General features: G+C 64.6%; 52 protein-coding genes and 1 riboswitch (1 of these 53 only partly in view). Of the genes, 33 read left to right on the top strand and 19 right to left on the bottom strand.

The annotated features are described in order from the left end of the window. From IRZ56_RS23185 to IRZ56_RS18335, 3 genes are all read left to right on the top strand, one after another. Positions 1-181: hypothetical protein (locus tag IRZ56_RS23185; RefSeq protein ID WP_230381379.1), on the top strand; the 181-nt coding region annotated here is incomplete at its 5' end. 136 nt (positions 182-317) lie between these two features. Next, positions 318-1,961 (top strand): acetolactate synthase large subunit, encoded by a 1,644-nt coding sequence (locus tag IRZ56_RS18330; protein WP_196146229.1) that lies wholly within the window; start codon positions 318-320, stop codon positions 1,959-1,961. Positions 1,962-2,101: 140 nt separating this feature from the next. Beyond that, entirely contained in the window at positions 2,102-2,653 is a 552-nt protein-coding gene (locus IRZ56_RS18335) for a UPF0149 family protein (protein WP_196146230.1), read from the top strand. A 172-nt stretch (positions 2,654-2,825) separates the two neighbouring features. Here IRZ56_RS18335 and IRZ56_RS18340 read toward each other — a convergent pair whose 3' ends face one another. The 3 genes from IRZ56_RS18340 to IRZ56_RS18345 all read right to left on the bottom strand — a co-directional run bounded on the left by IRZ56_RS18340 (position 2,826) and on the right by IRZ56_RS18345 (position 7,811). Then, on the bottom strand, positions 2,826-4,079 hold the full coding sequence (locus IRZ56_RS18340; protein ID WP_084858667.1) for a ribonucleotide-diphosphate reductase subunit beta: 1,254 nt from the start codon (positions 4,077-4,079) through the stop codon (positions 2,826-2,828). A gap of 555 nt (positions 4,080-4,634) precedes the next feature. Further along, positions 4,635-4,769 (bottom strand): hypothetical protein, encoded by a 135-nt coding sequence (locus IRZ56_RS23250; RefSeq protein ID WP_268867039.1) that lies wholly within the window; start codon positions 4,767-4,769, stop codon positions 4,635-4,637. Between the two features lie 162 nt (positions 4,770-4,931). After that, positions 4,932-7,811 (bottom strand): ribonucleoside-diphosphate reductase subunit alpha, encoded by a 2,880-nt coding sequence (locus tag IRZ56_RS18345; protein WP_196146231.1) that lies wholly within the window; start codon positions 7,809-7,811, stop codon positions 4,932-4,934. Between the two features lie 683 nt (positions 7,812-8,494). On the opposite strand from IRZ56_RS18345, the gene IRZ56_RS18350 reads away from it, so the two are divergent. Together IRZ56_RS18350 and IRZ56_RS18355 are read left to right on the top strand one after the other, a co-directional pair. Further along, on the top strand, positions 8,495-9,208 hold the full coding sequence (locus IRZ56_RS18350) for a response regulator transcription factor (RefSeq protein ID WP_196146232.1): 714 nt from the start codon (positions 8,495-8,497) through the stop codon (positions 9,206-9,208). Continuing rightward, complete coding sequence (locus IRZ56_RS18355; RefSeq protein WP_196146233.1) at positions 9,205-10,809, top strand: ATP-binding protein; 1,605 nt, start codon at positions 9,205-9,207, stop codon at positions 10,807-10,809. Before IRZ56_RS18350 ends, IRZ56_RS18355 begins: the two co-directional genes overlap by 4 nt. A 3-nt stretch (positions 10,810-10,812) precedes the next feature. Here IRZ56_RS18355 and IRZ56_RS18360 read toward each other — a convergent pair whose 3' ends face one another. Then, complete coding sequence (locus IRZ56_RS18360) at positions 10,813-11,514, bottom strand: 4'-phosphopantetheinyl transferase family protein (RefSeq protein ID WP_196146234.1); 702 nt, start codon at positions 11,512-11,514, stop codon at positions 10,813-10,815. Positions 11,515-11,572: 58 nt separating this feature from the next. Continuing rightward, positions 11,573-12,364, bottom strand: a complete 792-nt coding sequence (locus tag IRZ56_RS18365) for a dienelactone hydrolase family protein (RefSeq protein ID WP_196146235.1) — start codon at positions 12,362-12,364, stop codon at positions 11,573-11,575. A gap of 134 nt (positions 12,365-12,498) precedes the next feature. On the opposite strand from IRZ56_RS18365, the gene IRZ56_RS18370 reads away from it, so the two are divergent. The 4 genes from IRZ56_RS18370 to IRZ56_RS18385 all read left to right on the top strand — a co-directional run bounded on the left by IRZ56_RS18370 (position 12,499) and on the right by IRZ56_RS18385 (position 16,955). Further along, positions 12,499-13,101: an outer membrane beta-barrel protein gene (locus tag IRZ56_RS18370; RefSeq protein WP_196146236.1), complete on the top strand. Its 603-nt coding sequence runs from the start codon at positions 12,499-12,501 to the stop codon at positions 13,099-13,101. 133 nt (positions 13,102-13,234) lie between these two features. Beyond that, on the top strand, positions 13,235-13,912 hold the full coding sequence (locus tag IRZ56_RS18375) for a response regulator (protein WP_196146237.1): 678 nt from the start codon (positions 13,235-13,237) through the stop codon (positions 13,910-13,912). Continuing rightward, the gene (locus IRZ56_RS18380) at positions 13,909-15,255 is read left to right on the top strand and encodes an ATP-binding protein (RefSeq protein WP_196146238.1); all 1,347 of its coding nucleotides are present in this window, start codon (positions 13,909-13,911) and stop codon (positions 15,253-15,255) included. The genes IRZ56_RS18375 and IRZ56_RS18380 overlap by 4 nt, the downstream gene beginning before the upstream one ends. A gap of 377 nt (positions 15,256-15,632) precedes the next feature. Next, a complete protein-coding gene (locus IRZ56_RS18385) occupies positions 15,633-16,955 on the top strand; it encodes a dicarboxylate/amino acid:cation symporter (RefSeq protein ID WP_196146239.1) in 1,323 nt (440 codons plus the stop codon). A gap of 209 nt (positions 16,956-17,164) precedes the next feature. Here the strand turns inward: IRZ56_RS18385 and IRZ56_RS18390 are convergent, their stop codons facing one another. Together IRZ56_RS18390 and IRZ56_RS18395 are read right to left on the bottom strand one after the other, a co-directional pair. Further along, the gene (locus IRZ56_RS18390) at positions 17,165-17,659 is read right to left on the bottom strand and encodes a SprT family zinc-dependent metalloprotease (RefSeq protein ID WP_196146240.1); all 495 of its coding nucleotides are present in this window, start codon (positions 17,657-17,659) and stop codon (positions 17,165-17,167) included. Between the two features lie 128 nt (positions 17,660-17,787). Further along, positions 17,788-18,387 (bottom strand): Yip1 family protein, encoded by a 600-nt coding sequence (locus IRZ56_RS18395; protein ID WP_070091748.1) that lies wholly within the window; start codon positions 18,385-18,387, stop codon positions 17,788-17,790. 254 nt (positions 18,388-18,641) lie between these two features. Here IRZ56_RS18395 and ttcA point away from each other — a divergent pair, with 254 nt between their 5' ends. Further along, positions 18,642-19,466, top strand: coding sequence for a tRNA 2-thiocytidine(32) synthetase TtcA (ttcA, locus tag IRZ56_RS18400; protein ID WP_196146241.1), 825 nt, complete (start codon positions 18,642-18,644; stop codon positions 19,464-19,466). Positions 19,467-19,470: 4 nt separating this feature from the next. Next, positions 19,471-20,142: a DNA-3-methyladenine glycosylase I gene (locus tag IRZ56_RS18405; RefSeq protein WP_196146242.1), complete on the top strand. Its 672-nt coding sequence runs from the start codon at positions 19,471-19,473 to the stop codon at positions 20,140-20,142. Between the two features lie 111 nt (positions 20,143-20,253). Here IRZ56_RS18405 and IRZ56_RS18410 read toward each other — a convergent pair whose 3' ends face one another. From IRZ56_RS18410 to arsC, 3 genes are read right to left on the bottom strand one after another with little or no spacing between them, the layout of a single operon-like run. Further along, on the bottom strand, positions 20,254-20,667 hold the full coding sequence (locus IRZ56_RS18410) for a DUF2069 domain-containing protein (protein ID WP_196146243.1): 414 nt from the start codon (positions 20,665-20,667) through the stop codon (positions 20,254-20,256). After that, entirely contained in the window at positions 20,660-21,265 is a 606-nt protein-coding gene (gene wrbA, locus IRZ56_RS18415; protein ID WP_196146244.1) for an NAD(P)H:quinone oxidoreductase, read from the bottom strand. The genes IRZ56_RS18410 and wrbA overlap by 8 nt, the downstream gene beginning before the upstream one ends. Beyond that, entirely contained in the window at positions 21,262-21,615 is a 354-nt protein-coding gene (gene arsC, locus IRZ56_RS18420; protein ID WP_196146245.1) for an arsenate reductase (glutaredoxin), read from the bottom strand. The genes wrbA and arsC overlap by 4 nt, the downstream gene beginning before the upstream one ends. Positions 21,616-21,700: 85 nt before the next feature. Between arsC and IRZ56_RS18425 the strand changes: the two genes are divergently transcribed. Further along, the gene (locus tag IRZ56_RS18425) at positions 21,701-22,168 is read left to right on the top strand and encodes a TlpA disulfide reductase family protein (protein WP_196146246.1); all 468 of its coding nucleotides are present in this window, start codon (positions 21,701-21,703) and stop codon (positions 22,166-22,168) included. Positions 22,169-22,284: 116 nt separating this feature from the next. Here IRZ56_RS18425 and IRZ56_RS18430 read toward each other — a convergent pair whose 3' ends face one another. From IRZ56_RS18430 to IRZ56_RS18445, 4 genes are all read right to left on the bottom strand, one after another. Beyond that, positions 22,285-22,689: an META domain-containing protein gene (locus tag IRZ56_RS18430; RefSeq protein ID WP_196146247.1), complete on the bottom strand. Its 405-nt coding sequence runs from the start codon at positions 22,687-22,689 to the stop codon at positions 22,285-22,287. Further along, positions 22,686-23,123: a hypothetical protein gene (locus IRZ56_RS18435; RefSeq protein WP_196146248.1), complete on the bottom strand. Its 438-nt coding sequence runs from the start codon at positions 23,121-23,123 to the stop codon at positions 22,686-22,688. Before IRZ56_RS18435 ends, IRZ56_RS18430 begins: the two co-directional genes overlap by 4 nt. A gap of 31 nt (positions 23,124-23,154) precedes the next feature. After that, complete coding sequence (locus tag IRZ56_RS18440; protein ID WP_196146249.1) at positions 23,155-24,144, bottom strand: 2-hydroxyacid dehydrogenase; 990 nt, start codon at positions 24,142-24,144, stop codon at positions 23,155-23,157. A 183-nt stretch (positions 24,145-24,327) separates the two neighbouring features. Then, positions 24,328-27,084, bottom strand: a complete 2,757-nt coding sequence (locus tag IRZ56_RS18445; protein WP_196146250.1) for a response regulator — start codon at positions 27,082-27,084, stop codon at positions 24,328-24,330. Between the two features lie 239 nt (positions 27,085-27,323). Between IRZ56_RS18445 and IRZ56_RS18450 the strand changes: the two genes are divergently transcribed. The 7 genes from IRZ56_RS18450 to IRZ56_RS18480 all read left to right on the top strand — a co-directional run bounded on the left by IRZ56_RS18450 (position 27,324) and on the right by IRZ56_RS18480 (position 35,627). Continuing rightward, on the top strand, positions 27,324-28,040 hold the full coding sequence (locus IRZ56_RS18450; protein WP_196146251.1) for a response regulator transcription factor: 717 nt from the start codon (positions 27,324-27,326) through the stop codon (positions 28,038-28,040). Between the two features lie 2 nt (positions 28,041-28,042). Continuing rightward, on the top strand, positions 28,043-29,419 hold the full coding sequence (locus IRZ56_RS18455) for a histidine kinase sensor domain-containing protein (protein WP_196146252.1): 1,377 nt from the start codon (positions 28,043-28,045) through the stop codon (positions 29,417-29,419). Positions 29,420-29,513: 94 nt separating this feature from the next. After that, positions 29,514-30,413, top strand: coding sequence for a cysteine synthase CysM (gene cysM, locus IRZ56_RS18460; RefSeq protein WP_196146276.1), 900 nt, complete (start codon positions 29,514-29,516; stop codon positions 30,411-30,413). After that, positions 30,413-31,771, top strand: a complete 1,359-nt coding sequence (rlmD, locus tag IRZ56_RS18465; RefSeq protein WP_196146253.1) for a 23S rRNA (uracil(1939)-C(5))-methyltransferase RlmD — start codon at positions 30,413-30,415, stop codon at positions 31,769-31,771. Before cysM ends, rlmD begins: the two co-directional genes overlap by 1 nt. A gap of 97 nt (positions 31,772-31,868) precedes the next feature. After that, a complete protein-coding gene (relA, locus tag IRZ56_RS18470) occupies positions 31,869-34,109 on the top strand; it encodes a GTP diphosphokinase (protein ID WP_084858691.1) in 2,241 nt (746 codons plus the stop codon). Between the two features lie 120 nt (positions 34,110-34,229). Beyond that, the gene (mazG, locus tag IRZ56_RS18475) at positions 34,230-35,063 is read left to right on the top strand and encodes a nucleoside triphosphate pyrophosphohydrolase (RefSeq protein WP_196146254.1); all 834 of its coding nucleotides are present in this window, start codon (positions 34,230-34,232) and stop codon (positions 35,061-35,063) included. Between the two features lie 24 nt (positions 35,064-35,087). Next, positions 35,088-35,627: a DUF2058 domain-containing protein gene (locus tag IRZ56_RS18480; RefSeq protein WP_196146255.1), complete on the top strand. Its 540-nt coding sequence runs from the start codon at positions 35,088-35,090 to the stop codon at positions 35,625-35,627. An 87-nt stretch (positions 35,628-35,714) separates the two neighbouring features. On the opposite strand, the gene IRZ56_RS18485 is transcribed toward IRZ56_RS18480, so the two are convergent. The 4 genes from IRZ56_RS18485 to purM all read right to left on the bottom strand — a co-directional run bounded on the left by IRZ56_RS18485 (position 35,715) and on the right by purM (position 38,615). Then, entirely contained in the window at positions 35,715-35,897 is a 183-nt protein-coding gene (locus tag IRZ56_RS18485) for a hypothetical protein (RefSeq protein WP_196146256.1), read from the bottom strand. 287 nt (positions 35,898-36,184) lie between these two features. Then, complete coding sequence (locus IRZ56_RS18490) at positions 36,185-36,895, bottom strand: DUF3108 domain-containing protein (RefSeq protein WP_196146257.1); 711 nt, start codon at positions 36,893-36,895, stop codon at positions 36,185-36,187. 8 nt (positions 36,896-36,903) lie between these two features. Next, the gene (gene purN / locus IRZ56_RS18495; protein WP_196146258.1) at positions 36,904-37,557 is read right to left on the bottom strand and encodes a phosphoribosylglycinamide formyltransferase; all 654 of its coding nucleotides are present in this window, start codon (positions 37,555-37,557) and stop codon (positions 36,904-36,906) included. After that, on the bottom strand, positions 37,557-38,615 hold the full coding sequence (gene purM / locus IRZ56_RS18500) for a phosphoribosylformylglycinamidine cyclo-ligase (RefSeq protein WP_196146259.1): 1,059 nt from the start codon (positions 38,613-38,615) through the stop codon (positions 37,557-37,559). Before purM ends, purN begins: the two co-directional genes overlap by 1 nt. Positions 38,616-38,956: 341 nt before the next feature. Here purM and IRZ56_RS18505 point away from each other — a divergent pair, with 341 nt between their 5' ends. From IRZ56_RS18505 to IRZ56_RS18525, 5 genes are all read left to right on the top strand, one after another. Then, on the top strand, positions 38,957-40,015 hold the full coding sequence (locus IRZ56_RS18505) for a DUF2066 domain-containing protein (protein ID WP_196146260.1): 1,059 nt from the start codon (positions 38,957-38,959) through the stop codon (positions 40,013-40,015). Between the two features lie 12 nt (positions 40,016-40,027). Beyond that, positions 40,028-41,101 carry an AI-2E family transporter gene (locus tag IRZ56_RS18510; protein WP_196146261.1) on the top strand — a complete coding sequence of 358 codons (1,074 nt, stop codon included), beginning with the start codon at positions 40,028-40,030 and terminating at the stop codon, positions 41,099-41,101. Positions 41,102-41,309: 208 nt separating this feature from the next. Then, positions 41,310-42,014 (top strand): DnaA regulatory inactivator Hda, encoded by a 705-nt coding sequence (gene hda, locus IRZ56_RS18515; protein ID WP_084858700.1) that lies wholly within the window; start codon positions 41,310-41,312, stop codon positions 42,012-42,014. A 127-nt stretch (positions 42,015-42,141) separates the two neighbouring features. Further along, entirely contained in the window at positions 42,142-42,780 is a 639-nt protein-coding gene (locus IRZ56_RS18520) for a C40 family peptidase (protein WP_196146262.1), read from the top strand. 139 nt (positions 42,781-42,919) lie between these two features. After that, positions 42,920-43,456, top strand: coding sequence for a C40 family peptidase (locus tag IRZ56_RS18525; protein WP_196146263.1), 537 nt, complete (start codon positions 42,920-42,922; stop codon positions 43,454-43,456). 408 nt (positions 43,457-43,864) lie between these two features. On the opposite strand, the gene IRZ56_RS18530 is transcribed toward IRZ56_RS18525, so the two are convergent. Next, positions 43,865-45,172, bottom strand: coding sequence for a PQQ-dependent sugar dehydrogenase (locus IRZ56_RS18530; protein WP_419183262.1), 1,308 nt, complete (start codon positions 45,170-45,172; stop codon positions 43,865-43,867). 154 nt (positions 45,173-45,326) lie between these two features. Between IRZ56_RS18530 and IRZ56_RS18535 the strand changes: the two genes are divergently transcribed. The 9 genes from IRZ56_RS18535 to cobT all read left to right on the top strand — a co-directional run. Beyond that, a complete protein-coding gene (locus tag IRZ56_RS18535; protein WP_196146265.1) occupies positions 45,327-47,912 on the top strand; it encodes a dermonecrotic toxin domain-containing protein in 2,586 nt (861 codons plus the stop codon). Further along, positions 47,913-48,138, top strand: a riboswitch (cobalamin riboswitch). A 120-nt stretch (positions 48,139-48,258) separates the two neighbouring features. Next, positions 48,259-48,870: a cob(I)yrinic acid a,c-diamide adenosyltransferase gene (cobO, locus tag IRZ56_RS18540; protein WP_196146266.1), complete on the top strand. Its 612-nt coding sequence runs from the start codon at positions 48,259-48,261 to the stop codon at positions 48,868-48,870. After that, a complete protein-coding gene (locus IRZ56_RS18545; RefSeq protein WP_196146267.1) occupies positions 48,867-50,162 on the top strand; it encodes a cobyrinate a,c-diamide synthase in 1,296 nt (431 codons plus the stop codon). Before cobO ends, IRZ56_RS18545 begins: the two co-directional genes overlap by 4 nt. After that, entirely contained in the window at positions 50,159-50,809 is a 651-nt protein-coding gene (gene bluB, locus IRZ56_RS18550; protein WP_196146268.1) for a 5,6-dimethylbenzimidazole synthase, read from the top strand. The genes IRZ56_RS18545 and bluB overlap by 4 nt, the downstream gene beginning before the upstream one ends. Beyond that, positions 50,806-51,714: an adenosylcobinamide-phosphate synthase CbiB gene (gene cbiB / locus IRZ56_RS18555; protein ID WP_196146269.1), complete on the top strand. Its 909-nt coding sequence runs from the start codon at positions 50,806-50,808 to the stop codon at positions 51,712-51,714. The genes bluB and cbiB overlap by 4 nt, the downstream gene beginning before the upstream one ends. After that, positions 51,707-52,699, top strand: coding sequence for a threonine-phosphate decarboxylase CobD (cobD, locus tag IRZ56_RS18560; protein WP_196146270.1), 993 nt, complete (start codon positions 51,707-51,709; stop codon positions 52,697-52,699). The genes cbiB and cobD overlap by 8 nt, the downstream gene beginning before the upstream one ends. After that, positions 52,696-54,150, top strand: a complete 1,455-nt coding sequence (locus IRZ56_RS18565) for a cobyric acid synthase (protein WP_196146271.1) — start codon at positions 52,696-52,698, stop codon at positions 54,148-54,150. The genes cobD and IRZ56_RS18565 overlap by 4 nt, the downstream gene beginning before the upstream one ends. A gap of 1 nt (position 54,151) precedes the next feature. Next, a complete protein-coding gene (cobU, locus tag IRZ56_RS18570; protein WP_196146272.1) occupies positions 54,152-54,673 on the top strand; it encodes a bifunctional adenosylcobinamide kinase/adenosylcobinamide-phosphate guanylyltransferase in 522 nt (173 codons plus the stop codon). Further along, on the top strand, positions 54,670-55,590 hold the 5' portion of the coding sequence (cobT, locus tag IRZ56_RS18575) for a nicotinate-nucleotide--dimethylbenzimidazole phosphoribosyltransferase (protein WP_196146273.1). 135 nt of this gene lie beyond the right edge of the window; the window shows 921 of its 1,056 coding nt (coding positions 1-921); its start codon is at positions 54,670-54,672; its stop codon lies beyond the right edge, outside the window. The genes cobU and cobT overlap by 4 nt, the downstream gene beginning before the upstream one ends.

Raw genomic sequence — 55,590 nt, forward strand, 5'->3', positions numbered from 1 at the left:
AGGTAGGGGTTTTGTCTTTCCGGGTCTGATAACCGCGCCCGGGGTCTACGGCCGCTGCGCGCCCGATTCGCGGCACAAGGCCGCTCCTACAGGGCCCGTGTTTCTCTTAAGCAAATCTCTTTTGCGCAATCCGCCGCTTATCTTCTCGCCAACAGCTGCGACAATTAATGCCGATAATTGACGTGACTTTCCTGCATACAGCCTACGTCAAGGCTTAGGTTCCGTGGATCCTTACCTGCGGACATAGCGATGCCAGCGTACCGTGCTGCGCATTCCTGGACTTCACCACCGTCCTATCATTTGAGGTAGCAAGCAAGATGGCCAAGGCCGCCGATGTCGTTGTGCAATGCCTGGAAAACGAAGGTGTCGAGTATGTGTTCGGCATTCCCGGCGAGGAGAACCTCGACCTGCTGGAATCCCTGCGCAAGTCGAAGATCAAGCTGGTCCTGACCCGTCACGAGCAATCCGCAGGCTTCATGGCCGCCACCTATGGCCGCCTGACCGGCAAGACCGGTGTCAGCCTGTCGACCCTGGGCCCCGGCGCCACCAACCTGGTGACCGCCAGTGCCTACGCCTACCTGGGCGGCATGCCAATGATGATGATCACCGGCCAGAAACCGATCAAGAAGTCCAAGCAGGGCCGTTTCCAGATCATCGATGTGTGCGGCATGATGGACCCCATCACCAAGTACACCCACCAGTTCGCCTCGGCCGACAACATCCCTGCCCGTATGCGCGAAGCCTTCCGCCTGGCTGAAGAAGAAAAGCCGGGTGCCGTGCACCTTGAGCTGCCGGAAGACATCGCCGCCGAGCAGACCGATGCCATGCCGATCCAGCCGAGCCTGCACCGCCGTCCGCTGGCCGAGCACGTGGCCATCGAAGCCGCCATCGAGAAACTGCGCACTGCCCGCAGCCCCATCCTGGTAATCGGCGCCGGTGCCAACCGCAAGATGACCGCCAAGGTTCTCAAGCAACTGATCGACAAGACCGGCATCCCGTTCGTCACCACCCAGCTGGGTAAAGGTGTGGTGGACGAGCGCCACCCGAGCTTCCTCGGCAACGCTGCACTGTCGTCCGGTGATTTCGTCCACCGTGCCATCGAAGCGGCCGACTTGATCATCAACATCGGCCACGACGTCATCGAGAAGCCGCCATTCTTCATGGTGCGCGGCGGTACCGAAGTCATCCACGTCAACTTCCGCTCCGCCGAAGTCGATGCCGTGTACTTCCCGCAGATCGAAGTGATCGGCGACATCGCCAACGCCGTTTGGCAGATCGCTGAAGGCCTGGGTGACACCTCGCACTGGGACTTCACCCGCCTACTGGCCATCCGCGAAGCCAACGAAGCGCAGATCGCAGAAGGCAAGGACGACGACCGCTTCCCGGTCTACCCGCAGCGCCTGGTTGCCGACATCCGCCGCGTATTGCCGTCCGAAGGCATCGTCGCGCTGGACAACGGCATCTACAAGATCTGGTTCGCCCGTAACTACAAGGCCCACAAGCCTAACACCGTGCTGCTGGACAACGCCTTGGCGACCATGGGCGCAGGTCTGCCGTCGGCGATGGCGGCACACCTGGTCTACCCGGACCGCCCGGTGATCTCGGTGTGCGGCGACGGCGGCTTCATGATGAACAGCCAGGAGTTGGAAACTGCGGTTCGCCTGGGCATGCACATCACCGTGGTGATCCTGCGTGACGACGGTTACGGCATGATCCGCTGGAAGCAGGCCAACATGGGCTTCACCGATTTCGGCCTGGACTACGGCAACCCGGACTTCGTCAAATACGCCGAAGCCTATGGTGCCAATGGTCACCGCGTGGAAAGCGCCGAAGGCCTGCTGCCGCTGCTCGAGCACTGCATCAAGACCCCTGGTGTGCACGTGATCGACTGCCCAGTGGACTACAGCGAAAACGACCGCATCCTCAACCAGGAGCTGCGTGAGCGCGCGCTGGCGGTATAACGCCTGAGCCCAGATCGCGGGCAGGCCTATTCCCACAGGTACATCACAGGCCTGGTGGGGCTTGCCCGCGATTGTCATTATCCAGTCAACCCATCCCCCCATGTGTTAGGGTGCATCCAAATATCCTTTGGACGTAACCCATGTTCCCTGCGCTCAGCGATAAAGAATTCGACCGTCTGGAAGACCTGCTGATCACCTACGGCAATGACTTCTCCGTGCTCAACCTGGCCGAGCTCGATGGCTTCTTCACTGCCCTGGCCAGTTCCCCGATCAGCATCCTTCCCGAACAATGGCTGCCGGCCATTTCTGGCGGCAAGGTACCCAAGTTCAAGAAGCCGGCCGATGAAGAGGCCTACACCGCCTTGATGCTGCGTTATTACCAGCAAAGAGCTGACGAGTTGGCCGAGCATCTCGACCACTTCGAGCCGCTGTTCGAGGAGAGCGAAGGCGAGGAGGGGCCGGCGATCATCCTGGAAGAATGGTGCTTCGGCTACATGCGCGGCACACAAGTCGCGGGCTGGGACGCGTTGCCGCCCGAACAGGACCGGCTGCTCAAGGCCATTTCGCTGCACGGCCTGGAAGACAACTTCGAACTGCTCGACTCCATGAGCTTCGACGAACATCAAGCGTGCGTCCCTCAGGTCGTAGAGGCCGCGCGTAGCCTGTATCGGTATTTCAAGCAGCGAAACTGACGCGATAAGGCCGGTATTTCCATGCTCCCACAGACGTCACCGTTCCCTGTAGGAGCGGCCTTGTGCCGCGATGGGCTGCGTAGCAGCCCCAGCAGTCTCACGATGGATACTTTCCACGAGGAAACAAAAAAGGCTGCCAAATGGCAGCCTTCTTCATGACGGGCTCGGACAATCAGTCCCAGCTCAACGCCCCACCGGTCTGATACTCGATAACCCGAGTCTCGAAGAAGTTCTTCTCCTTCTTCAAGTCCATGATCTCGCTCATCCATGGGAACGGGTTGGTCGTTCCTGGGTACTCTTCCTTCAGGCCGATCTGGGTCAGGCGGCGGTTGGCGATGAACTTGAGGTAGTCCTCCATCATCGCCGCGTTCATGCCCAGTACACCGCGTGGCATGGTGTCGCGGGCGTATTCGATCTCCAGCTGGGTACCCTGCAGGATCATCTGAGTCGCTTCTTCCTTCATCGCGGCGTCCCACAGGTGTGGGTTCTCGATCTTGATCTGGTTGATCACGTCGATGCCGAAGTTCAGGTGCATGGACTCGTCACGCAGGATGTACTGGAACTGCTCGGCGACGCCGGTCATCTTGTTGCGGCGGCCCATGGACAGGATCTGGGTGAAGCCGCAGTAGAAGAAGATGCCTTCCAGGACGCAGTAGTAGGCGATCAGGTTGCGCAGCAGCTCCTTGTCGGTCTCGACGGTACCGGTGTTGAATTCCGGGTCGGAGATGGCGCGGGTGTACTTCAGGCCCCAGGCGGCTTTCTTCGCGACCGATGGGATCTCGTGGTACATGTTGAAGATCTCGCCTTCATCCATGCCCAGCGACTCGATGCAATACTGGTAGGCGTGAGTGTGGATCGCCTCTTCGAACGCCTGGCGCAGGATGTACTGGCGGCATTCGGGGTTGGTGATCAGGCGGTACACGGCCAGGGCCAGGTTGTTGGCCACCAGGGAGTCGGCGGTGGAGAAGAAGCCGAGGTTGCGCATCACGATGCGGCGCTCGTCCTCGGTCAGGCCGTCCATGCTCTTCCACAGGGCGATGTCGGCGGTCATGTTGACCTCTTGCGGCATCCAGTGGTTGGCGCAGCCGTCGAGGTACTTCTGCCAGGCCCAGTCGTACTTGAACGGCACCAGCTGGTTGAGGTCGGCGCGGCAGTTGATCATGCGCTTCTCGTCGACGCGCACGCGAGCGGACGAGCCTTCCAGTTCGGCCAGGCCTTCGGCGATGTCGAGTTCGTTCAGGGCGGCCTTGGCGCGCTTGACGGCGTCGGAGTCGTCGGCGGTGGCTACGCGGGCTTCCTGGGCGGCGGCGTCGCCGGCGCTGTCCAGCTTGTCGAGGGTGGCGGCAGCGGCGTTGCCTTGTGCAGCGGCGTTGCCTTTGGCGGCGACTTCGCCGTCTTCCTTGTCGAATTCGTCCCAGCTCAGCATGGTTCCTGGCTCCTGCTAGAGGGTTGCGCGGGGCAACCGGTTGGATTTTAAGAAAGTGATGCCTGTACGCAAGGCCGTTACGGCGATAGGACAGCTCGAGAGGCTGACTCTCGTTTACATCTGAATATGTTCATGCCTGGCCAACCCCCGGAGGAGGGGCCAGGGCATGCGAATTGTGTAGTGCAACGACATGAAGTGCGGGCCGGCCAAGCGCTTGACGTTGGCTTGTGTCAGGCAGCGGATCATTGTCTGAACCCTTTTTCGAGGGGGGCGAATTATAACGGAATCCGCTAGGGATCGGGACGTGCAGCATGCGGACGATTGTATTTTTTCGACCGGTGAATGCGCGTTTCCGTTCACGAATTTCGTGTCGTTTTCTACGGAGGGAAAGTGTAGCTCTAACCTATATGTTGTGCCAGTTTAATTTTGTTGGCACAGGATATGGTGTTTTGGCAAAAGGCAGGTTGGCGGCCAATCGCCGACGAGCCGGCTTCCACAGGTGCAGCCTTTACACCGTACCTGTGGGAGCCGGCTTGCCGGCGATTGGCCGCTATTTCACTGGCTACACCGTTGACGCAGTGTTTCGACGATGTGCGTCTTTGGATGCTGGCGCGCCTCTTCGACCGTGGTGAAACGGCCGGTTTCGGCGTTGCGGCCTATCTTGCGTACTGCTGTTTTCTTCCGAGCCATCGTTTGCCTTCCTTGTTGGGATAGAGGCCCGGCGCCGGGTAGCACCGGGTCTGGCTGTTTTATCCCTTGGCGAACGAGGTGTGCAGGGGGCACGACCTCTCGATGACGCGGATACAAAAATGCCGCAAAAGGCGCCCGAAGGCGCCCTTGCGGCATGGGGTGTTACTGGCAGGCTTCGCAGTCTGGCTCGTCGATCGCGCAGGCCTTCGGCACTGGGGCTGGGCCCGCTGCCTGGACCGGGGCGCTGTCGCCGCCGCTGGAAACGGCATTGAGCTTGCCGGTGTTGATGGTCGACTTCTCGGTGCTGGTGGCAGCCAGGGCACGGAGGTAGTAGGTGGTTTTCAGACCACGGTACCAGGCCATGCGGTAGGTCACGTCCAGCTTCTTGCCCGAGGCGCCGGCAATGTACAGGTTCAGCGACTGGGCCTGGTCGATCCACTTCTGGCGACGGGAGGCGGCATCGACGATCCACTTGGTCTCGACTTCGAACGCGGTGGCGTACAGGTCCTTCAACTCTTGCGGGATGCGCTCGATCTGCTGGACGGAGCCGTCGTAGTACTTCAGGTCGTTGATCATGACCGAGTCCCACAGGCCGCGGGCCTTCAGGTCGCGGACCAGGTACGGGTTGATCACGGTGAACTCGCCCGACAGGTTCGACTTGACGTACAGGTTCTGGTACGTCGGCTCGATCGACTGCGACACGCCGGTGATGTTGGCGATGGTCGCGGTCGGCGCGATGGCCATGATGTTCGAGTTGCGGATACCTTTCTTGACGCGCTCGCGGACAGGGGCCCAGTCCAGGGACTCTTCCAGGTTGACGTCGATGTACTTGGCGCCACGGGCCTCGATCAGGATCTGCTGGCTGTCCAGCGGCAGGATGCCCTTGGACCACAGCGAGCCTTCGAAGGTCTGGTAGGCGCCGCGCTCGTCGGCCAGGTCACAGGAAGCCTGGATGGCGTAGTAGCTGACGGCCTCCATCGACTTGTCGGCGAACTCGACTGCAGCGTCCGAGCCGTACGGGATGTGCTGCAGGTACAGCGCGTCCTGGAAGCCCATGATGCCCAAGCCGACCGGGCGGTGCTTGAAGTTCGAGTTCTGCGCCTGGGGCACCGAGTAGTAGTTGATGTCGATCACGTTGTCGAGCATGCGCACGGCGGTCTTGACGGTACGCGCCAGCTTGGCGGTATCGAGCTTGCCGTCATTGATGTGGTTCGGCAGGTTGATCGAGCCCAGGTTGCACACCGCGATTTCGTCGGCGTTGGTGTTCAGGGTGATCTCGGTGCACAGGTTCGAGCTGTGTACAACGCCCACGTGTTGCTGCGGCGAACGCAGGTTGCACGGGTCCTTGAAGGTCAGCCACGGGTGGCCGGTCTCGAACAGCATAGACAGCATCTTGCGCCACAGGTCCTTGGCCTGGACGACCTTGAACACCTTGATCTTGTTGTACTCGGTCAGGGCTTCGTAGTACTCGTAGCGCTCTTCGAAGGCCTTGCCGGTCAGATCGTGCAGATCAGGCACTTCCGAAGGCGAGAACAGGGTCCACTTGCCGTCGTCGAAGACGCGCTTCATGAACAGGTCCGGGATCCAGTTGGCGGTGTTCATGTCGTGGGTACGACGACGGTCGTCACCGGTGTTCTTGCGCAGCTCGAGGAATTCCTCGATGTCCAGGTGCCAGGTTTCCAGGTAGGCGCAGACAGCGCCCTTGCGCTTGCCGCCCTGGTTGACCGCCACGGCGGTGTCGTTGACCACCTTCAGGAACGGCACGACGCCCTGCGACTTGCCGTTGGTGCCCTTGATGTACGAGCCCAGGGCGCGCACAGGGGTCCAGTCGTTGCCCAGGCCACCGGCGAATTTCGACAGCATGGCATTGTCGTGGATGGCCTTGTAGATGCCCGACAGGTCGTCCGGCACGGTGGTCAGGTAGCAGCTCGACAGCTGTGGACGCAGGGTGCCAGCGTTGAACAGGGTCGGGGTGGAGGCCATGTAGTCGAACGAGGACAGCAGGTTGTAGAACTCGATCGCACGGGCTTCCTTGTCCTTCTCCTGCAGTGCCAGGCCCATGGCCACGCGCATGAAGAATACCTGCGGCAGCTCGAAGCGCACGCCATCCTTGTGGATGAAGTAGCGGTCGTACAGGGTCTGCAGGCCCAGGTAGGTGAATTGCTGGTCACGCTCGTGGTCGATGGCCTTGCCCAAGCGCTCCAGGTCGTAGCCCTTCAGCGCAGGGTCCAGCAGCTCGAACTCGACGCCTTTCTCGACGTAGGCCGGCAGGGCCTTGGCATACAGCTCGGCCATCTCGTGGTGGGTGGCGCTGTCGGCGACGTTCAGGAAGCCCAGCGCTTCGGCGCGCAGGGTGTCCATCAGCAGGCGGGCGGTGACGAAGGAGTAGTTCGGCTCGCGCTCGACCAGGGTACGGGCGGTCATTACCAGGGCGGTGTTGACGTCCTTGATGGCCACGCCGTCGTACAGGTTCTTCAGGGTGTCGCGCTGGATCAGCTCGCCGTCGACCTCGGCCAGGCCTTCGCAGGCTTCGCTGATGATGGTGTTCAGGCGCGCCATGTCCAGCGGCGCCAGGCTGCCGTCGGCCAGGGTGATGCGGATGCTCGGGTGCGGCTCGACCACGGCGTCGGTGTGGGCGCGGGTGGCGCGCTCCTTGGCACGTTGCTCGCGGTAGATCACGTAGTCGCGGGCGACTTTCTGCTCGCCGGCGCGCATCAGGGCCAATTCGACCTGGTCCTGGATTTCTTCGATGTGAATGGTGCCACCCGACGGCATGCGACGCTTGAAGGTCGCCGTGACCTGCTCGGTCAGGCGCGCGACGGTGTCATGGATGCGCGACGAGGCAGCGGCCGTGCCGCCTTCAACTGCGAGGAACGCCTTGGTGATGGCAACGGTGATCTTGTCGTCGGTGTAGGGAACGACAGTGCCGTTGCGCTTGATCACGCGCAGTTGGCCCGGAGCGGTAGCAGCCAGATCCTGGTTCGAATCGGCGGCCTGCGGCACCTTCGCCTGCGGGTTCTCGCGAGTTGTGTCGGTTTGCATGGGTGGGTGTCTCCACAGTTTCTATATGTTCAGGCGCCTTTTGGGCGCCCACCGTTCCATCCACTAGCCTGGTGGCCAGAGCGGGGGACGCACATGCACGCGCGTCCGCCCGCTCGGGTATACCGACTTCGGGACAGACTCAGGAATAAGGGGCAATAACCTGCCGCTCCCTGGCCGAAGTCAAATGCTCTTGGCGCTGGGGCCAAAGCTGTTGCTCTCAATGCTTCCGCTGGAGCGGTTTGCTGGTGAAACCACGTTTAGTTCGGCCAGAAAAATCGCTTGAATTTCTGTGCCGACTGGTGTTGGCGATAGTGGGCCAAACCCAATATCTAGTGGTTCGCTGCGATGGGGATACAAGATAATGCGGTCTTGGGGGCTTTGCAAGGCGGGCGTCTGTGGATAACTTGTGCGTACTTTGTGTGTGATCCGTGGGTATGCGCTGTAGGCCTTGTCCTAGCTGGCCTTCACTTTTTTTCTGCGTCCCGATGCCCTATCGCGGATTTTTTCGGGTGCGAACCCTATCACGAAACACGCTTCGATCCAGGCCCTGCGACAGGCGGCTTGGCATGGTTGGCAGGGCGGGGTGCGGCACGTAGTATCGGCAGGCATTGTTGCCTTTTGGTTACGCGGCACCGCCAACCCACCGGCAGCCCCAGAACAAGAATAAACAGCAAAGGCGATTCATGGACCAGCCCAGCAACCGGATTTTGATCGTCGAGGACGACCAGCGCCTGGCCGAGCTCACTGCCGAATACCTGCAGGCCAACGGTTACGAGGTCGCGGTGGAAAGTGATGGTGGCCGGGCCGCGCGGCGCATCATCGACAGCCAGCCAGACCTGGTGATCCTCGACCTGATGCTGCCCGGCGAAGACGGCCTGAGCATCTGCCGGCGCGTGCGTGGCCTGTACGCAGGCCCGATTCTCATGCTTACCGCCCGCAGCGACGAGCTCGACCAGGTGCAGGGCCTGGACATGGGCGCAGACGACTATGTCTGCAAGCCCGTGCGCCCACGCGTGCTGCTGGCGCGGATCACCGCCCTGTTGCGGCGCAGCGAGGCACCGGAAGCCAAGCGCCAGGAACTGGTCTTCGGCGCCTTGCGTATCGACAGCCGCCTGCGCGAAGCCTGGCTGGGCGAGCAGGCGATCGACCTGACCAGCGCCGAGTTCGACCTGCTCTGGCTGCTCGCCAGCCACGCTGGCCGGGTGTTGTCGCGCGAGGAGATCTTCACCTCCCTGCGCGGCGTGGGCTACGACGGCCAGGACCGCTCCATCGATGTGCGCATATCAAAGATCCGCCCCAAGATCGGTGACGATCCGATCCACCCCCGCTTGATCAAAACCTTGCGCAGCAAGGGTTACCTGTTCGTCGGCGAGGCCGCCCAGGCCGCGGTGCCATGAATTCGATCTTCCTGCGCATCTATGGCGGCATGCTGGCCGTGCTGGTGCTGGTGGCGATACTCGGCGTGCTCAGCCTGCACCTGGTCAACCAGGTGCGAGCCGAGCAGCACCGCGAGCGGTTGGCCCAGGGCACGTTCAGCCTGATGGCCGACAACCTGGCCGTGCAGGACCCGGTGGAGCGCAAGCGCTCGCTGTTGATCTGGGAACGTTTGCTCGGCGTGCCGTTGGACGTGCAGCCAGCATCGGCTTTCACGCTCGACGGCAGCCAGCGCGCGCGACTGCGACGTGGGCTGGTGGTGGTGGAAAAAACCGGCCCCCATGCGGTGCAGGTGCTGCGCCAGATCGGCAGCGAAGAACAGTTGCTGGTGGCCGAGGTCAAGCAGGTCAGCGAACAGCTTGCTCGCGCCACCCTCTACCTGCTGGCGGACGAGCTGGTGCGCTACCCGGTGACCGAGCAGCAACGGCGCCTGGCCGAGCTGAAGGAAAGCAAAGGCTTCGGTTTCAATGTCGCCTTGCAACGCCTGGAGCGGGTCGGCCTGGACGATGACCAGCGGCGGCGGGTGGAGGAAGGCGACACGGTGATGGCGCTGGGCAAGGATGGCGACTCGATGCGCGTCTTCTCAGGGTTGACCGGGTCGCCCTGGGTGCTGGAGATCGGGCCGCTGTACCAGCTCAACCCGTATCCGCCACAATTGTTGATCCTCATTGCCTTCCTTGGCCTGTGCCTGATCGGCCTGGTGGTCTACCTGCTGGTGCGTCAGCTGGAGCGGCGCCTGTCGGGGCTCGAAGTCGCCGCCACGCGCCTGGCCCAGGGCAGCCTGGACACCCGCGTGCCGGCCGGCGATGCCGACTCGGTGGGGCGTCTGGCCGAAGCCTTCAACGGCATGGCCGAGCACCTGCAGCGGTCATTGACCATGCAGCGCGAGCTGGTCCGGGCCGTGTCCCACGAGTTGCGTACCCCCGTGGCGCGCCTGCGCTTCGGCCTGGAGATGATCGAGAGCGCCGACACCGAGCAGGCCAGGGCCAAGCACCTGGCCGGCATGGACAGCGACATCCAGGACCTGGACAAACTGGTCGACGAGATGCTGACCTACGCCCGCCTGGAACAGGGCACGCCGGCGCTGAAGTTCCAGGCGGTGGACCTCGATGCCTTGCTGGCGCGGGTGATCCAGGAACTCTCGCCCCTGCGCGCCGAGGTCAAGGTGGTGCGTGGCGCATGCCAGGGTGGCCAGGCGGGCGGCGCCTGGGTCGAGGCCGAGCCACGCTACCTGCATCGCGCCCTGCAGAACCTGGTGGGCAACGCCATGCGTCACGCCGAAAGCGAGGTGCGGCTGAGCTACCAGTTGGGGCAGGAGCACTGCCGGATCGATGTCGAGGACGATGGGCCAGGGATCCCCGAGGGCGTGTGGGATCGCATCTTCACCCCGTTCACCCGCCTGGACGACAGCCGCACCCGCGCCTCCGGCGGACATGGCCTGGGCCTGTCGATCGTGCGCCGGATCATCTACTGGCATGGCGGGCGGGCGATGGTGGGGCGCAGCCAGACGCTGGGCGGGGCGTGTTTCAGTCTTAGCTGGCCCAGCACCCGGGCGCTATCCTGAACCCTATACGCTGATCAGGCTGAGCAAGGCGCCATCGCGAACGCTGAACTGGCCTTCGAGCTCTCGACCACTGCGCCACTGAGCCGACAAGTCGGTAAGCAGGCGCAGCCGGGCCTGCCCGTCGTTGGACCATTCCAGCAGTTCAGCGTGCTCGAAATAGAAACGTTGCCGGGTCAGGGGGTAGAGCGCCTTGAACAGGCTTTCCTTGAGCGAGAAGGTCAAGGTAACGGCCAGGCCGAGCTGGTTGCGATCCAGGCGCTGCAGCTCCGGCGGGGTGAGGATTTCCCCCGCCAGCCGGTCGGCGCGCGCGTCATCGAGCAGGGTCTCCTGGTCCAGGCCCAGGCCCTGGGTATCGCCGTCGGCGGCCACCACTGCCGCCGCCCAGCCCTTGCCATGGGTGATCGAGCCGTGGATGCCGGTCGGCCAGATCGGCGAGCGGTCTTCATGGGTACCCGGCACGTAGTCGCGCCCGTCCAGTTGCTGCAGCGCGGTGCGGGCGCAGACTCGGCCGGCCAGGTATTCGGCCTGGCGCTTGGCCACCGAGCGTTGCAGGCTGGCGCTCTGCTCGACATCGGCGCGCTGGAAGTCGTCCACGGCCAGGCGGCTGGGGTCGAAGGTACAACTGACCAGCACCGCGCCTGGGACTGGGCGGGGCAGGGGCCAGTGGTGCTGGGGTGGGGTGCAGCAGGTAGGAAGTCTGGTCATGGCGGCTATTGTGCCAGCGCTCGGTCATTTTGGGGCCGCGACGCGGCCCCGGTAATCCTCAATCGAACACTTTTTGGAAAAACGCCTGCATATCCGCCCACGAACTCTCGTCGGCCGCCTTGCTGTAGCCGATATCCGGCCCACCATGCCCGCCATGGCTCAAGCGATCGGCATCGGGGTTGGTGAACCCATGCTTGGCCCCTGGAATGCTGACGAACTCGAAACTGGCCCCCGCCGCATCCATTTCCTTCTTGAATGCTTCCACCTGCTGCTCGGTGACCATGCTGTCGGCCGCGCCGTGCTCGACCAGCACCTTGGCCTTGACGCTGCCGGGTGTGGCAGGCGTCTGGGTGGCCAGTGCGCCATGGAAGCTCACCACGCCGGCAAGAGGCTCGCCGCGCCGTGCGGCATCGAGCACGACCTTGCCACCGAAGCAGTAGCCGACGGCGCCGAGCTTGTCCTTGTCGGTGTAAGGCTGTAGCTGGAGCAGTTCAAGGCCGGCATCGAAACGCTTGGCGGCCGCCTTGGGGTCTTTCATCGCGGTCGCCATGAAGGCCTGGGCGTCCTGGGGATGCTCGGTGTTCTTGCCATCGCCATACATGTCGATGGCCAGGGCGCTGTAGCCGAGGGCGGCGAGGTCCCGGGCACGGCGCTTGGCATAGTCGTTCAGGCCCCACCATTCATGCACCACGACGATACCCGGGCGCTTAACATCGAGGGCATCGTCATAGGCGTAGTAGCCCACCAGGCGCTGGCCGTCGGCATCCTGGTAAGGGATTTCACGGGTCTGCACAGCCGCCTGCGCGAGGGTGGTGCTGCATAACAAGGCCAGGGCAAGCAGGGAACGCATGGTCGGTACCTCCTTTTCGGTAAAGGGCGGGCTCGTTCAGCCAGGGTTCAGCCAGGGTTCAGCGGCGGTTCAGGGCGTCCTCCCTACTCTAGCCCCCAGACCGAAACAACGCATCCAACTGGAGTACCAAACCCATGAAAGCACTCAACACCCTGATGGTCGCCATGGCCGTTTGCGCCGCCAGCCTCACCGCCCAGGCCGCCGACGACACCTTCGCCAGCCTGACCTACGGCCAGACCAGCGATAAAGTACGCAAGTCCGGCTTGCTGCAACGCAATACCGAGCATCTGAATACCGACGGCATCATCGGCAAGGACGGTACCTGGGGCGTGCGCCTGGGCAAGATCAACGACGACGCCCGCTACTACATGACCTACGACAACGTCTCGGGTGACCACAGCGGCATCAAGCTGCGCCAGGAAAACCTGCTCGGCAGCTATGACCGGTTCCTGCCGGTAGGCGATACCACCAAACTGTTCGGTGGCGCCAGCCTGGGCCTGACCAAGCTGACCCAGGAATCCACCGGCTACAGCCGCGACACCGACCTGGGTTACGCCGTGGGCCTGCAGGCCGGCGTGCTGCAGCAAATCACCGACAATGCCTCGGTGGAGCTGGGCTACCGTTACCTGCGCAGCAATGCCAGCACCGAGCTGGCCGAGCACGGCGCAGCCAAGGCCGGCGCCCTGCGCCTGACCAGCAGCGCCCAGACTTACCTGTCGGCTAACTACAGCTTCTGATCTGGCAGGGGGCCGGACATTCACTGGTATGCTGTGCCGGCCCTATCGCGGGACAAGCCCGCTCTCACAACACCTGTGGGGGCGGGCTTGTCTTGCGATAGGGGCTGACAGGCAATGAAGCAAGGAGAGTGACATGAAATTGCTGGTGGTCGAGGACGAAGCGCTGCTGCGTCATCACCTGTACACGCGCCTGAGCGAAAGCGGGCACGTGGTCGAGGCGGTGGCCAATGCCGAGGAAGCGCTGTACCAGGCCGAGCAATACAACCACGATTTGGCCGTGGTCGACCTGGGCCTGCCGGGCATGAGCGGGCTGGACCTGATCCGCCAGCTGCGCAGCCAGGGCAAGCGTTTCCCGATTCTGATCCTCACCGCGCGCGGCAACTGGCAGGACAAGGTCGAGGGCCTGGCCGCCGGCGCCGACGACTATGTGGTCAAACCATTCCAGTTCGAGGAACTGGAGGCGCGTCTCAACGCCTTGCTACGACGTTCCAGCGGCTTCACCCAGTCGACCATCGCCGCCGGCCCGCTGGTGCTGGACCTCAACCGCAAGCAGGCGACGCTGGATGAGCAACCCCTGGCCCTGACCGCCTACGAATACCGCATCCTCGAATACCTCATGCGTCATCACCAGCAGGTGGTGGCCAAGGACCGGCTGATGGAACAGCTCTACCCCGATGACGAAGAGCGCGACCCCAACGTCATCGAAGTGCTGGTCGGCCGCCTGCGGCGCAAGCTCGAGGGCGACCGAGGCTTCAAGCCCATCGATACGGTGCGCGGCCTGGGCTACCTGTTCACCGAGCGCTGCCGATGATCCGTTCGCTGCGCCTGCGCCTGATGCTGGCGGCGGCGCTGCTGGCCCTGCTGTTCATGCTGGCGCTGCTGCCGGCCTTGCAGAAGGCCTTCAGCCTGGCCTTGCAGGAGTCGATCGAGCAGCGCCTGGCTTCGGATGTCACCACCTTGATTTCCGCGGCGCGCATCGAGCATGGCCAGTTGCAGATGCCCGAGCTGCTGCCTGACGAGCGCTACAACCTGCCCTATACCGGCTTGCGCGGCTATATCTTCGACCGTGACGGCAACCTGGTATGGCGCTCGCGCGCCACCTCCGAGCAACACATCAACTACCACCCGCGCTATGACGGGCGCGGTAACGAGTTCGACCGCATCCGCCAGGACGATGGCGAGGAATACTTCGTCTACGACGTGGAGATCAAGCTGCTCGGCGGCAAGAGCGCGGCCTACAGCATCGTCGCCCTGCAACCGGTGCGCGACTACCAGCACACCCTCGATGGCCTGCAGGAAAAACTCTACCTGGGCTTTGGTGCCGCATTGCTGGTGCTCATGCTGTTGCTCTGGGCCGGCCTGACCTGGGGGCTGCGCTCGCTGCGCCGGCTGAGCGTGGAGCTGGACGAAGTGGAGGCGGGCGCGCGCGATGGCCTGAGCCGCGAACACCCCCGCGAGCTGCTGCGCCTGACCGGCTCGCTCAACCGCCTGCTGCGCAGTGAGCGCGAGCAGCGCCAACGTTACCGCGACTCGCTGGATGATCTGGCGCACAGCCTCAAGACCCCGCTTGCGGTGCTGCAAGGGGTCGGCGAAAGCCTCGGGCAGGGCAGCAGCGAGCGCGAGCAGGCGCGGGTGCTGCAAAGCCAGATCGAGCGAATGAGCCAGCAGATCGACTACCAACTGCAGCGTGCCAGCCTACGCAAGAGCGGCCTGGTGCGTCACCGGGTGCAACTGCGGCCGGTGCTCGACAGCCTGTGCAGCACGTTGGACAAGGTCTACCGCGACAAGCGCGTGGCGGTCACTTTGGACGTTCCCGAGCGTGCCTGGCTGCCGATGGAGCAGGGCGCTGCGCTGGAGTTGTTCGGCAACCTGCTGGAAAACGCCTACCGCTTGAGCCTCGGCCAGGTGCGGGTGAGCTTGCAGCAAGCTCCTGGGCAACTGGCGCTGTGCGTCGAGGACGATGGCCCCGGAGTGCCGGCCGACCAGCGCGAACGCATTCTACAACGTGGCGAGCGGCTCGATCGCCAGCACCCAGGGCAGGGCATTGGTCTTGCGGTGGTCAAGGACATCATCGACAGCTACGACGCCGAGCTGAGCCTGGACGACTCGCCCTTGGGCGGCGCGGCCTTTCGAATCGTCTTCCACCTGGACTGAGCGTTGTCTGCATCGCGGGGCGAGCCGGCCCCCCGCTCCCAAGGTTGACAGCGCCCCTGAGCGGGCTGGTCCCGCGATGAACTCAACACCAGCCGGGCGGATTCCCGCCATCTCCCTCGTTCCAAACTTGCCAGCGGGCGGAAACCCGCCAACTCCCTCCTGCGTGACTGCCCAACCTTTGGGCAAGAAAAGCCCTGAAACACGGGCCTTGCACCCATTGTGAGCACATTGGCATCGGCCTTGCTATTGACCTGGCATCGGCCTGCCCAGGCAGCTCGACCACAACGACAAATCCCTCCAGGTGCAGGAGGGTTCGCGCTTTAGGTGCCCCGACACCCTGGGAAGGGTGGGCCTGGCACACTTGAGGAAAATGAGCCATGACGACACGTCAGCCGCTGTACAAATCGCTGTATATCCAGGTGTTGGTCGCCATCACCATCGGTATCCTGCTCGGTCACTACTACCCGGAAACCGGCGTCGCCCTCAAACCCCTGGGTGACGGATTCGTCAAACTGATCAAGATGGTCATCGCCCCGATCATCTTCTGCACCGTCGTCAGCGGCATCGCTGGCATGCAGAGCATGAAGTCGGTCGGCAAGACCGGCGGCTACGCGCTCCTGTACTTCGAAATCGTCTCCACCATCGCCCTGATCATCGGCCTGGTGGTGGTCAACGTGGTCCAGCCGGGCGCCGGCATGCACGTCGACGTCAGCACTCTGAATGCCAGCAGTGTGGCCGCCTATGCCGCCGCCGGCGCACAGCAGACCACCGTCGGCTTCCTGCTCAACATCATCCCCAACACCGTGGTCGGCGCCTTCGCCAATGGCGACATCCTGCAGGTGCTGATGTTCTCCGTGCTGTTCGGCTTCGCCCTGCACCGCCTGGGCAGCTACGGCAAGCCGGTGCTGGACCTGATCGACCGCTTCGCCCATGTGATGTTCAACATCATCAACATGATCATGAAGCTGGCTCCGGTCGGTGCCTTCGGCGCCATGGCCTTCACCATCGGCCAGTACGGCGTGGGCTCGCTGGTGCAGCTGAGTTACCTGATGATCTGCTTCTATGTCACCTGCCTGCTGTTCATCCTGGTGGTGCTGGGCAGCATCTGCCGCTTCCACGGCTTCAGCGTACTCAAGCTGATCCGCTACATCCGTGAAGAGCTGATGATCGTGCTCGGCACATCCTCCTCGGAGTCGGCGCTGCCGCGCATGCTGGCCAAGATGGAGCGCCTGGGTGCCAAGAAGTCCGTGGTGGGCCTGGTGATCCCGACCGGCTACTCGTTCAACCTGGACGGCACCTCGATCTACCTGACCATGGCCGCGGTGTTCATCGCCCAGGCGACCGACACCACCATGGATATCACCCACCAGATCACCCTGCTGCTGGTGCTGCTGATTGCCTCCAAGGGTGCTGCAGGTGTCACCGGTTCCGGGTTCATCGTGTTGGCTGCCACCTTGTCGGCGGTGGGCCACCTGCCGGTTGCGGGCTTGGCGCTGATCCTGGGTATCGACCGCTTCATGTCCGAAGCCCGAGCCCTGACCAACCTGATCGGCAACGCCGTGGCCACCGTGGTCGTGGCCAAGTGGGTCAATGAACTGGATACCGACCAGCTGCAGGCCGAGCTGGCCTCCGGCGGCGCGCCGCTGGCCGACGCCCGCCCGGTCGACGACCTGGGTGTGGCCGAAGGCCCGGCGCGTTGATTCATTTGGGCTGCTATGCAGCCCATCGCCGGGGGGCCCCGGGCCCCCCGGCGATGGGCGCGCAGCGCCCCACAGGCATTAACCTTCTTTATGCCTATGGTGTCTGTGCCGGCCCTATCGCGGGGCAAGCCCGCTCCCACAGGTCCCTCGCTGAATGACAGAGCAGCGGGGCACCTATGGGAGCGGGCTTGCCCCGCGATAGCGGTGCTTCATTCGACGCGGGTTTCGCCGCTGTACACCAAAATCTCCCTGCACCGCCGGCACAAGTAGCGTCGCCCCTGGCGCACCAGCTTGTGCCGCTGGGCCGTGAACGGGAAATCGCTTTCCGGGCACGGGCAACGGTAGATGTAGCGCGTCACCACCCGCCGCTGAACCTCATAGTTGTGACAACGATTGGGGGGCAGCTCGTAGACCCCGCGCATGATCAACTGCCATTCCTCGCCATGGGCCTGGATACGGTCGCCGAACAACTGGTGCGCGACCAGGTGCGCGACCTCATGGGCCACGGTCTGGCGCAGGAAGTCTTCCTGGTTCTCGCGGTACAGCTGCAGGTTGAAGCGCAGCAGGTTCTCGTGCAGATGGGCGACACCGGCCTTCTGGCCGCGCAGCTTGAAGCTGACTTCCGGGCGGGGGAAGGGGCGTTTGAAGAAGGCTTCGGCTTGCTGGTAACAGGTTTCGACGCGTTGTTTGAGCAGCTCGGGCATGGCGGGGTGGTTCTCCTGGCCGGGCCATTATGCCGCAAGCGCTCCGTGCCTGCCGAGCCACCGGTCAGCGCACAGCCTGGGGCCGCCTCGATGGCGGCCCCAGGTGATGCTCCCGTGTCGCGGTGGATCTAGTTGGTATAGACAGGCCCCACACCCAGCCCCCAGATGATCACCGTGGCGGCCATGATCGCCACCAGCACCACCAGGCCCACCGCCAGCACGGAGCTGGAGAACAGGAAGCCTTCGTCGGTGGGGATGTTCATGAAGGTCGGCAAGCCGACGTAGAGCAGGTAGACCGTGTAGCAGATGGCCGCCGTGCCCACCAGCATGCCTAGCCAGAGGTGCGGGTAGAGCGCCGCCAGGCCGCCGATGAACAGCGGGGTGGCGGTATAGGTGGCAAAGGCCACGCACTGTGCCATGGACGGCGTGGCATCGTAGGTGCGGGCCATCCAATGGATGAAGGCGCCCATGACCGCGACCCCGGCGAGCATCGCCAGGTAGGACATGATGCTCATCCATAGCGCGCTTTCCATGGTCAGCATCACCGCCGGTCGATCGCCGATGACCCAGCCGACCTGGGTGGTGCCGATGAAGGCCGACACGGCAGGGATCGCTGCCAGTATCAGCGTATGGGTCAGGTACATGTGGCTGATGCTTTCGTCCTCGCCACGGATCTCCTTCCACTCCTGGTCAGGGTGGGTAAACAGCCCCAGAACGTGATGGATCATGCCGGTCACTCCTATCGTCGTTGTCAAACGCCCCCCAAATGGAGCGCTTGCGGCCCGAGGCCCTGGACACCGATGCAAGCGGTCGTGTGGCCTTATCAGGCAGTATAGGAAGCCGTTGCCAGCAAAAAACCGGCTTTTTAGAGCAAATTGCGCTGTCAGGCGCGCCCTTGATTCTTTATCGGAATGGCCTACGCCTGTGCTCGGTTTGTGCGTAAAATAGCCCGCTTTTGTCACACCTCGCGGATCCAAGCGCTATGGGCACCCTCTCGGTCAACCAGAACAAACTGCAAAAACGCCTGCGTCGTCTCGCCGGCGAAGCCATCACCGACTACAACATGATCGAGGATGGCGACAAGGTCATGGTCTGCCTGTCCGGCGGCAAGGACAGCTACACCATGCTCGACGTTCTGTTGCACCTGCAGAAGGTGGCGCCGATCACGTTCGAGATCGTCGCGGTGAACATGGACCAAAAGCAGCCGGGCTTCCCCGAGCACGTGCTGCCGGCCTACCTCGAGACCCTGGGCATCGAGTACCACATCGTCGAGAAGGACACCTACTCGGTGGTCAAGGAACTGATCCCCGAAGGCAAGACCACCTGCTCGCTGTGCTCGCGCCTGCGTCGCGGCACGCTCTACACCTTCGCCGACGAGATCGGCGCGACCAAGATGGCCCTGGGGCACCATCGCGACGACATCGTCGAGACCTTCTTCCTCAACATGTTCTTCAACGGCTCGCTCAAGGGCATGCCGCCGAAGCTGCGCGCCGACGACGGCCGCAACGTGGTCATTCGCCCGCTGGCCTACTGCAGCGAGAAGGACATCCAGGCCTACTCGGACATGAAGGCATTCCCGATCATCCCGTGCAACCTGTGTGGCTCCCAGGAAAACCTGCAGCGCCAGGTGGTCAAAGACATGCTGGTGGAATGGGAGCGCAAGCACCCCGGTCGTACCGAGAGCATCTTCCGTGCCCTGCAAAACGTGGCGCCGTCGCAGCTGGCTGACCGCAACCTGTTCGACTTCACCAGCCTGAAGATCGACGAGAACGCCACCCCGCGCTTTCTCGACGTGCTGAACATCTGAGCCCATGCGCGACTACCAGTGGCTGCATGAGTACTGCCTGAACCGCTTCGGCTCCGCCCAAGCCCTCGAAGCGTTCCTGCCGCAGCCGCGCACCTCAGCCCAGCTGCGCGACATCGGCGATGACCGCTACCTGTCGACGCTGGCCCTGCGCGTGTTCCGCGCCGGGCTCAAGCACAGCCTGGTGGACGCCAAGTGGCCGGCGTTCGAGCAGGTGTTCTTCGGCTTCGAGCCGCAGAAGGTGGTGCTGATGGGCGCCGAGCATCTGGAGCGGCTGATGCAGGACGAACGGATCATCCGCCACCTGGGCAAGCTCAAGAGCGTGCCGCGCAATGCACAGATGATTCTCGATATCGAGAAGGCGCACGGTAGTTTCGGCGCATTCATCGCCGACTGGCCGGTGACCGACATCGTCGGGTTGTGGAAGTACCTGGCCAAGCATGGCAACCAGCTGGGTGGGCTCTCTGCGCCACGCTTCCTGCGCATGGTCGGCAAGGACACCTTCATCCCCACCGATGACGTGAGCGCGGCGTTGATTGCGCAGAAAGTGATCGACAAGCCGCCGACCAGCCAGCGCGACCTGGCATTGGTGCAACAGGCCTTCAACCAGTGGCATGCAGAAAGCGGGCGACCGCTGTGCCAGTTGTCGGTGATGTTGGCGCATACCGTCAACCATTGAGACCGTGCGGGGCAAGCCCGCTCCCACAGGGCCTGCAAAATCAAATAGTTATGCGTTGTTCTATGAGAGCGGGCTTGTCCCGCGATTGGGCTGCACAGCTGCCCAGATGCCTCAACGCCCTTCGCCCGCCAGGCGCCGCTCATGCTGGAACTTCCAGCGCACATACAGCAGCGCACTGACGAACAACCCCAGGCTCACCAACACCTCGACCCAGCCGAACACCGCTCGCGCCGGGTCGAACGCTGCCAGCACGCCCTTGATGAAATAGAGATTCACCACGAAGCAGGTCCAGGCATGGGCCCGGGCGCCGCCCATCAGCATGCCAGGCAGCAGCACGAGCAGCGGCACCAGTTCGATCGCCAGGATCACCTCGACCCGCGCCCCGTGCAGGTCGGCGAACCACAGATTGTTCACCACCAGCAGGGCGATCAGGCCGAAGAAGAACGCCAGGCTCGATGCCCGGGCCAGGCGCAGGCGCGGTGCCAGCCATTCCAGCGGCGGCAACACCTTCGGCTTTTTAGCCACGTTCGCCCCCCAGTGCCTTGGCGGTATTCGCCAGGCGTTGGCCGAGGGCACGGCACAGGGCGATTTCGTGCGGGTCCAGCTCGCGCTTGCCGTCGGCCCCGGCATGGTGGCTGGCGCCATAGGGCGTACCGCCGCCGCGGGTCTCGAGCAGCGCCGACTCGCTGTAGGGCAGGCCCAGCACCAGCATGCCGTGGTGCATCAGTGGCAGCATCATCGACAGCAGGGTGGTTTCCTGGCCGCCGTGCAGGCTGGCGGTGGAGGTGAACACCGCTGCTGGCTTGCCGACCAGTTCGCCGCCCAACCACAGGCTGCTGGTGCCGTCGAGGAAGTACTTCAGCGGCGCGGCCATGTTGCCGAAACGGGTCGGGCTGCCCAGGGCCAGGCCTGAGCAATGGCGCAGGTCGTCGAGGGTGGCATAGAGTGCGCCGCTGGCCGGGATGTCCGGCGCCACGGCTTCGCACTCGGTGGAGATCGCCGGCACGGTGCGCAGGCGCGCCTCCAGGCCGGCCATCTCGACGCCTCGGGCGATGTGCCGGGCCATCTCGCTGGTCGAACCATGGCGGCTGTAGTAGAGGACCAGGACGTAGGGCTCGCTCACGGCAGGATCTCCAGCACTTTCTCAGGCGGACGGCCGATCACGGCCTTGTCGCCGACGACCAGGATCGGCCGTTCGATTAGTTTTGGGTGCTGGGCCATGGCCTCGATCAGTTGCGCGTCGGTCAGTGCCGGGTTGGCCAGGTCCAGGGCCTTGTATTCGTCCTCGCCGGTGCGCAGCAGTTGGCGCGGGGCGATGCCCAGCTTGCCGAGCAGAGCCTTGAGCGTGGCGGTGTCCGGCGGGGTTTCCAGGTAGCGCACGATGGTCGGGGCCAGGCCGCGCGCTTCGAGCAGTTCCAGGGCGCCGCGGGATTTCGAGCAGCGCGGGTTATGATAGAGGGTCAGATCAGTCATGACGGGTCGCATCCAGCTGGGTGTGGCGGCTATTCTAACCGCAGCGACTGTGTAGTTTGCTTGAATCTTCTAGAAGGATTGACCCATGGCAAGGCGTTTGGCAGCCCTATTGGCCATCACCGCGAGCCTGTTGCTCGGCGGTTGCGGTGCGGATTACGGCGTGGACCAGCACGGTAATACGGTAAAGGCCGAGCAGATCGACGGGCACTGGGTAGTGCTCAACTACTGGGCCGAGTGGTGCGGCCCGTGCCGTACGGAAATCCCCGAACTCAATGCAGCGGCCAAGCAGTGGGAAGCCCAGGGCATCAAGGTGGTGGGGGTGAACTTCGACGGGCTGCAGGGGCAGGACCTCAAGCAGGCGGCCGAAACCCTCGGCATCGCCTTCACCGTGCTCGCCCAGGACCCGGCCGAGCGCTACGAGCTGCCGCGCAGCGAGGCGCTGCCGGTGACCTACATCATCGACGACCAGGGCAAGGTACGTGAACAGTTGATGGGCGAGCAGACGCTCGAAGGGCTGCAGGCCAAGATCAAGGCGCTCAAGGGCGGCGCTTGATGGCTTTCGGGGCTGCTTTGCAGCCCATCGCGGCGCAAGGCCGCTCCTACAGGCTGGCGCCCGCCCTGTAGGAGCGGCCTTGTGCCGCGAAAGGGGCGCCAAGCACCCCCCTTGTTTCAGCCTTCCTCAGGCCAGAACCGCAGCGGCTTGCCCTCGGCCGGCCAGAAGCGGATCTGCTCGATCGGCGAGACGTCCCAGCGTTGGACGGTCTCCAGTGCCTGCAGGAAGCGTTTTTCCTGGTCCATCAGCGCCGGTGCGCACAGTTTGCGGGTCTTGCCGACTTTGCCGAAGCTGATGCGATCGCCTTCCAGGGTATAGGGCGCGAACCAGTGGTTGCAGCCGGCATTGCCATAGGCGCGGCCATCCTCGCCCAGAATCAGGGTCAGGTGGCTATAGTCGATCAACGGGCGTTCGCCGATCCATTCCAGCACATAGCCGCGCTCCTGCTGCAAGGGCGAAGGCTCGGAAGCACAACCCACCAGTGCGCTGGCAGCCAGCACGGCGCTCAACAGGTGTTTCACTGCGCGCTCTCCTGGCAAGCGGGGCACAGGTGCCGTTCGCCCTGGCTGCTCCAGCCCAGTTCGGCGATACGGGCGCTGGCGGCCGGCTGGCGAGCCTTCTTGCCGAGCTTGGCGTCCACGGCGAACTCGAAGTCCAGCTCGGCCTGGCATGCGTCGCACTTGACCTGCCAGTTGAGGATCTCCAGTTCGTTGAACACCGGGCCGTTGGCCACGGCGACCCACTGGCCGCGAGGGTTGATCAGGTGGCGCACGCTTTCCACGGTCAGGCGCATGGACAAATCCTTGCTGCCCTTGAGCGTCACCAGCAGGACATCGTCCTTGTGCATCGAGCCACCGTTGCCGGTCACTTGGTAGCGGCCGGGCACCAGGGCGCGGCATTCGATCAGCGTGTGTTGCGGGTTGAATAGGGTGTAGCGGAAATCGTGTTCGACCATGGGTCCTCCAGAATTGCCGCGTATCCTAGCACTAACCCATGACCAGATTCTGCGCATCGCCTGCCGCCCAGCGGACGATATTGCCCAGGGTGGTGGCGGCGATGGCATCCAGGGCTTCGCGGGTGAGAAACGCCTGGTGCGCGGTGACGATCACGTTGGGGAAGGTCAGCAGCCGGGCCAGCACGTCATCTTGCAGCGGCAGGTCGGAGCGGTCCTCGAAGAACAGCTGAGCCTCCTCTTCGTAGACGTCCAGGCCCAGGTAGCCCAGCTGGCCGCTCTTGAGCGCGTCGATCAGGGCCGGGGTGTCGACCAGCGCGCCGCGCCCGGTGTTGATCAGCATGGCGCCGGGTTGCAGGTGTGCCAGGCTTTGCGCATTGATCAGGTGGCGAGTCTGCTCGGTCAGCGGGCAGTGCAGGCTGATGATCCGCGCTTGGCGCAGCAGTTCGGGCAGTGCCAGGTAACGCGCACCCAGGGCCAGCAGCGCCGGGTTGGGCGTCGGATCGTAGGCGAGCAGTTGGCAGCCGAACCCTGCCATGATGCGGGCGAAGGCCTCGCCGATCTGGCCGGTGCCGATCACCCCCACGGTCTTGCCGTGCAGGTCGAAGCCCGTCAACCCGTGCAGGGTGAAGTCACCTTCGCGGGTGCGGTTGTAGGCCCGGTGCAGGCGGCGGTTGAGCGCCAGGATCAAGGCCACGGCATGTTCGGCCACGGCGTGGGGGGAATAGGCGGGCACCCGCACCACCGCCAGGCCCAGGCGCCGGGCGGTGGCCAGGTCGACATGGTTGTAGCCGGCCGAGCGCAGGGCGATCAGCCGAGTACCGCCCGCGGCCAGGCGTTCGAGCACTGGCGCGTCCAACTCGTCATTGATGAAGGCACAGACCACCGCGAAGTTGTCGGCCAGCGGGGCGGTATCCAAGGTCAGGCGGGCTGACTGATAATGCAGCTCCAGGCCGTGGTTTCCGGCAGCCCGGTCGAAGCTTTCCTGGTCATAGTGCTGGCTGCTGAACAACAGGACGCGCATGGGGGCACCTCTAGGTTTCGTGTTGCGCCCAGTGTAGCCAGTTGGAGACCATGGGCGTTGATCCAGGGCGGCCCTTTGGGGTGAAGCCCTTGCCTGGCAACGGTGATATCGGGTCCGGCCCAATCGCGGTGCAAGCCCGCTCCTTGTAGGATCAGGGGGCTTGCCTGAGATCGGGCCCTGAGTTCAGGCGCTCAGTCGCGCCTGGGCCGCCAGCCGGGTAATGGCTCGTTCCAGCTCATCCAGGGCCTGCTGGGCCTGGGGGCTGTCCTGCTTGAGCAGGGTCTCGCTGCGCTGGCAGGCGGCACGCAGTTGAGGCACGCCACAGTAGCGCGAGGCGCCATTGAGCCGGTGCACCCGCTCGATCATCGCCATGCGGTCGCCGCGCTCGCGGGCGTTGCGGATCGAGTCGCGGTCGGTCTCCAGCGAAGCCAACAGCATGGCCAGCATGTCGGCGGCCAGGTCCGGCTTGCCCGCTGCCAGGCGCAGCCCTTCGTCAGGGTCGAGCACCTTCAGCTCGGTGCTGTCGGGCAGGCGCTCGTCACCGCGTTCCTGTTGCTGCGGGGCCAGGCTCAGCCCGGTCCACTTCATCACCACCTGGGCCAGTTGACGCTCGCTGATCGGCTTGGTCAGGTAGTCGTCCATGCCGCTGTGCAGCAGGGCGCGTTTCTCGTTGGCCATGGCATGGGCGGTGAGGGCGACGATAGGCAGCGGGTTGCCGCTCTGGCTGGCTTCCCAGAGGCGAATCTGTTCGGTGCAGGCGCGGCCGTCCATGCCGGGCATTTGCACATCCATCAGTACCAGGTCGAAGGGCTCGTTCTGCACGGCCTGCACCGCCGCGAAGCCGTTGTCCAGCGCCAGCACGTCGGCGCCCAGGCCTTCGAGCAAGGTCTGCACCAGCAACAGGTTGGCCGGGTTGTCGTCCACGCAGAGGATCTTCGGCGCCCGCAGGTTGCCAGCGCCGCGCGGCTCGGCCAGCGGCCGGCGCGGCTGCACCAGTTCCAGCAGCAGGCGGCGCAGCTTGCGCGTGCAGGCCGGCTTGGACAGCAACTGGCCATGGCCGTTGGGCAGGTAGGGGTGGTACAGCGCGTGTTCGGTGGTCGGACACAGCACTACGCACTGGCAATCGAGGCGTTCCAGTTGCTGGTGGTAGTGGCCAAGCTGCTCTGGCGAGAGGCTGCCCAGGTTGGCCCCGAGCACGGCGAAGTCGAACGGCTGGCCTGCCTGGGCGGCCGCCTGGACGCCTTGCAGCAGTTGGTCGAAGGAGGCGAACAGGCTGACGTTCAGGCCACAGTCCTCCAGTTGATGCTCCAGCGCCTGGCGTGCCAGCTCGTGGTCATCGACGATAGCCGCGCGGCGGCCGAGCAGCGGCTGCAAGGGCTGCTCCCCGGCATCGTCATGGGCCCGGGGCAGGCTCAGGCTGATCCAGAACTGCGAGCCTTCGCCCGGCGTGCTGTCGACGCCGATCTCACCGCCCATCTGTTCGATCAGACGCTTGGAAATCACCAACCCAAGGCCGGTGCCGCCGGGTTGGCGCGACAACGAGTTGTCGGCCTGGCTGAAGGCCTGGAACAGGGTGCGCACGTCCTGGGGCGACAGGCCGATGCCGGTGTCCTGCACACTGATGCGAAGCTGCACGTTGTCTTCCTGCTCGTCCTCGAGCATGGCCCGCACCACGATGGTACCTTCGCGGGTGAACTTGATCGCGTTGCTCACCAGGTTGGTGAGGATCTGCTTGAGCCGCAGCGGGTCACCGACCAGCGACAGGGGCGTGTCGCGGTAGACCAGGCTGAGCAGCTCCAGCTGCTTGGCATGGGCGGCCGGCGCGAGGATGGTCAGGGTGTCCTGGATCAGGTCGCGCAGGTTGAAGGGGATGCTGTCGAGCACCAGCTTGCCGGCCTCGATCTTGGAGAAGTCGAGGATCTCGTTGATGATCCCCAACAGGTTGTCGGCGGACTTTTCGATGGTGTTCAGGTAGTCGAGCTGGCGCGGCGTCAGCTCGCTGCGTTGCAGCAGGTGGGTGAAGCCGAGGATGCCATTGAGCGGCGTGCGGATCTCGTGGCTCATATTGGCCAGGAATTCGGACTTGATACGGCTGGCCTCCAGGGCCTCCTTGCGCGCCATGTCCAGCTCGATGTTCTGGATCTCGATGGTTTCCAGGTTCTGGCGCACGTCCTCGGTGGCCTGGTCGATGCTGTGCTGCAGCTCTTCATGGGCATTGTGCAGGGTCTCGGCCATGCGGTTGATGCCGGCGGCGAGCTCGTCCAGCTCGTGGCTGCCCATCGCCGGCAGGCGCTCTTCCAGGTTGCCGTCCTTCAGTTGGGTGACGGCGTGCTTGATGCGGTTGATCGGGTCGTTGATGGTGCGGCTCATGCGCAAGGCGAGCAGTACGGTAAGCGCCAGGCAGCCTAGGATCAGCAGCACGCTGGTGAACAGGCTGCGGTAGCCGCGCAGCAAGGTGCCGTCGTGGGACAGCTCGATTTCCACCCAGCCCAGCAGGCGCTCGGCCTCGGCGGGCACGGCCTCGGTGGCCAGGTCGCGGTGATGGCCGAACACCGGCATGAGGTAACGGGTGGCATCGTTGCCGGTGCGCTGCAGCAACTGGGTGCCGGTGCCACCGGTGGGGGCCAGGTTGAGCATGCTGGGGCCGGCATGGGCCAGGCGCGTGCGGTCTGGGGCGAGAAATGCCACGGCGCGCACGTCGGTTTGCTCCAAGGCCTGGGCGGCGATCCGTTCGAGCTGGGCTTGGGCCGGGTGGGCGAGCGCTGGCGCCGCCAGCGGGGCCAACTGTTCGGCGAGCATCTTGCCGCGCTGGAACAGCTGGGTGCGCAGCTCGTTCTGCTGCAGCCAGGTGAAATAACTCCCCAGCACCAGCGCCATCAGGCCGGCGGGCAGCAGGGCCAACAGCAGGACCCGGCTTCTGATTCCCAAGCGATCGAGCACATCTGTCTCCTGTCATGTGCTTGCATGCCGTCATCATAGGGACGGCCCCAGGCCGAACGTTACCCCGGTAGGCGGCCTGATGCACTTATTTGTATCTGTTTAATGCAGCCAGAGCCCTCATTCAATGCAAATGCAGCTCCGGCAAGGGTGGCCAAAAGCCGTCACCGGTCGAAACCCGGTTGCCTTGGTGCGCTAGCATGGCCAATAATTGCGCAACTGAGAATCAATGTCACAAGCCAATGAATCCCGTAGCTGTTAACCAGTCCTCCATTCTCGCCATCGAGGACGACCCTGTACTTGGCGCCTATCTGAACGAGGAGCTGCAGCGTGACGGCTTCCAGGTGACCTGGTGCCGCAACGGCCTTGAGGGCCTGAAGGCCGCCGGTCGCCAAGTGTTCGATGTGGTCCTGATGGACATCCTGCTGCCCGGCCTCAATGGCCTGGATGCACTGGCCCAATTGCGCAGGCACAGCGCCACCCCGGTGATCCTGATGTCGGCCCTGGGGGCCGAGGCCGACCGCATTACCGGTTTCCAGCGCGGTGCCGACGACTACTTGCCCAAGCCCTTTAGCATGGCCGAACTGCGTGTGCGCATCGAGGCGATCCTGCGGCGCGTCGCCCTCGAGCGGCGTCACCAGGGTTCGCGCGAGGTGGCCAACGGGCAGCTGCGCTTCGATGACGGCGCCTGCGACGTCTGGCTCGATGGCCTGTGGGCCGGGCTGACGCCCAGCGAATACCGCCTGCTCGATACCCTCAACCGCAGCCAGGACGAAGTGTTGAGCAAACCGTTCCTTTACCAGCAGGTGCTGCAGCGAGGCTATTCGCGCCACGACCGCAGCCTGGACATGCACGTCAGCCAGATCCGCCGCAAGCTCAAGGTGATCGGCTACCACGAGCGGCAGATCCGCACGGTCTGGGGCAAGGGCTACATGCTCTGCGCCGGTGAGGCGGACTGACGGTGCTCGACCGCCACTCGTTGTTCTGGAGACTCTCCATTCTTCTAGTGGGCTTCTGCTTGCTGATGATCGGCCTGAGCTACACCTGGGGCCGGCACATGGAAACCCGCAATGCCTACCTCGAGGCGTCGGCCCGCGAAGAACTGCTGGCTTGGGCCGGCGAAGCCGAGCGTGCCTGGCGCGAAGGCGGCCGCTCCGGCGTCGACCAGTGGCTGGCCCGGATGCGCGAACAGGGCGCGGGCTGGGTTGGCGTGCTTGATGCAGAGCTCAGGCCGTTGGGCAGCGCCAGCCTGTCCGTTGAAGAGGTCCAGCAACTGACGCACCTGCGCGGTGTCGACTGGCCCATGAGCCGCCGCAGCGTCACCCAGCCCTGGCTGCGCCTGCCGTTCCCCGGCGCGCCGGAGCAGGGCATGCTGGTGATAGAGCTGCCGGAGCGCCTCAACCCCGGCCGCTACCGACTGTTCTGGCAGGTGCTGACCAACGGCGTCATCCCGGGCCTGTTCACCTTGCTGCTGTGCGTGGGTCTGTACCGCATGCTGATCGTGCCGTTGAACCAGTTGCGCGAGCAGGCCAATGCCTGGCGCGCCGACCAACTCTCGGCGCGCCTGGACTCGCGCACCATCGGCCGCCACGACGAACTGGGCGAGCTGGCCCGGGCCTTCGACCAGATGGCCGAGCGCCTACAGGGCACCGTGGCCATGCAGCAGCAGATGCTGCGCGACCTGTCCCACGAAATGCGTACACCGCTCAGCCGCCTGCGCGTGGCCTGTGACGGGGAAACTGACCGGCAGCGCCTGGCCGAGCGTGTAGGGCGTGAAGTGGACTGCATGCAGCAGTTGGTGGAGAACACCCTGCAACTGGCGTGGCAGGACGCCGAGCGCACGCCGATGAATCTCGAGCCGATCCAGCTCCAGGCCCTGTGGGACATGCTGGCCGAAGACGCCTGCTACGAAAGTGGCTGGTCACCGGCGCGGTTGCGCTGCGAACTGCCCGTCGACTGCTGGGTGCAAGGCAATCTCAACTATTTGGCCCAGGCTCTGGAGAACATGCTGCGCAACGCGATCCGCCACTCCCCCGAACAAGGGCTGGTACGCTTGGGAGGCCAGCGCGAGGGCGGGTATTGGCGCATCTTCCTGGAAGACCAGGGGGGTGGAGTGGCCGAAGCAGACCTGGAGCGCATCTTCGCCCCGTTCTCGCGCCTGGACGGCTCCCGCCCGGGCGATGGAGGTTTCGGCCTCGGGCTGAGCATCGCCCGCAGCGCGATCCAGCGCCAGGGCGGGACGTTGTGGGCTGAGAACGGAAAGCAGGGCCTGCGCCTGTGCATGCGCTTGCCCGCCACGGCGCCGTCCCCCTACACGGGGCGGCGCGTCGTCTTATAGCTTGTAGCTATAGCGACTACAGATTGCGTGATATGGCGAGGAAACGTTTGCCGGTATGATAGTCGCCCCTGCCGTCCGGATTGTGAACTACGCCATGACCTTGCAGTACCCAACCATCGCCGATTGCGTCGGCAATACGCCCCTGGTTCGCCTGCAGCGCATCGCAGGTGCCACCAGCAACACCCTCCTGCTCAAGCTCGAAGGCAACAATCCGGCAGGCTCCGTGAAGGACCGCCCGGCGCTGTCGATGATCACCCGCGCCGAACTGCGCGGCCAGATCAAGCCGGGCGACACCCTGATCGAGGCCACCTCCGGCAACACCGGCATCGCCCTGGCCATGGCGGCGGCGATCAAGGGCTACAAGATGATCCTGATCATGCCCGACAACTCCACCGCCGAGCGCAAGGCGGCGATGACCGCCTATGGCGCCGAACTGCTCCTGGTCAGCAAGGAGGAGGGCATGGAGGGCGCCCGCGACCTGGCCGACAAACTGCAGGCCGAAGGCCGTGGCCTGGTGCTCGACCAGTTCGCCAATGGCGACAACCCGATCGCCCATTACACCAGCACAGGCCCGGAGATCTGGCAGCAGACCCAGGGCAGCATCACCCACTTCATCAGCTCCATGGGTACCACTGGTACCATCATGGGCTGCTCGCAATACCTCAAGGAGCAGAACCCGGCGGTGCAGATCGTCGGCCTGCAACCGATGGAAGGCTCGGCCATCCCCGGTATCCGTCGCTGGCCCGAGGAATACCTGCCGAAGATCTTCGATGCGACCCGTGTCGACCGCGTGGTCGACATGTCCCAGGAAGAAGCCGAGCAGACTACCCGCCGTCTGGCTCGTGAAGAGGGCATTTTCTGTGGTGTGTCCTCTGGTGGTGCGGTCGCGGCCATGCTGCGCCTGTCTCGCGAGGTCGAAAATGCGGTCATGGTGGCGATCATCTGCGACCGTGGCGACCGTTACCTGTCCACCGGCCTGTTCGACGCGACCTGATGTCCAGAAAGAAAAGCAACGGCGGCCTGCGTTTCCAACCGGCCGGCGGCAACCGCGCGCCCCAGGTGCCGGTAGGCAAGAAACAACGCCTGGACATCGAACGTCTGGCCGGTGACGGCCGGGGCATCGCCTTTCTGGAAGGGCGTACCTGGTTCGTCAGCGGTGCCCTGGCGGGCGAGGCTGTCGAAGCCCGGGTGCTCGGTGCACGCGGCAAAGTGGTCGAGGCGCGCCTGGAGCGGGTGCTGCAGGCCAGCTCCGAACGGCGCGAGGCACCTTGCCGCTATTACGCCCGCTGTGGGGGTTGCAACCTGCAACACCTGCCCCACGAGGGGCAGCTGGCGCTCAAGCAGCGTTTGCTGGCTGAGCAGCTGCAGCGCGTGGCAGGCGTGCAGCCCGAACACTGGGCCGAGCCGCTGGTGGGGCCTGAATTCGGCTACCGGCGGCGGGCGCGGGTCGCGGTGCGTTGGGACCCCAAGACACGCCAGTTGGAGGTAGGTTTTCGCGCCGAGGCCAGCCAGGATATCGTCGCCATAGACGAATGCCTGGTCCTGGTACAGCCCTTGCAAACGATTTTCCGCCGCTTGCCGGGCGTGCTGCGCAGTCTGGGCAAACCTCAGGCGCTGGGGCATGTCGAGCTGTTCAGCGGTACCGCCGAGGCGGTGCTGGTACGGCATGTGGCGCCGTTGCCGGCAGATGACCTGGCGTGCCTGGAGGCCTTCTGCGAAGAAGTCGGAGCCCAGTTGTGGCTGCAGGGCGAAGGCGAGCCGGCGCCGGTACGGGCAGGCCAGGCGCTGGGCTTTGCCCTCGAACCCTGGCGGCTGGAACTTGCCTGGCGGCCGGGGGATTTCGTGCAGGTCAACGCTCAGGTCAACACGGCGATGATCGAGCAGGCCCTGGCATGGCTTGCGCCGCAGCCCGAGGAGCGGGTGCTGGACCTGTTCTGCGGCCTGGGCAACTTCGCTCTGCCGTTGGCCCGGCAGGCCCGTGAAGTGGTGGCGGTGGAAGGTGTCCAGGCCATGGTCGAGCGGGCGGCGGCCAACGCCCAGGCCAACAAAGTGCATAATGCACGCTTTTTTCAGGCCGATTTATCGCAGCCTTTGGACGGCGCCGGATGGGCCGCCGAGGGCTTTTCTGCGGTACTCTTGGATCCACCGCGCGACGGTGCCTTCGAGGTGGTGCAAAACATCGCACGCCTGAAGGCCAGGCGGTTGGTCTATGTGTCCTGCAACCCGGCCACGCTGGCGCGAGACGCCCAGGTGCTGGTAGGGCAGGGGTACCGGTTAACAAGGGCCGGGATTCTCGACATGTTTCCTCAGACGGCGCATGTCGAGGCCATGGCGTTATTCGAAGCGGGCTAGCCAGGCTGGCCCCTTGGTGCGGTGTCCAGGGACTGGGCGTCGTACGGTGATTGCCAGCGCATCCGTGGGGTGCGCTGTATGGAAAGGTAAAAGAAAGATGGTACAGGTGAGAGTGCACCAGCCGGTCAATACCGACGGTAGTATCAATCTCGAAGCATGGCTGGATCATGTGGTGAGCGTCGACTCGGCGCTGGACCGCAAGGCGCTCAAGGAGGCCTGCGATTTCGCCCAGGAGGTCGAGAAGAAGGGCAACCCGGCCAAGCATTCCTGGGCCGATGGCACGTCCAGCTTCCAGGCCGGCCTCGAGATCGCCGAAATCCTCGCGGACCTCAAGCTCGACCAGGACTCCCTCGTGGCGGCGGTGATCTACCGCTCGGTGCGCGAAGGCAAGGTGACCCTGGCCGAGGTCGGCCAGCGGTTCGGCCCGGTGGTCTCCAAGCTGATCGACGGTGTGCTGCGCATGGCGGCGATCAGCGCCAGCCTCAGCCCGCGCCAGTCGCTGGTGCTCGGCTCCCAGGCCCAGGTGGAGAATCTGCGCAAGATGCTGGTGGCCATGGTCGACGACGTTCGCGTCGCCCTGATCAAGCTGGCCGAACGTACCTGCGCCATCCGTGCGGTCAAGGCCGCCGATGACGAAAAACGCCTGCGCGTGGCACGCGAGGTGTTCGACATCTATGCACCGCTCGCCCACCGCCTGGGCATCGGTCACATCAAGTGGGAGCTGGAGGACTTATCCTTCCGCTACCTCGAACCCGATCAGTACAAGCAGATCGCCAAGCTTCTGCACGAGCGCCGCCTCGACCGCGAGCGCTTCATCACCGACGTGATGAACCAGCTGCAGAACGAGCTGCTGGCCACCGGCGTCAATGCCGACATCAGCGGCCGGGCGAAACATATCTATTCCATCTGGCGCAAGATGCAGCGCAAGGGCCTGGAGTTCAGCCAGATCTATGACGTGCGTGCGGTACGGGTATTGGTCCCGGAGATCCGCGACTGCTACACCGCGCTCGGTATCGTCCATACCCTCTGGCGGCACATCCCCAAGGAGTTCGACGACTACATCGCCAACCCCAAGGAAAATGGTTACCGCTCGTTGCACACCGCAGTGATCGGCCCGGAGGGCAAGGTGCTGGAGGTGCAGATCCGCACCCACGCCATGCACGAGGAGGCCGAGCTGGGCGTCTGTGCCCACTGGCGCTACAAGGGCACCGACGTCAAGTCCAGCTCCAACCACTACGAAGAGAAGATTTCCTGGCTGCGCCAGGTGCTCGAGTGGCACGAAGAGCTGGGCGACATCGGCGGGCTGGCCGAGCAGCTGCGGGTCGATATCGAGCCGGACCGGGTCTATGTGTTCACCCCCGACGGCCATGCCATCGACCTGCCCAAGGGCGCCACGCCGCTGGACTTTGCCTACCGCGTGCACACCGAGATCGGTCACAACTGCCGTGGCGCCAAGATCAACGGGCGCATCGTGCCGCTGAACTACAGCCTGCAGACCGGCGAGCAGGTGGAAATCATCACCAGTAAGCACGGCAGCCCGAGCCGCGACTGGCTGAACTCCAACCTGGGCTATGTCACCACGTCCCGGGCGCGGGCCAAGATCGTCCATTGGTTCAAACTGCAGGCCCGCGACCAGAACGTCGCCGCCGGCAAAACCTTGCTCGAGCGCGAGCTGAGCCGCCTGGGCCTGCCCCAGGTCGACTTCGAGCGCCTGGCCGAGAAGGCCAACGTCAAGACCGCCGAGGACATGTTCGCCGCCCTGGGCGCTGGCGACCTGCGCCTTGCCCACATGGTCAATGCCGCCCAGCAGCTGCTCGAGCCCGAGCGCAACGAGCAGATCGAGCTGATCCCGCGCAAGGCCAGCGGCACCCGTTCCGGCAAGCGTGGCGACATCCAGATCCAGGGCGTCGGCAACCTGCTCACGCAGATGGCCGGCTGCTGCCAGCCGCTGCCGGGCGATGCCATCGTCGGCTACATCACCCAGGGCCGAGGCGTGAGTATCCACCGCCAGGACTGTGCCTCGGTGCTGCAGCTGGCCGGCAAGGAGCCGGAGCGGATGATCCAGGTCAGCTGGGGGCCGATCCCGGTGCAGACCTACCCGGTCGACATCATCATCCGTGCCTACGACCGCCCGGGGTTGCTGCGCGACGTGTCTCAGGTACTGCTCAACGAGAAGATCAACGTATTGGCGGTCAACACCCGCTCGAACAAGGAAGACAACACCGCCTTGATGTCGCTGACCATCGAAATCCCCGGGCTGGATGCCCTCGGGCGCCTGCTGGGGCGGATCTCGCAGTTGCCGAACATCATCGAGACGCGGCGTAATCGCACCCCTTGAACACCGGGGTCGCTGTGCGGCCCATCGCCGGCAAGCCGGCTCCCACACAATAGCCTGATACCCGGTGGGAGCCGGCTGCCGGCGATCGAGGGCGAAGCCCTCGCCCAGGAACCGACTGACATGACCTACACCCTCGACGACCTGCTGCACCTCATGGCCCGCCTGCGCGACCCGCAACACGGCTGCCCGTGGGACCTGAAGCAGAACTACGCGAGCATCGTCCCGCACACCCTCGAGGAGGCCTACGAGGTCGCCGATACCATCGAACGCGGCGACTTCGAACACTTGCAGGGCGAGTTGGGCGACCTGCTGTTCCAGGTGGTCTACTACAGCCAGCTGGCCCGAGAAGAAGGGCGCTTCGCCTTCGATGGCGTGGTCGACAGCATCACCCGCAAGCTGGTCCGCCGGCACCCGCATGTCTTCCCCACCGGTGACCTGTACGCACCCTTGGATACCCCCCGCCTGAGCGAGGCTCAGGTCAAGTCACGCTGGGAAGAGATCAAGGCCCAGGAGCGCGCCGAGAAGAGCGAGCCCGAGCAGTTGTCGCTGCTCGACGACGTGCCGGCGGCATTGCCAGCCCTGTCGCGCGCGGCCAAGCTGCAAAAGCGCGCGGCCACCGTCGGTTTCGACTGGCCTGACGCCTTGCCGGTGTTGGACAAAGTCCGGGAAGAGCTCGATGAAGTGTTGCAGGCCATGGCCGACGGCGATGGTGATGCCCTGGAGGACGAAATCGGTGACCTGCTGTTCGCCACCGTCAACCTCGCTCGACACCTCAAGCATGACCCGGAAAACGCCCTGCGCCGGGCCAACCGCAAGTTCGAACGACGTTTCCGCTTCATCGAACAGGCATTGCGTGACAGTGGCCGCCCGATCGAAGATTGTACCCTTGATGAACTGGACGCCCTGTGGGGCGAAGCCAAGCGTCAGGAAAAGAACCTGCCCAGCTGCGGCTGAGCTGTTGCATAAGTGAGTGAATACATGAGCCTTTCCCTTCGCGACCAATTGCTCAAGGCCGGTCTGGTCAACCAGAAACAGGTCAAGCAGGTCAACAAAGCCGAGAAGAAACAGAAACGCCTGGAGCACAAGGGCCAGGTCGAGGTCGACGACACCCAGCAGCGCCAGGCCAAGGAAGCCATGGCCGAGAAGGCCAAAAAAGACCAGGAGCTGAACCGCCAGCTGCAGGAAAAGGCCGAGCAGAAGGCCCGTGCCGCGCAAATCAAGCAATTGATCGAAGCGACCCGCTTGCCCAAGCTCAACACCGAGGATTACTACAACTTCGTCGACGACAAGAAGGTCAAGCGCATTGCCGTCAACGCCCTGATGCGCAGCAAGCTCAGCAACGGCGCCTTGGCGATCGTCTCCTTCGGCGGCGGCTACGAGGTGATCCCGCGTGAAGCCGCGGTGAAGATCCAGGAGCGCGACCCGCATCGCATCCTGCTGCTCAATACCCATGTCGAGGAAGCGGACGAGGACGATCCGTACGCCGCGTACAAGATTCCTGACGACCTCATGTGGTAATTGGCTCCTACAGGACTCGCACGATCCCTGTAGGAGCGGCCTTGTGCCGCGATAGGGCCGCGAAGCGGCCCCACTGTGTACTGGGGCTCACTGCGTACTACGCTGGTTTTCCAGGCACTCCAGCTCGCTGCGATACTGCTGGGCCTCCTGCTCGGAGTGGAACATGCCCACCAGTTCGCCTTGCTGGTGCACGTCCCAGATCCGCAGGCCATGGGCCTGGCTTTCGTGGGACATTTTCGATTCGTCGCGTTCGGTTACTTGGACTGTCATCGTTAAACTCCACTTTCGATTGGCTGCGGCAACGTGTCGCAGGTCTCTTTTATAGAGTTTGTTAGCAGGCTAAGTAAATTAAAACGACGATGAAACAAGTTTCATCCAGGCCTGGCTCAATCGCGGGACAAGCCCGGCTCCCACAGGTTTGCCGCTGTTCTAGGAAGCGGCGGTAGCCTGTGGGAGCGGGCTTGCCCCGCGATTGGGGCGGCCCAGGCCGCGAACAGATTCCAGGCAAAAAGAAGCCCCGCATCAAGCGGGGCTTCGAGCATTGCAGGCAGCGGTGATCAGTTACCCTTCACCGACTTGCCATCGACCGTACCGTCCTGCAGCACGATCACATACTCCTTGCCATCGGTCTCGACCTGGCGCAGCTGTACCAGCAGGTAGTCCCAGTCCTTGGCGAACCACAGCTCGGTGATGCGCTTGCTCTGGCTCGGGTCGCGCACGCGCTCGACCTTCACGGCATCGACCTGGCCGGTCTTGGTGGTGACCTTCTCGGTGCCGAGCACGCGGAAGTCGTAGGTGTCGATCTCGTCGCCATCGACCACCTGGTAGGTCATGCTCTTCTTGCCTGCGGCCACGTCATGCTGCAGGGCCAGTTGGTAAGAAGATTTGTCCAGCACACCGCGGTTGAGCGGCAGGCTGACGGCATCGCCACGGTCGGAACCGGTGATCTTCTTGCTGTCCCAGTCGAAGGTCAGGTCGACTTTCTTCGCTTTGCCTAAGCCGCCACGTTCGAAGTGGTACTTCTGTGGCAGCAGGGTGTCGTTGTCCAGGCGCAGAGTGCTTTGCTCGGTCAGGCTGGCGATCATCATGGAAGCCTTGAAATTAAGGTTCCAGGTACCGTTGGCGTTCTTTTCCAGGCTGCGCTCGGCAGTGCCACTCATGGGCAGCTGCTTCCAGTCGGCGGTATAGCTGGCCGAGAAAGGCTTCAGATCAGCTGCCTGGAGCGGCAGGGCGAGCACGGCGAGAGCCAAGAGCAGGGCACGACGCATAAATTCTCCTAGGGTCGAATCAAGTGACCGCTGGCCGCCAAGGGCTGGCCATCCAGTAATGCACCCTGTTCGCCCAGGCACAAGCGTCCTTCGGCGAACCAGCGCACCGCCAGCGGGTAGATCTGGTGTTCCTGGCGATGAACACGCTGGGCCAGGCTGTCGGGTGTATCGCCTGGCTCAACCGGTACCACTGCCTGTACGACCAAGGGGCCGCCATCGAGTTCCTCGGTGACGAAGTGTACGCTGCAACCATGTTCCGCGTCGCCCGCTTCCAGCGCCCGTTGATGGGTGTGCAGCCCTTTGTACTTGGGCAGCAGTGACGGGTGGATGTTGAGCAGGCGGCCCTGGTAATGGCGGACGAACCCGCCACTGAGGATACGCATGAAACCGGCGAGCACTACCAGGTCCGGCTCGAAGCCGTCGATCAGCGCCATCAGCGCCGTATCGAAGGCTTCGCGGCCCTCGAAGCCACCGTGGGCCAGCACGGCGGTTTCGATACCGGCCGCCTGGGCCCGCTGCAGGCCATAGGCGTCGGCGCGATTGGAAATCACGCCGCGAATGCGCACAGGGCTATCGTCGCCACGGTTGGCGTCGATCAGCGCTTGCAGGTTACTGCCGGAGCCCGACAGCAGTACCACGACATTACAGGTCTTGCTTGGCATCAGTGCGCCTTGAGGTTCTGCAGCTCGACCTGGGCGGCACCGGCGGGTGCCTCGGCGATGCGGCCGATGACCCATGGCTGCTCGCCAGCGTCACGCAGCACCTGCAGGGCGCTGTCGACCTTGTCTTGCGCGACGCAGATGACCATGCCGACGCCGCAGTTCAGGACGCGATGCATCTCGTGCTCGTCGACGTTGCCTTTCTCCTGCAGGAAGTCGAACACCGCCGGGCGCTGCCAGCTGGCCACGTCGATCACGGCCTGGGCATTGTCGGGCAGCACGCGCGGGATGTTGTCCAGCAGGCCGCCGCCGGTGATGTGGGCCATGGCCTTGACCGCACCGGTGTCCTTGATCAACTTGAGCAGCGGCTTGACGTAGATGCGGGTCGGCGCCATCAGCAGGTCGGCCAGCGGCTTGCCGTCGAGCTGGGTGTTCTCGATGTCGGTACCGGACACTTCGAGAATCTTGCGGATCAGCGAGTAGCCGTTGGAGTGCGGGCCGGAGGAGGGCAGGGCGATCAGGGCATCGCCGGTGGCGACCTTGGAGCCGTCGATGATCTCGGCCTTTTCCACCACGCCGACGCAGAAGCCGGCCAGGTCGTAGTCCTCGCCCTCGTACATGCCAGGCATTTCGGCGGTTTCACCACCGACCAGCGAGCAGCCTGCCAGCTCACAGCCGGCGCCGATGCCGGTGACCACGGTGGCGGCCACATCGACGTTGAGCTTGCCGGTGGCGTAGTAGTCGAGGAAGAACAGCGGCTCGGCACCGCAGACCACCAGGTCGTTGACGCACATGGCCACCAGGTCCTGGCCGATGCTGTCGTGCTTGTTCAGGTTCAGCGCCAGGCGCAGCTTGGTACCCACGCCATCGGTGCCGGAGACCAGAACCGGCTGCTTGTAGCCGGCCGGGATCTCGCAGAGGGCGCCGAAGCCGCCCAGGCCACCCATGACTTCAGGGCGTGCGGTGCGCTTGGCCACGCCCTTGATGCGTTCGACCAGTGCTTCGCCGGCGTCGATGTCTACACCGGCGTCCTTGTAGCTCAGGGAGGGTTGCTTGCTCATTGATCCAGGCCTTTAGGAGGGAGGGATTCGGGAAAACGACCGCGACGGCCAAGGCCGGCTCGAAGGGCGGCGGCTGCCTGTACGTCACTGGTCTGCGAAGGCGCGCGATTTTATCAGGGTTGCCGGGCAGCGGCCATCCTCAGGCCGACGGGCAGGGCGTGAATCTGGCAAAAAACATCCTTTCACAGGCTGTGACTGGTTGCCGGGCCGGTGCCTGTATAAGGTAATAGGAAAGGCGGCGGGCCGAATCGGCTGGTGCGGCGGAGCGTTTTCGCCGTGCCGGGGTCAAAACGGCACATTGGGTACCCGACGCCCCTTGGACATCTGGACAGGAATCCTTCATGCGTTTTCTCAATCACCTGGCGGTCGCTTGCCTGGTCGTGGGCAGTGCCGTTGCACAGGCCGAAACCGTCTCCGGGCTCTACCAGGTCCGTGAGCCTATCGACGGGCAGGGTAGCGAAGCACGCGCCCAGACCACCAGCAAGGCTCTGGACACCCTGGTACTGCGCCTGACCGGCGACCCCAAGGCAGCCCAGAGCCCGGGCCTTGCAGCATTGCGCAAGGACCCGCAGCAAATCATCAACCAAGTAGGCACTGAGGCAGGTCCGCCCGAGACCTTGGTGGTGGAATTCGACCCTGGCAGTACCGAACGCGCCCTGCGCCAGGCCGGCCTGGCCCTGTGGGGCAGCAACCGGCCGTCGGTCCTCGGTTGGTGGCTGAACGACAGCGTCGAAGGCAGCAACCTGGTAGGCGACGGGCAATCCGCCGCCGGGCCGTTGCGACGTGCCGCCCAGCACCGAGGCCTGCCGCTGCGTTTGCCGCTGGGCGACCTGCAAGAACAATTGGTGGCCAATGCCCAGCAATTGGAGGGCAACGACCCGGCACCCTTGCGTGAGGCGTCCGAGCGTTATAACGCCGATGCCATGCTGGCAGTGCATGCCCAGGAAACGGACGGCAAGTGGCAGGGTAAGTGGCAGCTGTGGCTGGGTGACCAGCGCGAGCAAGGCAACGTCGAGGCAGCCGACCAGGCTGCCCTGGCCGATGCGGTGATGCTGGCGGTCAGCAGCCGCCTGGCACCGCGCTACGTCACCCGCCCGGGTGCCAGCAGCCAGTTGCAGCTCCAGGTGCAGGGCATGAACCTGCCGCGCTATGCTGAGCTTAGCCGCGTGCTCGAGCCCTACGGCCCACGCCTGCGCCAGGCTGAAGGCGATACCTTGACCTACAGCGTCACTGGCAACCGCGAGCAACTGCGCGCCCAGCTGGGCCTGGCCAAGCTCCAGGAGCTGCCGCCTGAGCAGGCGCCTGCGCCGCAGCCCGATGCTACCGCGGCGTCGCAGCCACCGGGCACGCCCCAGCCGGCGGCGCCCAAGCCGTTCGACGGCCTGCGCTTTCGCTGGTAAGGAGTGCCACGCATGATCGATATGCGCCGTTGGGCGTGGCTGGGTGTGGCGTTGCTGGTCGCCGTGCTGCTCTATTGCCTGCATAACATCCTGTCGCCGTTCCTGGTCGGCATCCTGCTTGCCTACCTCGCCGACCCCCTCGTCGATCGCCTGGAGCGCCTGGGCCTGTCGCGGACCTGGGGCGTGGTGGTGGTGTTCAGCCTGTTCGCCTTGCTGTTCCTGGCCCTGCTGCTGGTGTTGGTACCGATGCTGGCCAAACAGCTGGTGCGCTTGTACGAACTGGCCCCGCAGATGCTCGATTGGCTGCAGCATGTGGCGCTGCCCTGGGTGCAGGGCCGGTTGGGCCTGGCCGATGGCTTCTGGAAGTTCGACAAGATCAAGGCCGCCATCGGCGCGCACATGGGCCAAACCACCGACATCGTCGGTGTGGTGGTGTCCCAGGCCACGGCCTCGGGGCTGGCCTTGCTCGCCTGGCTGGCCAACCTGGTGCTGATTCCGGTGGTAGGTTTCTATTTGCTGCGCGATTGGGATCTGATGATGGCCAAGCTGCGCAGCCTCTTGCCACGCAATCGCGAAACCCAGGTCATGGGCCTGGCGGGGGAGTGCCATGAGGTGCTGGGCGCCTTCGTTCGCGGCCAGTTGCTGGTGATGCTGGCGCTCGGCTTGATCTATGCAGGTGGGCTGATGCTGGTGGGCCTGGAGCTGGGGCTGCTGATCGGCCTGTTGGCCGGGCTTGCGGCCATCGTGCCGTATATGGGGTTCATCATCGGCATCGGCGCGGCATTGATCGCGGGCCTGTTCCAGTTCGGCGGCGATCCTTATGCCATGCTCGGCATCGTCGCGGTGTTCATGGTCGGCCAGGCGCTCGAAGGTATGGTGCTGACGCCATTGCTGGTGGGCGACCGCATTGGCCTGCACCCGGTGGCGGTGATCTTCGCGATCCTGGCCGGTGGCGAGCTGTTCGGCTTCACGGGTGTGCTGCTGGCCTTGCCGGTGGCTGCGGTGATCATGGTATTGCTGCGGCATGTGCATGACCTCTACAAGGAATCGGACATGTATGCCGGGGATATCGACCCGAAGCTTTAGAAGAGTAGGGGCCGCGTCGCGGCCCTTGCCCCGCGATCAAGGGCGAAGCCCTTGCCATGCAACCGTGCCGGCAAGGCCAGAACATCATGCAACCCATTGATTTTACTTGCCCTATTACCTTCACAGATTGTGCCGCCCGCGTTGCGGGTATAGACTTTGCACACTGTTCACCAAAGGCCCCCTGTGGTCCTCGCGACCGCCCGCCAGCATGAAACCGATCCAGTTGCCCCTGGGTGTGCGTCTGCGCGATGACGCCACCTTCATCAACTACTATCCGGGCGCCAATGCCGCGGCATTGGGTTACGTCGAGCGGCTTTGCGAAGCCGACGCCGGCTGGACCGAGAGCCTCATCTACCTATGGGGCAAGCAGGGTGTTGGCCGCACGCACCTGCTCCAAGCCGCTACCCACCGTTTCCAGCAACTGGGCGAACCAGCCGTCTACCTGCCCCTGGCCCAATTGCTCGACCGTGGCGTGACGTTGCTCGATTACCTGGAGCAATACGAACTGGTGTGCATCGACGATCTGCACGTGATCGCCGGCAAGGCCGATTGGGAAGAGGCCATGTTCCACTTGTTCAACCGCCTGCGCGACAGTGGCCGGCGGCTGTTGCTGGCGGCGTCCAGCTCACCGCGCGAGTTGCCGATCAAATTGCCCGACCTCAAGTCGCGCCTGACCCTGGCGTTGATCTTCCAAATGCGCGGCCTGTCCGATGAAGACAAGCTGCGCGCCCTGCAATTGCGCGCGTCACGTCGCGGGCTGCACCTGACCGATGAAGTCGGCCATTTCATCCTCACCCGTGGCGCTCGCAGCATGAGTGCGCTGTTCGACCTGCTCGAGCGTCTCGACCAGGCTTCCCTTCAAGCGCAGCGCAAGCTGACCATCCCGTTCCTCAAGGAAACCCTGGGTTGGTAACCCCCTGAAAACAGCGCCCCATAGCCTGAAAACAGAAAAGTCACATTTTTTTCGATAAAATTTGCAAATGGCCATGATAGAGGGCATAGTTTCCCCCTTCTAAAGGATTACAGACACGGTCGTGCCCATGCTGACGCGCTTCGCACCCCTCGTGCCACTTGCACTCGTGACCCTGCTTTTTGGCTGCGCCTCCCAAGGCCCTGTTTCCCAGCCACAGGATCAACAATCGCTCGCGGCGCATACCGCCGAGCTGATCAAGCCATCTGCCTCTTCCGTTTTCGGTGAAGCGCCGCTGGCCACTGAAGAAGACCTGGAAGCCTTTTCCAGCAACAGCAAGCCCTATGAGCTGCCGGCCCTGGCCGACAGTATCCTGGAGCGTGGCATGTCGCTGATCGGCACCCGTTACCGTTACGGCGGTACCTCGGAGAAGTCCGGTTTCGATTGCAGTGGTTTCATCGGCTACCTGTTCCGTGAGGAAGCGGGAATGAAACTGCCGCGTTCGACCCGCGAGATGATCAACGTCGACGCACCAAAGGTTGCCCGCAATAAACTCAAGCCAGGCGACCTGCTGTTCTTCAGCACCAATGGCCGTGGCCGTGTGAGCCATGCCGGCATCTATTTGGGTGACAACCAGTTCATCCACTCCAGCAGCCGCCGCAGCGGTGGCGTGCGCATCGACAGTCTGGGCGATCGCTACTGGAGCAAGACGTTCATCGAGGCCAAACGCGCCCTGGCCATGGCACCGACCACGATCTCGCGCAACTGATATCAAAATGCTGTACCCTCCGCGGCGGCGATGCTGAAAAGCTCGCCGCCGTGCGCATTTATAGAAAGCGTCTAATCTAATTCCTCAACTCTTTTGGCTTCGGCTGCGGCCGGACGGTTCCAGACAGGATGTTCTGACCATGGCGATGTTGGCGCGCTTCGCATTCCTTTCCCTGGCGGCACTGCTCGCGGCCTGCTCCAGCCGAGCTCCGGCGCCTGCACCGGTGGCCAAGCCGGTGGTGACCTTCAACCAGCAACCTGCTTTTTCCCCAGTGGCGGAGGATGTGTTGTTCCGCGCCATCGGCTTGGTGGGCACGCCTTACCGCTGGGGTGGCAACACGCCGGACTCGGGGTTCGATTGCAGCGGGTTGATCGGCTATGTGTACCGGGACGCAGCGGGAATCAAGCTGCCGCGTTCGACGCGGGAGATGATCGTGATGCGCGCGCCTAACGTGGATATCAATGCGTTGCAGTCGGGTGACCTGGTGTTCTTTGCCACAGGCGGTGGGTCGCAGGTCAGCCATGCGGGGATCTACGTGGGGGAGGGGCGGTTCGTGCATGCGCCGTCCAGCGGCGGGACGGTGCGGTTGGATTATCTGTCCAACAGCTACTGGGCGCGGGCTTACCTGCAGGCCAAGCGGGTGTTGTCGGCAGGGCACCTGGCGCAAAATCCCTGAGGTTTGGTTCTGGGGCCAGCAACTGTTGAAAACGGCGCAAGTATCGGATGGCGCCTGGGCTGGTGAGTGAGATTGGCGGTGAACTCACGGGCCAATCGCGGGACAAGCCCGCTCCTACAGGGGGACCGCGCAATTCTTGCGCCCGCGCCGTCCTTGTGGGAGCGGGCTTGTCCCGCGATTAGGCCAGAACAGCCAACCAATTCAGTATGTTTTTCGCCGCGCCCCGCCGGGAGCAATGCCGGAGCGAGGGAACCCCGGCGCGCAGCGTCGGGGCCGGATGCAGGAGCCAGCGGTTTTTGCCTACTTTTGCCCGCGTGCAAAAGTAGGTCGCCGTAAAGGCGAAAAGCGCTAGTGGCGCCACCACCAAAAAACGAACCCCGCACGATCCAAAAAACCAAACCCAAACCCTCAAGACCCCCGGCTAACCCGCCAAACCACATCCCCCACATCATCCGCCACCAAAACCCCACCCCGCCCATCATTGACCACCCCCACTGGCCTCCCCATCGCCTTCCCCTCACCATCCACAAACCCCGTCAACACATCCATCGGCTTCCCGGCAGGCCTCCCCTCATCATTGAACGGCACGAAGATCACCTTGTACCCACTGTGCGGCTTGCGATTCCAAGACCCATGCTGCCCCACGAATGCCCCCTGCTCGAACGGCGCCGGCAGCCCCCCCGGCTGGGCGAACTCAAGCCCAAGCGACGCCGTATGCGGCCCCACCGCATAATCCGGCACGATGGCCTGTGCGACCTTCGCCGGGTCCTGCGGCTCGACCCGCAAGTCCACATGCTGCCCGTAGTAGCTGTACGGCCAGCCATAGAACCCTCCATCCTTGACCGATGTGATGTAGTCCGGCACCAGGTCGCTACCGATCTCGTCACGCTCGTTGACGGCCGTCCACAACACGCCCGTGCGCGGTTCCCAGGCCAACCCGTTGGGGTTGCGCAGGCCCGACGCGAAGATCCGATGTTCGCCATTGGCCGGGTCGACCTCCCAGATCGCCGCCCGGCCCTGCTCCTTGTCCAGCCCGTTCTCGCCCACGTTGCTGTTGGAACCGACCGTGACATACAACTTCTTGCCGTTACGGCTGGCGATCACGTTCTTGGTCCAATGGTGATTCAGCGGACCCCCAGGCAGGTCTATCACCTTGCGGCCTTCCTGGCGTAGCTGCATGGCGCCCGGCTCATAATGAAAACGCAGCAACCGATCGGTATTGGCGACATACAGGTCCTTGCCCACCAACGCCATGCCGAATGGCGAATTGAGCCCTTCGATGAACGTCGTCCGAATCTCTGCCACACCATCGTGATCGGCGTCGCGCAGCAGGGTGATGCGATTGGCACTGGGCACGCCAGCGCCGGCGCGCTCCATGACCTTGCGCATCACCCAGCCGCGAATCCCCTTGCCATCCTCAGGCTTGGGTGGGGCATTGGTCTCGGCTACCAGCACATCGCCATTGGGCAGTACATACAGCCAGCGCGGGTGGTCCAGCTGCCTGGCAAAGGCAACGACTTGCGTACCGGTCGCCGACTTTGGCGTGGCACCTTCCGGCCAGCCGGTCGCGGGCGCGATATTGATGGTGGGGAGCAGCGTCTTGCGCGGCTCCGGCAGTTGCGGCGAAGGGCCGCTGCCATCGCTCACATCCAGGCGAGCGGACTCGCCGCAGGCGCCGAGGCTCAAGACCAGGGCCAGCAGTATCGAAGTTCGCATCCTGTCCATGCTCAGAATCCTCAGCGGAGCTTGTGAAAATTGAGAGTCGGATGCGTTGGAGTAGGTTCATTCGCTGCGTGCAGATCTATCTACCACCGGCCGAATGGGGCATTGGCAACCATGGCGGGCTCTAGATCACCAGGGCCTTCTTCCCATGCGCAACATCCAACAAACATTGCTTCACAACCTCCAAGTACTCGATACCGGGCGCGCGCTGACACGGCTGACTGACGATTTCCTGGACCATTTCCCCGACCCCTATCGACTCGCCCAGCGTCACGCCGAACAGGTCCTGCGGCGTCATACCGGCAAGGACTGGGATCCGGACCAGGTCTGGTGGCACCAGTTCACCGATGCGGCGTCCAGCAGCCGGAGCTTCACGGGTTGGGCTCATTACCAACGCCCCATCAAGTCTCAGCGCTTCACCGCGCTGATGATCGAGCGCTTCGATGTGGGCTTTCAAGACGCCACGGACGAACTGGACCTGTATGGCGGATTTTATTCCCAGGGCCCGCATGCGCAGCGGTTCGACGAGCGCAACGAAGTGCCCATGCTCGCCCGGGATGTCCAGAAGGACTTTTGGAAACTGGACTTCGCCCAGGTCGTGCGTGACGACATCGAGAGGTTCTGGAGAGCGCGCGCCGACGATTTCCGGGTGCTGGCCAAGGTCAGCCTGCTGGCCCAATGCAAGGAGGCTGAGCAGGACGGAAGGATCACAGCGCAGGATGCCCGGCAAGTGCGCGCCCTCGTCTCGAGCGTGCTCGCGCGCTCCGGGCGAACCCCGACGCTGGAGGAGCTGCGCCAGGTAGCCGGGGAGGGGGAGGTCACCATCACCGTCTATCGCCCGCGCGTGGGTAGAGCTTGCCTGTATATCCTGCGCCCTACCGGCGGGCGCGTGTGGCTATACATGCCCTACGACGAGCAGGCCTTGCGCGGGTTCGCCTCCGAGCAGGCCATGGCGCACTGGTTGCGTGGTTGGGCGGGCACTGCCGAGGGCATGCGACGATTGAGGGCGGCGGTGATCTTCGACGAGCATCTGAGCGATGGGCGCGAGGCGGCCGTGGATGCCCTGCAGCAGCTCGCCAACAGCCGGAGTGATGCTGCGGCCCTGAAACTGCTCCAGCAATCCAGTACGGCGGGCAACAGTCAGCTGTTTTCCCAATTGCATGAAGATGCCAGAAGCGACATGCGCCACAACGCCCAGCTGATGGTCGACAACCGGCAATTGCGCAAGGCCATGCTCACCGGTTATCTCGCGGCCTTCATCAAAGTTGGCGCTTTGCTGGTGCCATTGTCGCCCGGTATCAGCCTGGCACTGCTGGCGGCGTCGGTGACCAAGCTCTGGCTGGACGTGGATGCGGCTACCCATGCACGCAGCCGTATGGCGCGGCAAGGGGCCTTGCGCGCCGCCATCGTCGATTCGATTTTCGCCGCATTGAACATGATCGAGCTCGGCTTCGGCGCCAGCCATGCCGCTTTGGCCTACCGAGCGCCGTTCCATGAAACGGACGTGTCGCTGGGCAGCTGGCAGCCAGTTGCGCAGCCCCAGGGCTTGTTCGAAGCCCAGGAGGCTAATGACATCCTGGATGGCCTGCAACAAGGCAGCCAGGCGCTGCGTGGCATCCGCCTCGATGCCACGGGAGGATGCTGGATCGAACTGCAGGGCCTGCCGTATCGCGTGCGCTATGGCACCGAGTTGAAAACCTGGCTCATCGTGCCCCCCGACAACCCGTTCGCCTTCGGGCCGATACGCCCTGTACGCCTGAACGATGCGGGGGAATGGGAGTTGCTGGGCGCGCCTCGCCTGGCGGCGGGCGCGCCAGGAGACGGGCTTGCCCAGCAGTCGTCGGCCTTTTGGGATGAGTACATGCTCACCGATGAACAGCGCAGCGAGACCTTGTCGGACGCCGCCTTGGCGCGCCAGGAACATCTGCTCGAGCAGGCCGGCATACCTGAACTTGCGAGCGACGCCGAACCGTTGGTAGACGATGAAGGGTTCGACTACATCGACGACCATGGCGCTGCTACCTATACCTACAAACACGATGGCCGTTTCAGAAACCACCTGATCGATATCTACACCGCGGATGACGCCATCAATGATTACCTGCGCCAGGGGCAGCGGCATTTCGACTATGCCGACGAGGTCAGCTATCTGGACAAGCTGGCCGACTCCCTGGAGCAGCTACCCGCCGACGCCCAGGTGCCTCTGTACCGGGGTGGTTGCGGTGAGCGCGGTACCAGTGGTGTGCACTTTCGCAGTGGGCGCTTCAATAAAGGTGACATTCTGGTCAATACCGACCTGACGTCCTTCACTGAAAACCCCTACATCATTCGTAAATTTTCGGCCGATCCGGACAAGCTTTCGACCCGGGGTCTGGTAGGGGTTTTCGACGATACCTCCGTGGTGTTCGAGCTGCCGGCTGGCCGCTACCACAGTGGCAAACAGATCGCGCCGTTCTCTGCGCATAAATATGAAGTCGAGACCCTTTTCCTGCCAGGGGCGTACTTCCAGATCGATGAAATCACCGAGGTCATCGGCGTCGATTACCGATTCGTCAAGGTCAGGCTCAACCAGGTGAGCAAGCCTCGAAGCGGCGCGGTGTATGACTTGCGCAGCGGTGAGTCGTTCGACAGAAGCGCCTATGTCGAGCGTTTGGGCGCGCCTCACCTGGTGGATCGCTTCTTTCCTTTGTCGACAGCCCCTGATTCATTTGACGCTCCCGGTCCAACCCTCTAACCTTCGCGACGTGTTTCAGGTGCCCTGCCAGTCAACGCTGGGCAGGGTGAAACTGGGAAGCCGGTGGGCGCCAGCGAAGGCGCGATTCCGGCGCTGCCCCCGCAACGGTAGGTGAGTCAAAGGCCGCGCAGGGCCACTGGGTGCATGCACCCGGGAAGGCGCGCGGTCCACGGGCCCAAGGCCCTGCTCACGAGCCCGGAGACCGGCCTGTCACTGCCAACGGCATCACGGAGGGTGATGCGCGGTGCACTGTGGCGCGTCTGCCACGGCTCCTGCGCGTTCTCCGGCTGCCTGCCTATCGACCTGTCCTCGCCCTGTGCGCGGCGACAGCCTGCGGAGAACCCTGATGAGCGAAACCACCGAACGCGACGAGCGTCACCTGGCGCGTATGCAGCGCAAGAAGGCGATCATCGACGAGCGTATCGCCAATGCCCCCAACGAATGCGGCCTGCTGCTGGTGCTTACCGGCAACGGCAAGGGCAAGAGCAGCTCGGCCTTCGGCATGCTCGCCCGTGCCCTGGGCCACGGCATGCAGTGTGGCGTGGTGCAGTTCATCAAGGGGCGTAACAGCACCGGCGAAGAGCTGTTCTTCCGCCGCTTCCCTGAACAGGTGCGCTACCACGTGATGGGCGAGGGCTTCACATGGGAAACCCAGGACCGCCAGCGTGACATCGCCGCCGCCGAAGCCGCCTGGGCAGTTTCGCGCCAGATGCTGCAGGACCCTTCGGTGCAGTTCGTGGTGCTCGATGAACTGAACATCGCCCTCAAGCACGGTTACCTCGACCTCGACCAGGTACTGGCCGACATCCAGGCGCGCCCGCCGATGCAGCACGTGATCGTCACCGGCCGTGCCGCCAAGCCGGAAATGATCGAGCTGGCCGACACCGTCACCGAGATGGGCGTGGTCAAGCATGCCTTCCAGGCCGGTATCCGCGCGCAGAAGGGCGTGGAGCTATGAGCCAACCCCGGCATTGCCCGGCGGTGCTGATCGCAGCACCGGCTTCCGGCCAGGGCAAGACTACGGTCACCGCTGCCCTGGCGCGTCTGCATCGTAACCTGGGCCGCAAGGTTCGGGTCTTCAAGTGCGGGCCGGACTTTCTCGACCCGATGATCCTCGAACGCGCCAGCGGCGCGCCGGTGTACCAGCTCGACCTGTGGATGATCGGTGCCGAGGAAAGCCGGCGCCTGCTCTGGGAGGCGGCGGGCGAGGCCGACCTGATCCTGATCGAAGGGGTCATGGGGCTGTTCGACGGCACTCCGTCCAGCGCTGACCTGGCACGTCATTTCGGCGTGCCGGTGCTGGCGGTGATCGACGGCACGGCCATGGCCCAGACCTTCGGCGCTTTGGCCCTGGGCTTGGCGCGCTACCAGGCCGACCTGCCCTTTGCCGGGGTGCTGGCCAACCGGGTCGGCAGCCTGCGCCACGCACAATTGCTCGAAGGCAGCCTGAGCGAGGGCCTGCGCTGGTACGGCGGCTTGTCCCGTGAGCGCGGCATCGAGTTGCCCAGCCGCCACCTGGGGCTGGTTCAGGCCAGCGAACTCAACGACCTGGACATGCGCCTGGACGCTGCCGCCGATGCCCTGGGGGCCAGCTGTGACGCCACCTTGCCGCCACCGGTGGCGTTCGACGCACCTGTGTCGGCGGCCAGCGCCGCGAGTTTGGCCGGTGTGCGCATCGGCGTCGCCCGGGACGAAGCATTCGCCTTTACCTATGGGGCCAACCTCGACCTGCTGCGCAGACAGGGCGCGCAGCTGGTGTTCTTCTCGCCGGTCCATGATGCTGAGCTGCCGCCCGTCGACAGCCTCTACCTGCCCGGCGGCTACCCGGAGCTGCACCACCGTGCTCTGGCCGGCAACGCCCCGATGCTGGAGGCGATCCGCGCCCACCACGCCCAGGGCAAACCCGTGCTGGCCGAATGCGGCGGCATGCTCTACCTGCTCGACGCCCTGACCGACGTGGCCGGCGAGCGGGCCGAACTGCTCGGCCTGCTGCCGGGCGAGGCGGTGATGCAAAAGCGCCTGGCAGCCCTGGCGCTGCAAGCGGTAGAGCTGCCCGAAGGCACCCTGCGTGGCCATACCTACCATCATTCGCTGACCACCACGGCGTTCGAGCCGATCGCCCGCGGGCAGAGCCCCAACGGCGGGCGCGGCAACGAGGCGGTGTATCGCATCGGCCGCCTGACCGCGTCCTACGTGCACTTCTATTTCCCCTCCAACCCCGACGCGGCGGCGGCGCTGTTGCGACCATGAGCGAGCACGCCTTCTCCGATGCCGAGCGCGCCGCAGTTTACCGGGCCATCGGTGAGCGTCGCGACATGCGCCATTTCGCCGGCGGCGAGGTGGCGCCCGAGTTGCTTGCCCGTCTGCTGGCGGCGGCCCACCAGGCCCCTAGCGTCGGCCTGATGCAGCCGTGGCGCTTCATTCGCATCAGCGAACGAACCCTGCGTGAGCGTATCCAGGCGCTGGTGGAGCAGGAGCGCCAGCGTACCGCCCAGGCCCTGGGCCAGCGCTCCGATGAATTCATGAAGCTCAAGGTCGAAGGCATCCAGGACTGCGCCGAAGTGCTGGTGGCCGCGCTGATGGACCACCGCGAAGCCCACGTTTTCGGCCGGCGGACCTTGCCGGAAATGGACCTGGCCTCCCTGGCTTGCGCCATCCAGAACCTGTGGCTGGCGGCCCGCGCGGAAGGCCTGGGCATGGGCTGGGTGTCGTTGTTCGACCCCCAGGCCTTGGGCCTGCTGCTGGGCATGCCGGCGGGCGCCAAGCCGGTGGCGGTGCTGTGCCTGGGCCCGGTGGTCGAGTTCTACCCGGCGCCGATGCTGGTGCTGGAGCAGTGGGCGCAGGAGCAGCCTTTGAGCGAAATGCTCTTCGAGAACCAATGGGGAGAACGCCGATGAGCGTGGCCTTGCTGACCGTGGCCGGGGTGGCCCTGGATGCCTTGCTGGGTGAACCGAGGCGCTGGCACCCGCTGGTGGCCTTCGGCAACTTCGCCTCGCGCCTGGAACAGCGCTTAAATGCGGGCGGGCGGGGCTGGCGCAGCCACGGCGTCAGCGCCTGGTTCCTGGCCGTGGTGCCGCTGACATTGCTGGCGCTGATCCTTTCCTGGCTGCCGGGTATCGGCTGGCTGGTGGATGTGCTGGCGCTGTATTGCGCCCTGGGCCTGCGCAGCCTGGGCGAGCACGTGCTGCCGGTGGCCGAGGCCTTGCGCCGTGGTGACCTGGGCGAGGCACGCCGGCGCGTGGGTTACCTGGTCAGCCGCGAAACCCGCGAGCTGGACGAGCCCGCCGTGGCGCGGGCGGCCACTGAGTCGGTGCTGGAGAACGGCAGCGACGCGGTGTTCGCCGCCTTGTTCTGGTTCGTCGTGGCCGGTGCGCCCGGGGTGGTGCTGTACCGTCTGAGCAATACCCTCGATGCCATGTGGGGCTATCGTAATGAACGGTTCGAGCGCTTCGGTTGGGCCGCGGCGCGTATCGACGATGTACTCAATTACCTGCCCGCCCGGTTGGTGGCACTGACCTACGCGCTGCTGGGCAAGACCCGCCTGGCCTTGGCCTGCTGGCGCAACCAGGCGCCGCTGTGGGACAGCCCCAACGCAGGCCCGGTGATGGCTGCCGGTGCCGGCGCCCTGGGCGTCGAACTGGGTGGCCCCGCGGTGTACCACGGCGAGTTGCATGAGCGCCCGCGCCTGGGCGAAGGCCCCATGGCCGATGTCGACGCCATCGAGCGGGGCTGGAGCCTGGTCCAGCGGGGCGTGTGGCTATGGCTGTTGCTGATCTGCCTGGGAGCCTACTGGAATGCTTGAACACGGTGGTCGCCTGCTGCGTGCGGTGCGCCGATACGGCATCGCCCGCGAACATTGGCTCGACCTCTCCAGCGGTATCGCCCCCTGGCCCTATGCAATCCCGCCGATCCCGCTGGACGCCTGGGCGCGCCTGCCGGAGACCGAGGACGGCCTGGAGCAGGCTGCGCGCGCCTATTACGGCGCGGCTGAACTGTTGCCGGTCGCCGGCTCCCAGGCGGCGATCCAGGCCTTACCCTGCCTGCGCCCGGCCGGGCGGGTCGGCGTGCTCTGGCCGTGCTATGCCGAGCATCCCCATGCCTGGCGACGGGCAGGGCATTCATTGGTCGAACTGGACGAAGCGCAGGTCGAGCAGAGGCTCGACAGCCTGGATGTGCTGGTGCTGGTCAACCCAAACAACCCCACGGGGCGGCGCATCGAGCGCGAACGCCTGCTCGACTGGCATGGCCGCCTGGCGCGGCGTGGCGGCTGGCTGGTGGTCGATGAGGCCTTCATGGACAACACGCCCGCCCACAGCGTGGTCGAGTGCGCCACGCGCCCTGGGCTGATCGTGCTGCGCTCGTTTGGCAAATTCTTCGGTCTTGCCGGCGTGCGCCTGGGCTTCGTGATGGCCGAACAAGCATTGTTGCAGCGTCTGGCCGACCTGCTTGGGCCCTGGACCATCAGCGGGCCCACCCGGGTGCTAGGGCAGGCCTGTTTCCGCGACGGCGCGGCGCATGCGCTGCAAATCGCCCGCTGCGCCCAGGCCAGCCAACGCCTGGCTGCATTGCTGGTCGACGCTGGCCTCTCGCCCCTTGGCGGCTGCGACCTGTTCCAGTACGTGCGCAGCGAGCGGGCCGCGCACCTGCAGGATTTTCTCGCCCACCGCGGCATCCTGGTGCGTCTGTTCGAGCAGCCAGCGGCCGTGCGCCTTGGCCTGCCTGCCAGCGCTGCGGATGAGCAGCGCCTGCGTCAGGCCCTGGCGGACTACCAGAAGGAATCGGCATGACCACGCTCATGGTGCAAGGCACCACCTCCGATGCCGGCAAGAGTACGCTGGTCACCGCCCTGTGCCGTTGGCTGTTGCGCCAGGGTATCGGTGTGGTGCCGTTCAAGCCGCAGAACATGGCGCTCAACAGCGCGGTGACCGCCGACGGCGGCGAGATTGGCCGCGCCCAGGCGGTGCAGGCCCAGGCCTGCCGGCTGGCGCCGCACACCGACATGAACCCGGTGCTGCTCAAGCCCAACAGCGACACTGGGGCGCAGGTGATCGTCCACGGCCGTGCAGTGACCTGCATGAATGCCGTGGCCTACCACGACTACAAGGCTATCGCCATGCAGGCTGTGCTGGCTTCCCATCAGCGCCTCAGCGCCGCCTACGCGGTGGTGATGGTCGAGGGCGCGGGCTCGCCGGCGGAAATCAACCTGCGTGCCGGCGATATCGCCAACATGGGCTTCGCCGAGGCGGTGGACTGCCCGGTGATCCTGGTGGCCGACATCAACCGTGGTGGGGTCTTCGCCCACCTGGTCGGCACCCTCGAACTGCTGTCGCCGAGCGAGCAGGCGCGAGTCAAGGGCTTCGTCATCAACCGTTTCCGCGGCGACATCGCCTTGCTGCAACCGGGCCTGGATTGGCTGGAACAGCGCACCGGCAAACCGGTGCTGGGCGTGCTGCCCTACGTCACCGACCTGCACCTGGAAGCCGAGGATGCCATCGATGTACGCCAGGCAACCCAGCAGGGGCGCCTGCTCAAGGTGATCGTGCCGGTGCTGCCGCGCATCAGCAACCATACGGACTTCGATCCGTTGCGCCTGCATCCGCAGGTCGACCTGCAGTTCATCGGCCCGGGCCAGCCGATCCCGCCGGCCGACCTGATCATCCTGCCGGGCTCCAAGAGCGTGCGCGGCGACCTGGCGCAACTGCGCGCGCGTGGCTGGGACGCCGCCATTGCCCGGCACCTGCGCTACGGTGGCAAGCTGATCGGCATCTGCGGCGGCCTGCAGATGCTCGGCCAGCAGGTGCACGACCCGCTCGGCCTGGAAGGGGAGGCCGGCTCCAGCCCTGGGCTGGGGCTGCTGGACTACGCCACCGTGCTGGAGGCCGAAAAGCAGTTGCGTAACGTCTGCGGCACCCTGGGCCTGGAGCAGGCTGCGGTCAGCGGCTATGAAATCCATGCCGGCGTCACCCGTGGCCCAGCCCTGGAACGCCCGGCGGTTCAGCTGGCCGATGGCCGCTGCGATGGCGCGATCAGTGCCGACGGCCAGATCCTCGCCACCTATCTGCACGGCCTGTTCGAAGGCAGCCACTCGTGCGCCGCGCTGCTGCGTTGGGCCGGGTTGGACGATGCCCAGGTCATCGACTACGAAGCCCTGCGCGAACGGGACATCGAGCGCCTGGCCGACTTGGTGGAACGCCACCTGGACACCACGCGCCTGCGTGAACTGTGTGGAGTCGCCTGACATGCGCAACCTGATCCTCGGCGGTGCCCGCTCCGGCAAGAGCCGCCTGGCCGAACAGTTGGCCGTGGCCAGCGGCCTGCCGGTCACCTACATCGCCACCAGCCAGCCGCTGGATGGCGAGATGAACGAACGTGTGCAGTTGCACCGCCAGCGCCGCCCCGCCGAATGGGGGCTGCTCGAGGAGCCCCTGGCCCTGGCCGCGGTGCTGCGCGCGCACGCCGATACCGGCCGCTGCCTGCTGGTGGATTGCCTGACCCTGTGGCTGACCAATCTGCTGATGCTCGAAGACGACCAGCGCCTGGCCCAGGAGCGCGATGCACTGCTCGACTGCCTGCAGACCCTGCCCGGCACCCTCATCCTGGTCAGCAACGAAACCGGCCTGGGCGTGGTGCCCATGGGCGAGCTGACCCGCCGCTATGTCGACCTGGCCGGCTGGCTGCACCAGGCCGTGGCCGAACGCTGCGAACGTGTGGTGCTGACGGTCGCCGGCCTACCTCTCATGCTCAAAGGACCTGCCCTATGAACCAACCCTGGTGGCGCGCCCCCTGCCAACCGTTCGATACCGCTGCCATGGAGCAGGCGCGTGCCCGCCAGCGACAGTTGACCAAGCCGGCGGGCTCGCTTGGCCAGCTGGAAGGCCTGGCCGTGCATCTGGCCGGCTTGCAGGGCTGTGAACGGCCATCCCTCGAGCAGGTCGCCATCGCGATCTTCGCCGGTGACCATGGCGTGGTGGAGGAGGGCATCTCGGCCTATCCCCAGGCCGTGACCGGGCAGATGCTGCACAACTTCGTCGGCGGTGGCGCGGCGATCAGTGTGCTGGCGCGCGAGCTGGGCGCCAGCCTGGAAGTGGTCGACCTGGGTACGATCGATCTTGGCCTGGCATTGCCAGGCGTACATCATCTGCGCCTGGGCGCCGGTACCGCCAACTTCGCCCGCCAGCCGGCGATGACCGACGCACAGCTGCAGGCAGCCCTCGGCGCCGGGCGTGACAGCGCCCAGCGTGCGACCGGACAAGGTGCCCGGCTGTTCATCGGCGGCGAAATGGGCATCGGCAATACCACCGCCGCCGCGGCCGTGGCCAGTACCCTGCTCGGCTGTCAGGCCCGTGAGCTGAGCGGCCCGGGCACTGGCCTGGACCCGGTCGGCGTGCGCCACAAGGCCGAGGTGATCGAGCGTGCCCTGGTGCTGCACGGGCTGCGTGCCGACGACCCGCTGCAGGCGCTGGGCTGTGTCGGCGGCTTCGAGATCGCAGCTTTGGCAGGTGCCTACCTGGCCTGCGCGCAACAGGGGGTGGCCGTGCTCGTGGATGGCTTCATCTGCAGCGTCGCCGCCCTGGTGGCTGTGCACCTGAATCCCCAGTGCCGTCCTTGGCTGCTGTTCGCCCATCAGGGCGCGGAGCCCGGCCACCGGGCAGTGCTCGAAGCACTGGAGGCGAGCCCG

This window comes from Pseudomonas guariconensis (assembly GCF_015680235.1).
GTDB classification, from domain to species: Bacteria; Pseudomonadota; Gammaproteobacteria; order Pseudomonadales; family Pseudomonadaceae; genus Aquipseudomonas; species Aquipseudomonas guariconensis_A.

What these genes read in the sequence shown, in the direction of transcription:
- IRZ56_RS18330 (WP_196146229.1), top strand. Translation starts at nt 318, where the DNA reads ATGGCCAAGGCCGCCGATGTCGTTGTGCAATGCCTGGAAAACGAAGGT.
- IRZ56_RS18335 (WP_196146230.1), top strand. Translation starts at nt 2,102, where the DNA reads ATGTTCCCTGCGCTCAGCGATAAAGAATTCGACCGTCTGGAAGACCTG.
- IRZ56_RS18340 (WP_084858667.1), bottom strand. Translation starts at nt 4,079, where the DNA reads ATGCTGAGCTGGGACGAATTCGACAAGGAAGACGGCGAAGTCGCCGCC.
- IRZ56_RS23250 (WP_268867039.1), bottom strand. Translation starts at nt 4,769, where the DNA reads ATGGCTCGGAAGAAAACAGCAGTACGCAAGATAGGCCGCAACGCCGAA.
- IRZ56_RS18345 (WP_196146231.1), bottom strand. Translation starts at nt 7,811, where the DNA reads ATGCAAACCGACACAACTCGCGAGAACCCGCAGGCGAAGGTGCCGCAG.
- IRZ56_RS18350 (WP_196146232.1), top strand. Translation starts at nt 8,495, where the DNA reads ATGGACCAGCCCAGCAACCGGATTTTGATCGTCGAGGACGACCAGCGC.
- IRZ56_RS18355 (WP_196146233.1), top strand. Translation starts at nt 9,205, where the DNA reads ATGAATTCGATCTTCCTGCGCATCTATGGCGGCATGCTGGCCGTGCTG.
- IRZ56_RS18360 (WP_196146234.1), bottom strand. Translation starts at nt 11,514, where the DNA reads ATGACCAGACTTCCTACCTGCTGCACCCCACCCCAGCACCACTGGCCC.
- IRZ56_RS18365 (WP_196146235.1), bottom strand. Translation starts at nt 12,364, where the DNA reads ATGCGTTCCCTGCTTGCCCTGGCCTTGTTATGCAGCACCACCCTCGCG.
- IRZ56_RS18370 (WP_196146236.1), top strand. Translation starts at nt 12,499, where the DNA reads ATGAAAGCACTCAACACCCTGATGGTCGCCATGGCCGTTTGCGCCGCC.
- IRZ56_RS18375 (WP_196146237.1), top strand. Translation starts at nt 13,235, where the DNA reads ATGAAATTGCTGGTGGTCGAGGACGAAGCGCTGCTGCGTCATCACCTG.
- IRZ56_RS18380 (WP_196146238.1), top strand. Translation starts at nt 13,909, where the DNA reads ATGATCCGTTCGCTGCGCCTGCGCCTGATGCTGGCGGCGGCGCTGCTG.
- IRZ56_RS18385 (WP_196146239.1), top strand. Translation starts at nt 15,633, where the DNA reads ATGACGACACGTCAGCCGCTGTACAAATCGCTGTATATCCAGGTGTTG.
- IRZ56_RS18390 (WP_196146240.1), bottom strand. Translation starts at nt 17,659, where the DNA reads ATGCCCGAGCTGCTCAAACAACGCGTCGAAACCTGTTACCAGCAAGCC.
- IRZ56_RS18395 (WP_070091748.1), bottom strand. Translation starts at nt 18,387, where the DNA reads ATGATCCATCACGTTCTGGGGCTGTTTACCCACCCTGACCAGGAGTGG.
- ttcA (WP_196146241.1), top strand. Translation starts at nt 18,642, where the DNA reads ATGGGCACCCTCTCGGTCAACCAGAACAAACTGCAAAAACGCCTGCGT.
- IRZ56_RS18405 (WP_196146242.1), top strand. Translation starts at nt 19,471, where the DNA reads ATGCGCGACTACCAGTGGCTGCATGAGTACTGCCTGAACCGCTTCGGC.
- arsC (WP_196146245.1), bottom strand. Translation starts at nt 21,615, where the DNA reads ATGACTGATCTGACCCTCTATCATAACCCGCGCTGCTCGAAATCCCGC.
- IRZ56_RS18425 (WP_196146246.1), top strand. Translation starts at nt 21,701, where the DNA reads ATGGCAAGGCGTTTGGCAGCCCTATTGGCCATCACCGCGAGCCTGTTG.
- IRZ56_RS18435 (WP_196146248.1), bottom strand. Translation starts at nt 23,123, where the DNA reads ATGGTCGAACACGATTTCCGCTACACCCTATTCAACCCGCAACACACG.
- IRZ56_RS18440 (WP_196146249.1), bottom strand. Translation starts at nt 24,144, where the DNA reads ATGCGCGTCCTGTTGTTCAGCAGCCAGCACTATGACCAGGAAAGCTTC.
- IRZ56_RS18450 (WP_196146251.1), top strand. Translation starts at nt 27,324, where the DNA reads ATGAATCCCGTAGCTGTTAACCAGTCCTCCATTCTCGCCATCGAGGAC.
- cysM (WP_196146276.1), top strand. Translation starts at nt 29,514, where the DNA reads ATGACCTTGCAGTACCCAACCATCGCCGATTGCGTCGGCAATACGCCC.
- rlmD (WP_196146253.1), top strand. Translation starts at nt 30,413, where the DNA reads ATGTCCAGAAAGAAAAGCAACGGCGGCCTGCGTTTCCAACCGGCCGGC.
- relA (WP_084858691.1), top strand. Translation starts at nt 31,869, where the DNA reads ATGGTACAGGTGAGAGTGCACCAGCCGGTCAATACCGACGGTAGTATC.
- mazG (WP_196146254.1), top strand. Translation starts at nt 34,230, where the DNA reads ATGACCTACACCCTCGACGACCTGCTGCACCTCATGGCCCGCCTGCGC.
- IRZ56_RS18480 (WP_196146255.1), top strand. Translation starts at nt 35,088, where the DNA reads ATGAGCCTTTCCCTTCGCGACCAATTGCTCAAGGCCGGTCTGGTCAAC.
- IRZ56_RS18485 (WP_196146256.1), bottom strand. Translation starts at nt 35,897, where the DNA reads ATGACAGTCCAAGTAACCGAACGCGACGAATCGAAAATGTCCCACGAA.
- IRZ56_RS18490 (WP_196146257.1), bottom strand. Translation starts at nt 36,895, where the DNA reads ATGCGTCGTGCCCTGCTCTTGGCTCTCGCCGTGCTCGCCCTGCCGCTC.
- purN (WP_196146258.1), bottom strand. Translation starts at nt 37,557, where the DNA reads ATGCCAAGCAAGACCTGTAATGTCGTGGTACTGCTGTCGGGCTCCGGC.
- purM (WP_196146259.1), bottom strand. Translation starts at nt 38,615, where the DNA reads ATGAGCAAGCAACCCTCCCTGAGCTACAAGGACGCCGGTGTAGACATC.
- IRZ56_RS18505 (WP_196146260.1), top strand. Translation starts at nt 38,957, where the DNA reads ATGCGTTTTCTCAATCACCTGGCGGTCGCTTGCCTGGTCGTGGGCAGT.
- IRZ56_RS18510 (WP_196146261.1), top strand. Translation starts at nt 40,028, where the DNA reads ATGATCGATATGCGCCGTTGGGCGTGGCTGGGTGTGGCGTTGCTGGTC.
- hda (WP_084858700.1), top strand. Translation starts at nt 41,310, where the DNA reads ATGAAACCGATCCAGTTGCCCCTGGGTGTGCGTCTGCGCGATGACGCC.
- IRZ56_RS18520 (WP_196146262.1), top strand. Translation starts at nt 42,142, where the DNA reads ATGCTGACGCGCTTCGCACCCCTCGTGCCACTTGCACTCGTGACCCTG.
- IRZ56_RS18525 (WP_196146263.1), top strand. Translation starts at nt 42,920, where the DNA reads ATGGCGATGTTGGCGCGCTTCGCATTCCTTTCCCTGGCGGCACTGCTC.
- IRZ56_RS18530 (WP_419183262.1), bottom strand. Translation starts at nt 45,172, where the DNA reads ATGCGAACTTCGATACTGCTGGCCCTGGTCTTGAGCCTCGGCGCCTGC.
- IRZ56_RS18535 (WP_196146265.1), top strand. Translation starts at nt 45,327, where the DNA reads ATGCGCAACATCCAACAAACATTGCTTCACAACCTCCAAGTACTCGAT.
- cobO (WP_196146266.1), top strand. Translation starts at nt 48,259, where the DNA reads ATGAGCGAAACCACCGAACGCGACGAGCGTCACCTGGCGCGTATGCAG.
- IRZ56_RS18545 (WP_196146267.1), top strand. Translation starts at nt 48,867, where the DNA reads ATGAGCCAACCCCGGCATTGCCCGGCGGTGCTGATCGCAGCACCGGCT.
- bluB (WP_196146268.1), top strand. Translation starts at nt 50,159, where the DNA reads ATGAGCGAGCACGCCTTCTCCGATGCCGAGCGCGCCGCAGTTTACCGG.
- cbiB (WP_196146269.1), top strand. Translation starts at nt 50,806, where the DNA reads ATGAGCGTGGCCTTGCTGACCGTGGCCGGGGTGGCCCTGGATGCCTTG.
- cobD (WP_196146270.1), top strand. Translation starts at nt 51,707, where the DNA reads ATGCTTGAACACGGTGGTCGCCTGCTGCGTGCGGTGCGCCGATACGGC.
- IRZ56_RS18565 (WP_196146271.1), top strand. Translation starts at nt 52,696, where the DNA reads ATGACCACGCTCATGGTGCAAGGCACCACCTCCGATGCCGGCAAGAGT.
- cobU (WP_196146272.1), top strand. Translation starts at nt 54,152, where the DNA reads ATGCGCAACCTGATCCTCGGCGGTGCCCGCTCCGGCAAGAGCCGCCTG.